The organism is Allobosea sp. ASV33 (genome assembly GCF_016428755.1).
Classification (GTDB): Bacteria; Pseudomonadota; Alphaproteobacteria; order Rhizobiales; family Beijerinckiaceae; genus Allobosea.
This window is the reverse complement of sequence record NZ_JAELTI010000005.1, coordinates 1-56465: the sequence shown is the minus strand read 5'-3', so window position 1 is coordinate 56465 and position 56465 is coordinate 1. Positions and strand designations below refer to the sequence as shown.

Genomic DNA, 56465 nt, shown 5'->3' with positions numbered 1-56465 from the left:
CGCGCTGCAGCAGATGTGGGCGCTGATCGCCCAGACGCGCCGCGAGATGCCGACGATCCGCTGTCCGGCGCTGCTCCTGCATGCCCGCGAGGACGACATCGCGAGCCTCTCCAATGCCTTCTACATCCAGCGCCATCTCGGCGGGCTCGTCGACGCGGTCATTCTGGACGACAGCTACCATCTCGTCACGATCGACCAGCAGCGCGACATCGTCATCGAGCGTTCGCTGGCCCTGGCGGCGCGGCTGGAGGCCGCCGCCGCTCACGAGAAGACGGTCGGGCTGCGCGTCGTTGCCGCGGAATGACTGCGTTTTCGGCACGGATCGCGGCCAGCGTGGCGGATGTCGACGCTGCGGCCTGGGATGCCTGCCTGCCGGGGGAGGCCGAGTGCCATGCCTATTACGTCGCCTGTGAAACGGCGGCCGCGGCCTCGGGCATCGGCTTGCGCATGGCGGCGATCGTCGTGGAAGCGGCCGGCGCGGTCGTCGCCGTCGCCCCGTTCTTCCGCCTGAACTACCGGCTCGATACGCCGCTCCAGGGGCGGATGCGAAGCCTCGGCGACGCGTTGTTCCGCCATCTGCCGGGGCTCGTCACCCTGAAGGCGCTCTGCGTCGGCTCGCCCTATGCCGAACGTTGCCATCTCGGTTTCGCGGCCACGCTCGATGCGCCTGGCCGGGCCGCCGCCTTCGCGTGCTTGGCCGAGGCGCTCCAGCGTCAGGTGATTGCCGAGCGCGCCCATCTCTCGGTCTGGAAGGACCTGGCACCGGCCGAGGATCGCGAGGCGGATTGTCTGCCCGAGATGGGTTTCGCCCGCCTCGCCAGCCTGCCCGTCGCCGTGCTCGACCTGCCTTATGCCGACGAAGCCGCCTATCTCGCCTCGCTATCGACGGCGACGCGCAAGGATATCAGGCGCAAGCTCGCGAAGGCGGGCAATGTCCGCATCGAGTTCAGGAGCGATATCAGCCCTTTGGCCGCAGACATCGATTCGCTTTATGAAGAGACGCGCGCCCAGAGCGGCCTGGATTATGGCGAGCTGGAACTGCTGCCGCCGGGCTATTTCGCGGCGGTCTCCCGCGCGCTGGGCGAGCGGGCCGTCTTCGCGCTCTACTGGGTCGGCGAGGAGCTCGCGGCCTTCAACCTGCTGCTGGTCGAGACCGACCGCGTCATCGATAAGTTCCTGGGCATGCGCTACCCGCTAGCGCGCGAGCACAATCTCTATGTTGTGAGCTGGATGGCGAATATCCGCTTCTGCCTCGACCGGGGCATCGAGCTGTTCCAGAGCGGCCAGACGGCCTATGCTTCGAAGCTGCGCTTCGGCAGCCGCCTAGTCCCGTCGACGATCTATGTCCGCCACCGGGCCGCGCCGCTGCAATGGCTGCTGCGCCGCCTGAGTCCCTGGCTCGGTTTCGACCGTTTCGATCACGACCTTGCCCGGCATATCGAAAGGAAGGCCGCATGAGTGCCCTCGCGCCGACGCAGGCGCCGTCCCGCTGGCAGCAGATTCTGATTTGGCTCGCCTTCATCGTGCTGGATACCGGGACCCAGATCGCATTCAAATGGGGCGCCGAGGGGCTCGGCGACATGGATTTCGGCCTCGAGATGCTGGCGAAATCGGTGACGCTGCCCGGCGTCTGGTTCGCCGTCATCGGCTATCTCGGGACCTTCCTGGTCTGGATGGCGATCCTGCGCGACATGCCGCTGAGCCGCGCCTTCCCAATGACCGGCCTGGTCTATATCACCGTGCCGCTCTTCGCCTGGGGCGCTTTCGGCGAGCATATCAGCCTGTTGCGTGCCGGCGGCATCGCCCTGATCATCTTCGGCGTCGTCCTGCTCGGTTCGGAGGATGGGCATGAAGGGGCTTAGAGCATTGTCGAGCGAGGTGGATGCTGGTTCGCGCCAAAAGGCGCGGAAATTCCTTGGCTTGCGGAGCCTTGTTCTGGCGGCGGCGCTGGCGGCGGCGATGCCCGCCCAGGCCGACCCGATGACGCAGGTGGTCGGCCGTTGGCGCGATTCCGACGGCGAGTCGGAAATCGCGATCGCCCGCTGCGGTTCCGCCCTGTGCGGCAAGATCGTCTGGTTGAAGGAGCCCCGCGTCGATCGCTTCAACCCGAATGAGGGGTTGCGGACGCGCTCGCTCATGGGAATGCAGGTGCTCAGCGGCTTTGCCCCGGATGCGAGCGGCACCCTGATCGGCAGCGGCTACAACCCCGCCGACGGCAAGACGTATCGAACCACGCTGGAGCTGTCCGCGCCGGATGCGCTGGTGGTGCGCGGCTGTGTCCTCGGCGGGCTGATCTGCGACGACGACACCTGGACGCGCCAGCCGTGACGCCCAGCCGACATGCCAGGGAAACGCGCGCATGACGTCGCTGCGGCTCCGGCTGGTCATCGGCTTCATGCTGGTCAGCGTGCCGGCGATGCTGGCCTCGGCTTTCATCGCGGCGAAGCTGATCTCGGACACGTTCGAGGACAATGTCGGGCATTGGCTTCGGGAGACCTCGCGCTTCTTCGCGCTCGAGGTCGCCGAAGCCGCGCAGGAGGCGCAGCGCGTCGCGGGCGTGATCGGCCATCGGCTCGAGAACAGCACCGACGATGCCAGGATGCAGCGCACCGTCGAGCGTGAATTCGCGGTGCTGAACTCGGTCGGCTACGATCTCATCGCGATCTACCGTCCCGGCGGCGAGCTGATCTTCTCCTCGCGCCGCTTCGCCTCGATCGGCTCGCTGCCGGAAAAGACGGGGCTCGGCCTGTTCAAGATCTCGGCCGACGACAAGCGCTGGATCATGGCGGGCGCCGTGCAATCCGTGAAGATCAACGGCCAGCCGGCCAATCTCCTGGTCGGCTCCTGGCTCGACGACAGCTATCTCGGCGGCATCAAGGTCGTGACCTCGCTCGATGTGCGCCTGTTCTCCGATTTCGACGGAGAGCTGGAGCCGGTGGTGCAGACGCATCCCGACAACCCGGTCACGGTGCCCCGCGAAATCCGGGCGCGCCTCGATGCCGGCGAAGACGAGATCTTCGACCCCGATGCCGGCGCGGGCGTCTACCGGGCCGTCTATGCCGGGTTTCGCGGTATCGACGGCAAGCTCGCCGCGGTCAGCTTCATCGGCATGCGCAGCGAGGCGGGCTTCTTCGAACAGCTCGGGCGCGAGCGCCTGTTCCTCGGCATCTTCCTGATCGGCTGCTTCATCGCCGCGCTCGTCGGCAGCCTGATGTCCGACGTGCTGGTGCGGCCGCTGCGTGCCCTGACGCGCGGGGTCCGGGCGATCGCCGCCGGCGATTTCGGCCAGCGCGTCGGGGTCGGCGGCGGGCGCGAGATCGCCGAGCTCGCCAATGGCTTCAACGGCATGGCGGAGCAGCTGGGCAAGCTGCAGGAACTGGAAATGGAGCTTCGGCGCAGCGACCGGCTCTCGGCGCTGGGGCAGGCGGCGATGGTCATCGCGCATGAGGTCCGCAACCCGCTCGGCATCATCAAGACCTCGACCGAGGTGGTGCGCAACCGCGCAAAGCTCGGCGAGACCGAAGCGAAGATGCTGGGCTATGTCATCGACGAGGTCCGCCGCATCGAGACGCTGATGCGCGAGTTTCTCGACTTCGCCCAGCCGCGGCCCCTGGTGCAGAGCCGCTTTCCATTGCGCAACGTCATCGACCGGGTCGCGGCCATCGCCGAGCCCGAGTTGGCGCGGCGCAACATCGTCCTGCGCGTCGAGGATGGCAGCGGCGGCGCCAAAATCCTGGGCGACGCTGACCAGCTCCATCAGGCCTGCCTCAATTTGGTCCTGAACGCGATGGATGCCATGCCGAACGGTGGCACGATCTTCGCGAAGCTGACCGCCGACGCGAAGATGGTATCGCTTGCGATCAGCGATGAAGGGCCGGGCGTCCCGCCGGCGATCCGCACGGAAATTTTCAATCCGTTCTTCACCACGAAGGTCAAGGGGACAGGATTGGGGCTGGCGAAGGTGCAGGGCGTGGCAGTCGCGCATGGCGGAACGGCAACATGCGAGGGTGAGGAGGGGCAAGGCGCTGTCTTCATCCTCTCGCTGCCGCGCGCCGGCACGGGGATGACCCCATGAGCCATGCCATCCTGGTGGTCGACGACGAGGAGCGTCTGGGCGACGTGCTGGCCGCCGCGCTGGAGGATCTCGGCTACAGCGCGACCGCGGTGACGAGCGCCAAGGCCGCGCTCCTGGCGCTTGAGCAGTCGCGCTTCGATCTCGTGCTCACCGACCTGCGCATGCCGGTGATGGATGGACGCGGGTTGCTGCGCGAGGCCCGCAGCCGCTGGCCCGACATGCCCGTCATCATCCTGACGGCCTTCGCCGCGGTGCGCGACGCGGTCGAGCTCGTCAAGGAAGGCGCCTTCGATTACATCGCCAAGCCCTTCGAGATCGAGGACGTCGCGGCGACGATCCGGCGGGCGCTGCGCCTCGCCGACGTGGTGCGCGACAACGAGCGCCTGCGCACCGAGCTGGAGGGGCGCCACAGCTTCGATACGCTGGTCGGCAACAGTCCGTCCTTCCGCCGCGTGATCGAGCAGGTGACTGAGGTCTGCGAAACGCGGGCGACGGTGATGCTCAACGGCGAGAGCGGCACGGGCAAGGAGCTCGTCGCCCGCGCCATCCATTTCAACAGTCCGCGGCGGACGAAGCCTTTCATCGCGGTCAATTGCGCCGCGATCCCCGAGACCCTGCTGGAGAGCGAGCTCTTCGGCCACGTCAAGGGCGCCTTCACCGGTGCGGTCTCCAATCGGATCGGCCGTTTCGCGGCGGCGGATGGCGGCACGCTCTTCCTCGACGAGATCGGCGACATGCCGCTCGCCATCCAGGCGAAGCTCCTGCGGGTCGTGCAGGAACGCAGCTTCGAGCCGGTGGGCGCCAACCGCAGCCAGGCCGTCGATGTCAGGCTCGTCGCCGCGACCCACAAGGATATCCGGCTGGCGGTCGAGCAGGGGGCCTTCCGCGAGGACCTGTTCTACCGCCTGAACGTCTTTCCGATCCGCCTGCCGGCGCTGCGCGAGCGGTCCGAGGATATCCCGCTGCTGGCCGCGCATTTCCTGGCGGCGCTCTCCGAAACCGTCGGAAAGCGTGTCTCGGGTTTTTCGCCCGCCGCGCTGGCGGCCATGGCGTCGCATGGCTGGCCGGGCAATATCCGCGAGTTGCATAATTGCATCGAACGCGCGCTGATCGTCGCCAAGACAGCCATGATCGATGTTCAGGACTTGCCGAGGGACCTGTTCGAAGGGCAGCGTCGCGCCGGCCGCGATAGCCTGCCGCAAGATCTCGACGCCGAGCTCGATCGCATCGAACGCGAGTTCATCCTCGAAGCCCTGCGTCGCAGCGATGGCGTCCAGGTCAAGGCCGCGCGGATGCTGGGTATCGCGGAGCGGAGCCTCTGGCATCGCATCAAGAAACTCGATATCCGGTTGAACCGGACCGTCGCGGATTAAGGTCGCTGCAACAATCATGGCGCAAGCATCGATCATCAGGGCATCGGGCGTCGGTCGGGCGCGTGGGGAGCAGGCGTTGCGTCATCGCTTTGGATGGATCGGCGGGCTGTTCCTGCTTTCGGTCACCGCTGCCGCTGCCGAAGAGGCGACCCCGGCATTGACGGACCCGACACCGGCCAAGGGCTGGATCGTTTCGGTCGGCGGTTCGCTGCAGCTCGGCCCCAAATACGACGGGTCGAACGGGGCAGGCCCGTCCTTCATGCCCTCGATCACCTGGCGACGCGTCGGCGAGCCCGAAGGCTTCAGCGCGCCGGACGACAGCTTCGACTATGCCCTCTACGAGAGCGATCGCTTCAGTTTCGGCCTGGCCGCGAGCTGGCGGGCGGGGCGCTACTCCTCCTCGGAGCGCCGGCTCTTCGGCATGCGGGACGTGCCCTGGACGGTCGAGGGAGGTGTGTTCGCCGAATTCTGGCCGATCCTCGACCGGCTGCGCACACGTGTCGAGGTTCGCCATGGCTTCCATGGCCATCACGGCATGGTGGCGGATTTCTCTGCCGACTGGGTCGAGAAGTTCGGCCGCTTCACGCTGTCCGGCGGACCGAGACTCACCCTTGGCGACGCGTCCTACATGCGTCGCAATTTCGGCGTGACCCCGAGGGAGTCGCGGGCCAACGGCTTTCTGGAGCCGTATCGCCCCTCCGGCGGCGCCAAGAGCGTCGGCGTCGCAGCGGCACTGGAATACACATGGTCGGATGCCTGGGCGACCACCTTGTTCACCCGCTATGACCGCCTGATCGATGAGGCGGCCCGTTCGCCGCTGGTGCAGACCGTGGGACAGCGCGATCAGATCACCGTCGGCGTCGGCGCGACCTATTCCTTCACGATCTCCCCCTGACGGGCCCGTTGGCTGCCATGCCGGGACTTCGCGCTGCGAAGAGCCCGAAATGGCAGGAGAGATTTTCGCCTGAAGCTAGCGCGCCGCAGCGCCGAGCCCGCCGATGCAGGTGTATTTGACGTCGAGATAGTCCTGCAGGCCGTATTTCGAGCCTTCCGAGCCGAGGCCGGATTCCTTGACGCCGCCGAAGGGCGCGACCTCGGTGGTGACCAGCCCCTCGTTCACGCCGACGATGCCGTATTGCAGCGCTTCCGAGACGCGGAAGGTGCGGCCGAGATCGCGCGTGTAGAAATAGCAGGCGAGGCCGTATTCGGTGTCGTTGGCCAGCCGGATCGCCTCCTCCTCGGTCTCGAAGCGGAAGACCGGCGCGACCGGCCCGAAGATCTCCTCGCGCGCGAACTGCATGGCGCTGGTCGCGCCCGCGATCACGGTCGGCTCGTAGAAGCTCAGGCCCAGGTCCGAGCGCTTGCCGCCGGTCGCGACGGTGCCGCCCTTGGCCTTGGCGTCGGCCACCATCTCCTCGACCTTGGCGAGCGCCTTCTCGTCGATCAGCGGGCCTTGGGTGACGCCGGCCTCCAGGCCCGAGCCGAGCTTGAGCTTGCGGGTCGCGGCGGCCAGCTTCTCGACGAAGGCGTCGTAGATGCCGGCTTGCGCGTAGAAGCGGTTGGTGCAGACGCAGGTCTGGCCGGAGTTGCGGAACTTGGCGGCGATCGCGCCTTCGACCGCGCGATCGAGATCGGCATCGTCGAAGACGATGAAGGGGGCGTTGCCGCCGAGCTCCATCGAGACCTTCTTCACCGTCTCGGCCGCCTGCTTCAGCAGCACCTTGCCGACCGGGGTCGAGCCCGTGAAGGTAATCTTGCGCACCAGCGGATTGCCGGTGAGTTCGCCGCCGACGGTGCGGGCATCGCCCGTTACGACATTGACCACGCCGGCCGGGATGCCGGCCTTCTCGGCGAGGATGCCCCAGGCCAGCGCCGAATAGGGCGTCTGGGAGGCCGGCTTGGCGACGACGGTGCAGCCGGCCGCCAGCGCCGGGCCGATCTTGCGCGCCAGCATCGATGACGGGAAGTTCCAGGGCGTGATCGCGCCGACGACGCCGAGCGGCTGCTTGGTCACGATGATGCGCCGGTCGGCCCAGGGCGAAGGGATGACGTCGCCATAGACGCGCCGTGCCTCCTCGGCGAACCAGAGCACATAGGCCGCGCTCATGCCGACCTCGCCCTTCGCCTCGGCCAGCGGCTTGCCCTGCTCGCGGGTCAGGAGTTCGGCCAGCGCGTCCTGATGATTCATGATCTCGTCGGCGAGCTTGCGCAGCAGCACCGCGCGCTCCTGCGCGGTCTTGGCGGCCCAGGCCGGGAAGGCGGCATGCGCGGCCTCGATCGCCGCGCGCGTTTCGTCCACGCCGGCCGAAGGCACCGAGCCGATCGTCTGGCCGGTAGCCGGATCGGTGACGTCGATCGTCCCACCCGATGCCTTGTCCAGCCAGTGCCCGCCGACGAAGATCGCGTCGCGCTTGAAATCGCTCCACTGGGACATGATTCAGCCTTTCGGAAATACGGGGAGGCACAGCCGCGTGTCGTCGCCTGCGCGAGGCAGGGCCCTGACGATGGGGAGCTGCGGACGGGATGTCACGGGTCCGTTTTAGAGCATTTTCGAGTGAAGTGGACACCGGTCCGCGTGAAGAAAATGCGATAAGACAAGAGGCTGGAGCAATTTCATGATCCGGGGGATGCGGGATGGCTCGTGTCGGCCTCCGGCCTTGCGGAGACGGGCCAGCCCGGATCGGCGGAGCCCTCATCAGGCGCCGCGCGAAGAAAAACTTGTCGCCGGCGATCGAAATATTCCGTTCGTCGGCTGAGCGTCCGCCGGGGTATTTTCAACGCAAGGCGGTCGCTGATCTGCCAGCCGGCGGCCTCTCGACGACAATCCGCAGCACGACGACGCCTTCTTCGAGGGGGCGAGCGATCGAGCGCGCCCAAAGAGGGAGGTTCTGACGATGACGAGCGAGAATGGCGGCGGGGACATCTCCCTCGCGCAGGAAGGCTACCGCCGCGCGGCCTGGCGGCTCATTCCCTTCCTGGTGTTCCTGTTCGTGCTGGCCTGGATCGACCGGGTCAATGTCGGCTTCGCCAAGCTTCAGATGCTGAGCGACCTGAAATTCAGCGAGGCGGTCTACGGCCTCGGCGCCGGCATCTTCTTCATCGGCTATTTCCTCTTCGAGGTGCCCAGCAACCTCCTGCTCGAGAAGATCGGCGCCAAGCGCACGCTCGCCCGCATCACCATCCTCTGGGGCCTGACCTCGATCGCGATGGCCTGGGTCCAGTCGGAATGGACCTTCTACATCCTGCGCTTCCTGCTCGGCGTCTTCGAAGCCGGCTTCTTCCCGGGCGTGGTGCTGTACCTGACCTACTGGTTCCCGGCGGAACGGCGCTCGCAGATCAACGGCCTGTTCATGACCTCCTTCGCGATCGCGGGCGTGATCGGCGGGCCGCTGGCCGGCTGGATCATGAGCGCGATGGGCGGCGTCTGGGGCCACGCCAACTGGCAGTGGCTCTTCATCCTCGAAGGCATCCCGTCCGTCCTGGCCGGCATCGTCGTCCTCGCCTACCTGCCGGATCGCCCGAAGGATGCCGCCTGGCTGACGCCCGCGATGGCCGGGGCCATGACGGCCCGCCTCCAGGGCGAAGCCGCCTCGCATGCCAAGGAGCATAATTTCAAGGCCGCGCTGACGGATCCCAAGGTCTGGCTCTGCACGGTGCTCTATTTTTGCATCGTCAGCGGCAACGCCACGATCGCCTTCTGGACGCCCTCGATCATCAAGGAGATCGGCGTCCAGGGTAATTTCACGATCGGGCTCGTAGCCGCGATCCCCTTCATCGCCGGCACGGCCGCCATGCTCTGGAACGGCAATCACTCCGACCGGACGGGCGAGGTGCGGCTGCATTGCGGCATCGCGACGCTCATCGCCGCCATCGGTCTTGCCGCGACCGGCGCGCTGATCGGCCATGCCGCTGCGGCGCTGATCGCGCTGACGGTCGCGGCGGTCGGCATCCTCGCCGCCTTCCCGGTGTTCTGGGCCATGCCGCAGACCTTCCTCGCCGGCACGGCGGCGGCCGGCGGCATCGCGGTGATCAACTCGGTCGGCAATCTCGCGGGCTTCGTCGCGCCCTACACGATCGGCCTTTCGACCCAGATCACGGGATCCGCGACCTCGGGGCTCTATGTCGTGGCCTGTTTCGAACTGCTGGCGGCGATCCTGCTGTTCAGTGTCGGCAAGATCGCGGCGCCTGCCGCGACTGCACCTGCACCCGTCCGCTGAAACCACCGAAGAAAGTCATGACCATGCTGACATTCGAGCGCATCTCCACGGCCGGCGGCGACCGGATCGCGGTGGCCATCGACAACCTGATCATCGCCGGCTGGGCCGGACGCGACGCGGCCGCGATCGAGCACCATATCGAGGAGCTTGCGGCGCTGGGCATTCCGCGTCCATCGACCACCCCGGTCTATTACCGGGTCGCCGCCGCCAACCTGACCCAGGCGGAGCGCTTCGTCGTCCTCGGTCCCGATTCCTCGGGCGAGGTCGAGCCCTTCGTCGTTTCGCTTGCGGACGGCCTCTGGGTCGGCGTCGGCTCCGACCATACCGACCGCAAGGCGGAGGCCGTGGGCATCGCGCTCTCCAAGCAGCTCTGCGGCAAGCCCGTCGGCACGCAGCTCTGGCGCTACGAGGAGGTCGAGGCGCATTGGGACCGCCTGGTCCTACGCGCCTATGCGACGATCGACGGCGTGCGCACGCTCTACCAGGAGAGCGCCGTGGCCTCGCTGCAGACCCCGCGCGACCTGATCCGCAAGCACACGGGAGCCGACACGCTGCCGGTGGGCACGGCGATGTATTGCGGTACGCCGGGCGCGATCGGCGGCATCCGTCCCGCTACGCGTTTCGAGATGGAGCTTGAAGACCCCGTGCTCGGCCGGACGCTGCGTCACGGCTATGACATCGAAGTGCTGCCGGTCGTCTCCTGACCGAGCATCGATCGGTGGGGGCGGATAGGCTGTCGCGGATCGGGGCGCTCGCGCTATGCTCGCGGCAGTTCGTGGAGGCGCCGGTGCTTCCCCCTCATGGGATGTGGCGATGAACCTGCGCTTCCTCGAAGCCTTCGTCTGGGTGGTGAAGCTCGGCAGCTTCCGGGCGGCGGCCGAGCGGCTGAACCTCACCCAGGCGGCCGTCTCCAGCCGGATCGCGACGCTGGAGGAGGATCTCGGCCAGAAGCTGTTCGATCGCGATCCGCGCGAATTGCGGTTGACGGCCTCCGGCCGGCTGCTCGTCGGCTATGCCGAGCGGATGCTCGACCTCGGACGGGACATGCGCTCTGCCTTGAATTCGAGCCGGGAGCTGAAGGGCGTCCTGCGGATCGGCGTCGTCGAGACCGTGATCCACACCTGGTTGCCGGATTTCCTGGCGGCGCTGCGCGAGCGGCATTCGGTGCTGGAAGTGCAGCTCACCGCGGATTCGACCTTGCGGCTGCATGACGACATGCGCCGCGGCCTGATCGATGTCGCCGTACAGACCGATCCGGTGCTGCATGAGGGGATCAGCAATCGCGATATCGGCTCGATGCAACTGGGCTGGGTCGGTCTGCCTGAAGATTGTCGCGGCAACGCGGCGCCGCTCTCGATCAGCGATCTCGTATCCCGGCCGATCGTGACGATGACGCGCGGCTCGCAGCCGCACCGCACCTTGCTGGAGGCCTGCCGGCGGGCCGGCGCCACCCCGACGACCGTGCATTGCGTCGGCTCGATCGCTGCGATCGTGCGCTTGATACGCGGCGGATTCGGCATTGCCACCCTGCCGCTGGCGACGATTTACGGCGAGCTGGCAGCGGGTACGCTCGCAACGATTCCCTCCGAGGTCGATCTCGGGCCGATGCGGCTCGTGGTCAGCTATCGCGAGGACCCGACCAGCGACGCTGCCGAAGGCGTGGCAACGCTCATCGCCGAGGAGGCGATGCGCTTTGCTTCCGCCGTCGGCGCCGGCCTCGCGCGTCCGCTTTCCTGATGCCGCCGATCGGTGGCCGATACCGTTATCCGAGAAAGGTGTTCCGATGACCGCAACGACCCGCCCATCTGCCACCGAGCGCCTCGACCAGGCGCTCGCTCGGATCCGCGATCCCAAACTCGAAGGCGGAAAGGTCTTCACGACCCTCTATGAAGCCTCGGCGCGGCGCGAGGCCGAGGCCTCCGATGCCCGGATAGCGGCCGGCAAGCCGCTAGGGCCGCTGGACGGGCGCATCGTCTCGATCAAGGACCTGTTCGACGTGGCCGGGGAGACGACGCGCGCCGGCGCTGCCGTACTGCGCCGCCAGCCGCCGGCAACGGCCGACGCGCCGATCGTCCAGCGCCTGCGCGCGGCCGGCGCCGTTATCGTCGGCAAGACGCAGATGACGGAGTTCGCCTTCTCGGCGCTCGGCACCAATGCCCATGATCCGGTCGCCGGCAATCCGCACGATCGCAGCCGCGCCCCCGGCGGCTCGTCCTCGGGCGCCGTGGTCTCTGTGGTCGACGGCATGGCCGAGATCGCGATCGGCAGCGATACCGGCGGTTCGATCCGCATCCCCTCGGCGCTGACCGGCGCCGTCGGCTTCAAGCCGACCTCCGGCCGCGTCCCGACGAGCGGCGCCTTCTCGCTCTCCAGCACGCTCGACACGGTCGGCCCGATCGCCCTCAGCGTCGCCGATTGCGCGATCACCGACGCCGTCCTCGCCGGCGAGCCGCAAGCGCCGCTGGCGACGCGGCCGCAGGCCCGCTTCGTGGTCGCGCGCGGGCGCCTGTTCGATGTGATGGAAAGCGAAGTCGCCGAAGCCTTCGAGGCCGGGCTGGAGCGGTTGCGCCGCGCCGGCCTCAAGGTCGAGGACGGTTCGCTCGATCCGAGCCTCGATGCGCTCGCGGCGCTCGACAAGATCGGCGGCTTCCCCTCGATCGAGCTCGGCGCGACCTTGCGCGATCTCGGTGTGACCAGCCTCGACGAGGTCGATTCCAAGACGCGCGTGCGCATCGAGGCCGGCGCCGGCATCTCCGGCGTCGACTATGTCCGCATGCGGCGTAGGCGTGCAGCGGCGGTCGCGGCTTTCGCGGCGTCGATGACGGACGATACCGTCTATCTCCTGCCGACGACGCCGATCCGCGCGCCGCTCCTGTCTTCCGTCGCGGATGATGCCGGTTTCCACCATGCCAATGGCCTCGTGCTGCGCAATCCGCGCGTCGGGAACCTCTTAGATACGCCGTCGCTCTCGCTACCTCTGCCGGTTCCGGCGGGGGCACTCCCGGTCGGGATGATGCTGATCGGCCGGCGCGGCGCGGACCGCACGCTGCTGTCGATCGCGGCAAGCGTCGAGGCTGCGCTCGGCCGCTCTTAAGGATTCGTTAACCGTTTGCATCACCCGCAGCCCACGACGCGGGCAAAGGCTTGCGTCGTGGGCTGCGGCACGTCGATTGCTCGATTGATCGCGCCTCTGGCAGGTATATTTGCTGAAAAAATAAGCGATTTATTCGCCAAAAGACCGGCCGCCTAAAAAACAGACGAATCTCTACCGATCGCCTGGGTGCGCCGCAGCATTTTCGCTGCAGCCGCGTCGTCAGGCAAAATCAAAGGAAATCGGCCTTTCCCTAGGGAATGCCGCGGCTCGCGGCTGTTGGCACATCGCTTGCGTTGAATGGTGCATGGGCCGCGCGGCCCGTCGGCGTCGTGGGGGCGCCGTCAGCAACATTCCTTCGGGGAGATGGCCGTGAACAGCAACCGTCGCGAATTTCTCGGCACCGCTCTGGCTGGTGCCGCTTTCCTCGGGTCTTCCTATCTGCCGGCGGCGGCGCAGCAGGAGACCATCAAGGTCGGCATCCTTCACTCGCTCTCGGGCACGATGGCGATCTCCGAGACGACGTTGAAGGACGTCATGCTCATGCTCATCGAGGAGCAGAACAAGAAGGGCGGCCTGCTCGGCAAGAAGCTCGAGGCCGTCGTCGTCGACCCCGCCTCGAACTGGCCGCTCTTCGCCGAAAAGGCGCGCGAGCTCATCACCAAGGACAAGGTCGCCGCCACCTTCGGCTGCTGGACCTCCGTCTCGCGCAAGTCGGTGCTGCCGGTCTTCAAGGAGCTCAACAACATCCTGTTCTACCCCGTCCAGTACGAGGGCGAGGAGAGCGAGCGCAATGTCTTCTACACCGGCGCCGCGCCGAACCAGCAGGCGATCCCCGCCGTCGACTATCTCGCCAAGGACGAGAAGGTCGAGCGCTGGGTGCTGGCCGGCACCGACTATGTCTATCCGCGCACGACCAACAAGATCCTCGAGGCCTATCTCAAGTCCAAGGGCGTGAAGCCCGATGACATCATGATCAATTACACGCCCTTCGGCCATTCCGACTGGCAGACCATCGTCTCCGACATCAAGAAGTTCGGCTCGGCCGGCAAGAAGACGGCGGTGGTCTCGACCATCAACGGCGACGCCAACGTGCCGTTCTACAAGGAGCTCGGCAACCAGGGCATCAAGGCGACCGATATTCCCGTCGTGGCCTTCTCGGTCGGCGAGGAGGAGTTGGCCGGCATCGACACCAAGCCGCTGCTCGGCCATCTCGCCGCGTGGAACTACTTCCAGTCGATCAAGACGCCGGAGAACGAGGCCTTCATCAAGCAATGGCAGGCCTTCACCAAGAACCCGAAGCGCGTCACCAACGACCCGATGGAAGCCCATTACATCGGCTTCAACATGTGGGTGAAGGCGGTCGAGAAGGCCAAGTCGACCGATCCGGACAAGGTCATCGACGCGCTGCCCGGCATCGAGGCGCCGAACCTCACCGGCGGTATCTCGAAGATGCTTCCGAACCACCACATCACCAAGCCGGTCTTCATCGGCGAGATCAAGGATGACGGCCAGTTCGACGTGGTCTGGAAGACCACGGGCCTCGTCCCTGGCGATGCCTGGTCGAAGGAACTCGACGGCTCGAAGGACCTCGTCGGCGACTGGGTCGAGAAGAAATGCGGCAATTTCAACGTCAAGACCGGCAAGTGCGGCGGCGTCTGATTTCATGAGGGGGAAGGGCGGCACGGGAAACATCCCGGCCGCCCTTCATTCTCCGCCCACCTCGTTCGCCTTCACTCCGTCATCCCGGCCGGAGCGAAGCGCAGAGCCGGGATCCATGCCTGAGCCTTTCCGAAAGAGGTTCAGGCATGGATCCGGGGGCACCCTCCAGGGCCCCGGGATGAATCGGAAGCTGGTCTGGATGTCCGTTTTCCACCGCCTGAAGCACGCGCTCGTCATCGTGATCGCGCTGGTCGCAGCCTCGGTCGCATCGATCGCGCAGACCGCCGACGAAGCCTTCACGCGGCTCGCGGCCGACAGCTATTCCGATACCTCCCGCGCCATCGAGATTCTCGTTTCGACGGCCCACCCGAATGCCGCGCTGATCGTCGAAGCTCTGAATGACGGGCGCTTGCTGGCGGGGCCGGGCGGTGTCGCCGTGAAGACGGCCGCCGGAGGCTTTGTCGATGCCCGCACCGGGCAGGCCTTGGCCGCCGCGCCGGCCGATGTGAAGCCCGTTCGTCTCAACAACGCCGTGCGCCGGGCGGTTCAGGCCGCGCTCGGCGGTCTCGGCTTGCTCAATCCGGACGCCGCCAAACGCACAGCGGCGGCGGAGGCCGTGTTCAAGTCGCGCGATGCCGGCCTGTTGCCGGTCGTCGAGGCCGCGATCGGCAAGGAAACCAATCCCCGCGCGCTCGCCGCCCTGCGCCAGGCCCAGGCCGCGATCCTGATCGCCAAGCCAGATACGCAGCCGCTGGATCGGTTCGCGGCGATCGAAGTCCTGCGCGAGCGCGCCGATCAGGACGCATTGGCGACGCTGCGTGCCCTGCCGGGCGACGCGACGCCGGCCCTCAAGGAGGCGCAGGCCAAGGCAATCACCGCCATCGAAGGCCGTTTGAAGCTTTGGGCCGCCGCACAGAACCTCTGGTACGGGCTGTCGCTCGGCTCGGTGCTGCTGCTCGCCGCCATCGGGCTGGCCATCACCTTCGGCGTGATGGGCGTGATCAACATGGCCCATGGCGAGATGGTCATGCTCGGCGCCTACACCACCTTCGTGGTGCAGGAGGTGATCCGCTCCAATGCGCCCTGGCTGTTCGACTGGTCGCTCGCCATTGCGTTGCCGGCTGCCTTCATCGTCGCCGGCGCGGTCGGCATCGGCATCGAGCGCGGCATCATCCGCTTCCTTTACGGGCGCCCGCTGGAGACGCTGCTCGCGACCTGGGGCATCAGCCTGACCCTGCAGCAGGCGGTGCGCACTGCCTTCGGCCCGACCAATCGCGAGGTCGGTGCGCCCTCCTTCATGTCCGGCGCCTTCGAACTCGGTGGTTTAGCAATCACCTATAACCGACTCTGGATCATCGTCTTTGCCGCCTTGGTCTTCGCCGCGCTGCTCGCCATCCTGAAGCTGACGCCGATGGGCCTGCAGATGCGCGCGGTCACCCAGAACCGGCGCATGGCCTCCGCCATGGGCATCCGCACCGGCCGCATCGACGCGCTGACCTTCGGGCTGGGTTCGGGCGTCGCGGGCTTGGCCGGCGTCGCGCTGTCGCAGATCGACAATGTCAGCCCCAATCTTGGCCAAAGCTACATCATCGATAGCTTCATGGTCGTGGTCTTCGGCGGTGTCGGCAATTTGTGGGGCACGCTGGTCGGCGCGATGACGCTCGGCGTCGCCAACAAGCTGCTCGAACCCTATGCCGGCGCCGTGCTCGGCAAGATCGCGCTCTTGGTTTGCATCATCCTGTTCATCCAGAAGCGCCCGCGCGGCCTGTTCGCGCTCAAGGGCCGGGCGGTGGAAGCATGATTACCCGCTTCCTCCTGCAGAACATGGACAAGCGAGGGGGAATCTTCCTCGCGATCCTGCTCGGCCTGGCCGTGCTGGTGCCGCTGTCGAACCTGCTGCTGCCGGCGTCCTCGCCCTTCCATGTCCCGACCTCGACCATGTCGCTCTGGGGCAAGTACCTCTGCTACGCGCTGCTGGCGATCTCGCTCGATCTCGTCTGGGGCTATTGCGGCATCCTCAGCCTCGGCCACGGCGCCTTCTTCGCGCTCGGCGGCTACGCCATGGGCCTCTACCTGATGCGCCAGATCGGCTCGCGCGGGGTCTACGGCAACCCGATCCTGCCCGACTTCATGGTCTTCCTGAACTGGCAGGAATTGCCCTGGTACTGGTGGGGCTTCTCGTCCTTCCCCTTCGCGATGCTGATGGTGGTGGCCGTGCCCGGCCTGCTCGCCTTCGTCTTCGGCTGGTTCGCCTTCCGCTCACGCGTCACCGGCGTCTATCTCTCGATCATCACCCAGGCTCTGACCTACGCGCTGCTGCTCGCCTTCTTCCGCAACGACATGGGCTTCGGCGGCAACAATGGCCTGACCGATTTCAAGGACATCCTCGGCTTCAACATCCAGGCGCAGACGACGCGTGCCGCCCTGTTCTCGATGACCTGTGTCATGCTGGCGGCCGGCTTCCTGATTGCGCGCGGCATCGTCGTCTCGAAGCTCGGCAAGGTCGTCATCGCGATCCGCGACGCCGAATCACGCACCCGCTTCCTCGGCTACCGGGTCGACCGCTTCAAGCTCTTCGTCTTCACCGTCTCGGCCTGCATGGCGGGCGTCGCGGGCGCGCTTTACGTTCCGCAGGTCGGCATCATCAATCCCAGCGAATTCGCCCCGGCCAACTCGATCGAGACCGTGATCTGGGTCGCGGTCGGCGGGCGCGGCACGCTGGTCGGCGCGGCGCTCGGTGCCGTCGTGGTCAACTGGGCCAAGACGCTGTTCACCTCGGGCTTCATGGCGCCGTACTGGCTCTTCGCGCTGGGCGGCCTCTTCGTCGTCGTCACGCTCTTCCTGACCAAGGGCATTCTCGGCACCGCCGAAGCCTTATGGGCACGCCGCCGCAAATCCGACGACACACCGGCCGTCGAACCGGCCCCGGCGGAGTGAAGCGATGAATGCTCCCGTGCCCGGCGCATTGACCTCCTCGCTGCTCTATCTCGACGGCGTCAGCGTCTCCTTCGACGGCTTCAAGGCCATCCGCGGCTTGTCGCTGACCATCGAGCCCGGCGAGATGCGCGCCATCATCGGCCCCAACGGCGCCGGCAAGACCACGATGATGGACATCATCACCGGCAAGACGAAGCCCGATATCGGCACCGTGATGTTCGGCGGCAGCGTCGACCTGACCAAGCTCGACGAAGCCGCGATCGCCAATCTCGGCATCGGCCGCAAGTTTCAGAAGCCGACGGTGTTCGATTTCCACACCATCGAGGACAACATCCTGCTCGCGCTGAAATCGAAGCGCACAGTCGGCAAGACGCTGTTCTGGAAGACCGAGGCGCCGCAGCAGAAGCGTATCGACGATATCCTCGGCATCATCCGCCTTGCCGACCGGCGAGACAGGCTCGCAGGCTCGCTCTCGCATGGCCAGAAGCAGTGGCTGGAGATCGGCATGCTGCTGGCCCAGGACCCGAAGCTCCTGCTCGTCGACGAGCCGGCCGCCGGCATGACCGATGGCGAGACGGCGCAGACGGCGGTGCTGCTCAAGGAGATCGCGCGGGATCATTCCGTCATCGTCGTCGAGCACGACATGGGCTTCATCCGCGAGCTCGGCGTGAAGGTCACAGTGCTGCACGAGGGCGCGGTGCTGGCCGAAGGCCCGCTCGACCATGTCAGCGCCAACGAGCGCGTCGTCGAAGTCTATCTGGGGCGGTGAGATGCTGGCCATACCCTCTCTCGTCCTGCCGCTGATCCACACCGTCATCCCGGACGCAGCGAAGCGGAGATCCGGGATCCATCGTCGGGCTCCGGCGCTTTACGATGGATCCCGGATCGGCGCGGCTTCGCCGCTTGTCCGGGATGACGGCGCGTTTTTCCGCAATGCCGTGGCCGGGAACGGACCGCTGTCATGCTGACCGTCGACGCCATCAACCTCCATTACGGCGCTGCCCAGGCGCTCCGTCGCGTTTCCGTCACCGCCGAGACCGGCAAGGTCACTTGCGTGATGGGCCGCAACGGCGTCGGCAAGACCTCGCTGATGCGCGCCATCGTCGGCCACCAGCCGATTTCCGGCGGCCACATCCGCCTTGATGGAGAAGACATCTCGGCCCTGCGCAGCGAGGATCGCGCGCGGGCCGGCATCGCCTATGTGCCGCAGGGGCGGGAAATCTTCCCGCTGCTGACGGTGAAGGAGAATCTGGAGACCGGCTACGCGCCGCTGAAGCGCCGCGAGCGCTTCGTCCCGGATGAACTCTTCGACCTCTTCCCCGTGCTGAAGACCATGTTGGGCCGGCGCGGCGGAGACCTCTCGGGTGGCCAGCAGCAGCAACTCGCCATTGCGCGAGCGCTGGTCACCCGACCCAGGCTGCTGGTGCTGGACGAGCCGACCGAGGGCATCCAGCCCTCGATCATCAAGGATATCGGCCGCGCCATCGACTATCTCCGTCAAAAAGGCGGAATGGCAATCGTGCTCGTCGAGCAGTATTTCGACTTCGCCCGCGACCTTGCCGACACGATGTTCGTGATGGACCGCGGCGAGGTCGTGCTGTCCGGGCCGATGAGCGAGCTTGACGGCGCGCAGGTTCAGAGACTGATTCAGGTCTGATGCGCCTTTGCCTTGCCGACCATGCCTGACGGGAAGCTGCCCTGACGATGCTGGCGATAACCGATCTCCAGACCCTCGCACCGGCGCGGATGCAGCGCGCCCACGGGCAGGCGAGCGTCTCCTTCCATGCGCGTGACGGCCGGACTCGTCTCGATCGGCTGTTCCAGGAGGGCTGCGCAAAACTTCGCTTCCCGCGCCCGCTCGGCAACGAGGCCCCGCAGGCGATCCTCATCAACACGGCAGGCGGGCTGACCGGCGGAGACCGCTTCGGCACGGAGGTTGATCTGGCGGAAAACGCGCAGGCCTGCGTCACCACCCAGGCCTGCGAGCGTGTCTATCGCTCGACGGGGGCGGATGCCGTCGTCACCAACCGCCTGCGGCTCGCGGCCGGCGCCCGGCTCGCCTGGCTGCCGCAGGAGACGATCCTGTTCGAGGGCGGGCGCCTGTCCCGCACGCTCGATGCCGACCTGGCTGGTAATGCCGAACTGGTCGCCGTGGAGGCAGTGCTGTTCGGCCGGCAGGCGATGGGTGAGACCTTGCATAGCGGCCACCTGCACGACCGCTGGCGCATCAGGCGCGAGGGCCGCCTGATCTTCGCCGACGATCTGCGCGTCGAGGGCGATATCGCCGCCCGGCTCGCGCCGCAGCCCGCCATGGCCGGCTGCCGTGCGATGGCGACGGTGCTGTTCGCCGGTCCGGCACCTGAGCGCTTCCTGGATCAGGCCCGGTCGATCATAGGGCCGGGCGGCGGCGCCAGCGCCTGGAACGGCAAGTTTCTCGCGCGGCTGGTCGAGGAGACCGGGCTCGCGCTCCGGCGGCGGCTGGAGCCGCTGCTCACCCTTCTCCTGGGCGGCCGGCCGCTGCCCAAGGTCTGGCAACTCTAGGGACTGACGGCATGAACCTGACACCGCGCGAGAAGGACAAGCTCCTGATCTCCATGGCAGCCATGGTCGCCCGGCGCCGGCTCGAGCGCGGCGTCAAGCTCAACCATCCCGAGGCGATCGCCTTGATCAGCGATTTCGTGGTCGAGGGCGCGCGCGACGGCCGCAGCGTCGCCGACCTGATGGAGGCCGGCGCCCATGTCGTCGGCCGCGCGCAGGTCATGGAGGGCGTCGCCGAGATGATCCACGACGTGCAGGTCGAAGCCACCTTCCCGGACGGCACCAAGCTCGTCACCGTCCACGAACCCATCCGCTGAGCGCGCAAGCCGGAGGCTGCCATGAAGAGATTGTCGATCGCCCTGATCCTGAGCGTCGGTGCCGCAAGCCCGGCCTTTGCCCATCTCAACCCGGCCGAGCACGGCTCCTTCGCAGCCGGCTTCTCGCATCCCCTGTTCGGCGCGGACCATATCCTGGCGATGGTCGGCGTCGGCCTCTGGGCCTTCCTCGTCGGCGGGCGCGCCGTCTGGGCCATTCCCGCTGCCTTCGTCGTCACGATGATGCTCGGCTTCGCCGCGGCGCTCGCCGGCATCGGCCTGCCTTTCGTCGAGCCGACCATCGCGGCCTCGGTCGTGGTGCTCGGCCTGCTGGCTTTGGTCGCATTGCAGGTCCCGGTCGCGGTCGGCATGGCGGTTGTCGGCTTCTTCGCGCTGTTCCACGGCTATGCCCATGGCGGTGAGATGGGCGAGGCGACGAGCCTCTCCTTCATGATCGGCTTCGCGCTGGCGACAGCCCTGCTGCATGCGGTCGGCATCGGTATCGGCCTTGCCGGCAACGCGCTTTCGCATCGCGGCCGGATCGCGGCGCGCATCGCCGGTGGTTTGACCGCGCTTGGCGGCCTCTGGCTGGTCGCGGGAGTCTGATCGCATGATCCCCGGAGAGGTCTTTCCCGCCGAGGGCGATATCATCCTCAATGCGTGCGCGCAGCAGGTCACGCTGCTCGTCGCCAATACCGGCGACCGGCCGATCCAGGTCGGCTCGCACTACCATTTCTTCGAGACCAACGACGCGCTCGATTTCGACCGCGCTGCCGCTCGCGGCATGCGGCTCGACATCGCCGCAGGCACCGCGGTGCGCTTCGAGCCCGGCCAGCAGCGCGAGGTCCGCCTCGTGCCGTTCGGCGGCGGGCGCGCCGTCTACGGCTTCCAGCAGAAGGTGATGGGGAAACTCTGATGCCGGCCAAGCTCTCCCACGCCGCCTATGCGCAGATGTATGGACCGACGGTCGGCGACCGCGTCCGTCTCGCCGACACCGATCTCATCATCGAGGTCGAGAAGGACTTCACCGTCTATGGCGAGGAGGTGAAGTTCGGCGGCGGCAAGGTCATCCGTGACGGCATGGGCCAGAGCCAGGCGAGCCGCGCCGAGGGCGCGGTCGATACCGTCATCACCAACGCGCTGATCGTCGATCACTGGGGCATCGTGAAGGCCGATATCGGCCTGAAGGACGGGCGGATCGTCGCGATCGGCAAGGCCGGCAATCCGGATACGCAGCCCGGCGTCACCATCGTCATCGGCCCTGGCACCGAGGCCATCGCCGGCGAGGGCAAGATCCTCACCGCCGGCGGCGTCGACGCGCATATCCATTTCATCTGCCCGCAGCAGATCGACGAGGCGCTGATGGCCGGCATCACCACCATGCTCGGCGGCGGCACCGGCCCGGCCCATGGCACGCTGGCGACGACCTGCACGCCCGGCCCCTGGCATCTCGGCCGGATGATCCAGTCCTTCGACGCGGTGCCGATCAATCTCGGCCTGTCCGGCAAGGGCAATGCCTCGAAGCCGGCCGCGTTGATCGAGATGATCGAGGGCGGCGCCTGCGCGCTCAAGCTCCACGAAGACTGGGGCACGACGCCGGCCGCGATCGACAACTGCCTCAGCGTTGCCGACGATCACGACATCCAGGTCATGATCCACACCGACACGCTGAACGAGAGCGGCTTCGTCGAGGATACGGTCGCGGCCTTCAAGGGGCGCACCATCCATGCCTTCCACACGGAAGGCGCGGGTGGCGGCCACGCGCCGGATATCATCAAGGTCTGCGGGCTCCCGAACGTTATCCCGTCCTCGACCAATCCGACGCGGCCCTACACGCAGAACACCATCGCCGAGCATCTCGACATGCTCATGGTCTGCCATCACCTCTCGCCCTCGATCCCCGAGGACATCGCCTTCGCCGAGAGCCGCATCCGCAAGGAGACGATCGCGGCCGAGGATATCCTGCACGATATCGGCGCCTTCTCGATCATCTCGTCGGACAGCCAGGCCATGGGCCGCGTCGGCGAAGTGCCGATCCGGACCTGGCAGACAGCTCACAAGATGAAGGTCCAGCGCGGGCGCTTAGCCAGCGAGACCGGCGACAACGACAATCTGCGCGTGCGCCGCTATATCGCGAAATACACGATCAATCCGGCGATCGCGCAGGGCTTGTCGAAGCATGTCGGTTCGGTCGAGGTGGGAAAGCGCGCCGATCTCGTGCTCTGGAGCCCGGCCTTTTTCGGCGTGAAGCCGGAGATGGTGCTGGTCGGAGGCATGATTGCGGCCGCCCCGATGGGCGATCCCAACGCCTCGATCCCGACCCCACAGCCGATGCACTACCGGCCGATGTTCGGCGCCATGGGCCGCGCGCCGGCGATGTGCTCGGTGACCTTCGTCAGCGCAGCCGCAATCGCCAATGGCCTGAAGGACAAGCTCGGTGTCGCCAAGGGCATGCTCGCGATCGAGAACACGCGCGGCGGCATCTCCAAGGCATCGATGGTCCTGAACGACGCGACGCCCCACATGGAGGTCGATCCCGAGACCTACGAGGTGCGCGCCGATGGCGAGCTCCTGACCTGCGAACCCGCGACCGTGCTGCCGATGGCGCAGCGCTATTTCCTGTTCTGATCCGAGGCCTGCGATGCTCCGCGCCATCTCCCATAGCCACGGCGGCAGCGGCGAGCCTGCCGGCACGCTCCGCCTCGACCATGCCGCCCGCCACCTGCGCCGCAAGCTCGTCACCACCGACCAGGGCGAGGCGATCATGGTCGATCTGCCCGAGCCGGTGCTCTTCGCCGATGGCGATCGGCTCGTGCTGCAGGATGGCCGCAGCGTCGCGATCGTCGCGGCAGAGGAGGAGCTCTACGAGGTGTCTCCCGGGCCGGGCTGCCCGCTGCGCCATCTCGCCTGGCATCTGGGCAACCGCCACTTGCCGGCGCAGATCGACGAAACCCGCATCCTGATCCAGCGTGACCATGTCATCCGGGCGATGCTGGAAGGCCTCGGCGCTTCCCTGCGCGAGGTCGTCGCACGCTTCCAGCCGGTGCATGGCGCCTATCACGCGCATGGGCATGATCACGGGCACAGCCATCATCATGGTCATGGCCTCGACCATCACCACCACCATGACTGAGGCCGTCGCGCTCGCCCGCCTGATGACCTGGCTCTCTCCGGCCTTTCCGGTCGGGTCTTTCGCCTATAGTCACGGGCTGGAACGGGCGATCCATGACGGGTTGATCCGGGATCGGCAGAGCCTGTTGGGATGGCTGGAGACCCTGCTGGAACAGGGCTCAGCCTGGAATGACGCTGTCCTGCTGGCCGAAACCTGGCGCAAGATCGGCGCGGGTGATGACATCGCAGACGTCGCGGAACTGGCCGAGGCCATGTCGGGCTCACGCGAGCGACATATGGAGACGACGCTGCAAGGCGGTGCCTTCGTCGATGCGATGGCTGCCTGGAGCGGCTACCCGGCAGGCGGAGAGGGGCCGATCGCATATCCCGTGGCCGTCGGCTCGGCCGCGGCGCGCTACGGCATCGCGCTCGGCGACGCGCTCACCGCCTATCTCCACGCCTTCGCCTCCAACCTCGTCCAGGCCTGCGTGCGGCTGGTGCCGCTCGGCCAACGCGACGGGGTGGCGACGCTCGCCGCGCTGGAACCCGTCATCCTGCGTACCGCCCGGCGCGCCGCCGCCGCGACGCTGGACGATCTCGGCTCCTGCACTATTCGCGCCGACATCCTCTCGATGAACCACGAAACGCAGTATTCAAGGGTCTTTCGCTCGTGAACTCCCCCAATGGTCCGCTCCGCGTCGGCATCGGCGGCCCGGTCGGCGTCGGCAAGACCACGCTCACCGAGAAGCTCTGCAAGGCGATGCGCGAGCGCTACTCCGTCGCCGTCGTTACCAACGACATCTTCACCAAGGAGGACGAGCTGATCCTCAACCGGCTGCAGGCCTTGCCGGAAGAGCGCATCATCGGCGTCGAGACCGGCGGCTGCCCGCATACCGCGATCCGCGAGGATGCCTCGATCAATCTCGCCGCCATCGCCGAGATGCGCCGCCGCTTCCCCGATCTCGATATCGTCTTCATCGAATCCGGCGGCGACAACCTCGCCGCGACCTTCTCGCCCGATCTCGCCGACATCACGCTCTATGTCATCGACGTCGCGGGCGGCGAGAAGATCCCGCGCAAGGGTGGGCCGGGGATTACGCGCTCGGACCTGCTGATCATCAACAAGATCGACCTCGCGCCCTATGTCGGGGCCAATCTCGACGTGATGCGTTCGGACACCGAAAAGCAGCGCGCCGGCCGGCCCTTCGTCTTCAGCGACCTCAACCGGCTCACCGGGGTCGAGGAGATCGTCGCCTTCATCGAGAAGAACGGCGGTCTCGCCGCCGCGCAATAGCGGTCGGCGCCAGCCGTATTGGCGCCCGTCGGCGAAGGCGCCGATGCGCCAGCCGGCGCAGCTCCCGGCCGTCCCGGTTGAGCCGCGCCGCTGAGGCGGATTCGTCGTTCAGGTCCGGCCAGCCTCGGTCGGCTGACGGATGAAATGGCCGGGGCCGATCTCGACCAGCGCGGTCGGCGGCGCCTGCCAGTCGAGCTTTCGGATCGGGCTTGGCAATTCGTCGACGGCGAGTTCGCGCCTGAACGCCCGGCGGCTGGGATCGGGCACAGGCACCGCCGCCAGCAGCTTGCGCGTATAGGGGTGGCGCGGATCGGAGAATACGGCCTCGCGCGGGCCGATCTCGACGATTTCGCCGAGATACATCACCGCCACGCGATGGCTGACGCGCTCGACCACCGCCATGTCATGCGAGATGAAGAGATAGGCGAGGCCGAGCTCGGCCTGCAGGTCGAGCATCAGGTTCAGCACCTGCGCCTTCACGGAAACGTCGAGCGCCGAGACCGCCTCGTCCGCCACGACGAGCTTCGGCGAGAGCGCGAGCGCCCGGGCGATCGCGATGCGCTGGCGTTGGCCGCCGGAGAACTCGTGCGGAAAACGCACATGCATCTCGGGCGCGAGCCCGACCTTGCGCAGCAGTTCGGCGACACGCTCCTGCGCTTCCGCTCCCTTCGCTAGGCCATGAACGAGGATCGGCTCGGCTAGCGCGCTGCCGATGCTCTTGCGCGGGTTGAGGCTGGCGAAAGGATCCTGGAAGATCATCTGCATGTCGCGGCGGGCATCGCGCAATTCGCTCTTGCCGAGCCCGGTGACGTCGCGCCCGCCGAAGCGGACGCTGCCGAAGGAAGGCTCGACCAGCCGCAGGATCGAGCGCCCGGTCGTCGACTTGCCGCAGCCCGACTCGCCGACCAGCGCCAGTGTCTCGCCGCGCCGCAGGCTGAAACTGACGTCCTCGACGGCATGGACTTGGCCCCGCAAGCGTCCGAGCAGGCCGCCGCGGATGCCGAAGCGGGTGGTCAGCCCCGCGACTTCGAGCAAGGGCGGCTCGGCCGCCGCGACCGTGTCGGGCTGCTCGACCGGCTTGCCCTCGACCTTGCCGTTTTCGGGGTCGATGCGCGGAAAGCGTAGCGGACGGCCATGGCCCTCCATGTCGCCGAGCTTGGGCACTGCCGCCAGCAGCGCCTTGGTGTAGCCGTGGACGGGATTATTGAAGACCTGTGAGGCCGGTGCGTCTTCCAGCTTCCGACCCTTCCACATCACCACGACGCGGTCGGCGATCTCGGCGACGACGCCCATGTCATGGGTGATGAAGAGCACGGACATCCGCTCCTCGTCCTGCAGCGTCTTGATCAGCTCCAGGATCTGCGCCTGGATCGTCACGTCGAGCGCCGTCGTCGGCTCGTCGGCGATCAGGAGCTTGGGTTTGCAGGCGAGCGCGGTTGCGATCATCACGCGCTGGCGCATGCCGCCGGAGAGCTGGTGCGGATGATTGTCGAAGCGTGTCTTCGCCGAGGGGATGCGCACCTTGTCGAGCATGCGCAACGCCTCGGCCTTGGCCGCGCCGCTATCCAGCCCGCGATGATAGCGGAGCGCCTCGGCGATCTGGAAACCGACGGTGAGCACCGGGTTGAGGCTCGTCATCGGCTCCTGGAAGATCATCGCGACATCATTGCCGCGGACCTTGCGCATCTCCTCTTCCCTGAGCGCGAGCAAGTCGCGGCCCTCCAGCGCGACGCGGCCCTGGATGCGTCCGTTGGCGGCCGAGACCAACCGCATGATCGAGAGCGCGGTCACGCTCTTGCCCGAGCCGGATTCGCCGACGATGGCCACGGTCTCGCCGGGGGCCACGTCGAAGCTCAGGTCCTCGACGGCCCAGCGCCATTGCCCGCCGACGCGGAAGGCGGTCTGGAGGTTCTCGACGGAGAGGACGGGATCGCTCATCGCTCGCCCTTCAACTTGGGGTCGATGGCGTCGCGCAGGCCGTCGCCGAGGACATTGAGCGCGAAGACGACGACGAGGATCGCGAGCGAGGGCGCCAGCACCAGCCAGTAGCTGTCGAGGATGTTCTCGAAGCCCTCGCGGATCATGCCGCCCCAGGTCGCGATCGGCGGCTTCACGCCGAGGCCGATGAAGGCGAGCGAGGCCTCGGTGCGGATGGCGTTGGCGAGCCAGAGCGAGGCCATCACCAGGATTTCCGGGAAGATGTTGGGCAGGATATGGCCGGCCATGATGCGTGCGTCGGAGAAGGCGAGCGCCCGGCCGGCGCCGATATAGTCGCGCTCCTTGACCGTGATCGTCGGGGCCCGCGCGATCCGGGCGAAGGAGGGGATCGAGGTCAGCGCGATCGCGATGGTGATGTTCTCCATCGAGGGGCCGAGCATGGCGACGAGGATCAGGCCGAGGATCAGCGACGGGAAGGCGAGGAGGATATCCATCGCCTGCATCACGACGACGTCGAAGCGCCCGCCATAGTAGCCGGCAAGCAAGCCGATCAGCGAGCCGACGACCATCGCGATGACCGTCGAGGCGATGCCGATCACCAGCGAGATCCGGGCGCCGTAGAGCAGCCGCGAGAGGATGTCGCGGCCGAAATAGTCGGTGCCGAGATAGAAATCGTCATGCGGCGGCTGGAGCCGCGACAGGATGTTCTGCTCGAGCGGATCATGCGGGGCGATGACGGGCGCCAGCACGGCCGCGAGGATCACCGCGACGACGATGGCGAGCCCGATCCAGGAGGTCTTGTTGGCATTGAAGGCGCCGATCGTCGCCTTCAGCCAGCGCCGGCGCGGCGGGGCGACGGGGGCTGCATCATGGACGGAGGTGCTCATGACAGCTTCACCATCATGACAGTTTCACTCTTGGATCGACGAGGGCGTAGGTGATGTCGGTCGCGATGTTCACGAGGACGACGATCAGCGTGTAGATCACCATCATGCCCTGCAGCATGGTGTAGTCGCGCTGGTTCAGCGCACCGACGATCAGCTTGCCGAGGCCCGGCCGGTTGAAGACGATCTCGGTCAGCACCGAATTACCGATCAGTATGCCGAGATAGAGGCCCACGATCGTGATGATCGGGATCAGCGCGTTGCGCAGCGCATGCCGCCAGATTACCACCCGCCAAGGCACGCCCTTGGCGCGGGCGCTGCGGACGTAATCCTCCTGCATCACCTCCAGCATGGCCGAGCGCGCGACGCGCGTGATGTAGGCCGCCATGATCAATCCGAGATTGAGCGCCGGCAGCGCCATCGCCTGAAACCACGCCGAGAACGAGCCGCTGCCGGCCGAGATCACCGGGAACCAGCGCAGCATGATGGCGAAGAGGATCAGCAGGATGATCGCCGAGACGAAGGGCGGGAAGGAAAGCCCGAGCAGCGAGGCGATGCGGGTGACATAATCCGGCATGCGGTTGCGGTTAACCGCGGCCCAGACCCCGAGCGGCACGCCGATGACGATGCCGATCGCCATCGAGACGAGGGTGAGCTCGATCGTCCAGGGCAGGACGGCAAGCACCTCCTGGATCACCGGCCGGCCGGTGACGAGCGAGACGCCCCAGTCGCCGCGCACGGCACCGGCGAGGAAGCTGAAATACTGCTCGCTCATCGACGCATCGAGGCCGAGCCGCGTGCGCATCGCGGCGATGGCCGCGGCATCGGCCTGGTCGCCGAGGATCACCTGCGCAGGGTCGCCGGGGACGATGCGCACGACGACGAACACGAGCGAGAGCACCGCCCAGAGCGTGACGATGGCGAAGCCGAGGCGTTTGACGAGAAAGGCGCTCATGATGCCGCCGGTCGTTGAGAAGCTGTTGATCCGGCAAGAAGCCCGGATCGCTGGGTACGGACACCCGGCCGTCATCCCGGGCTTGACCAGGGATCCATCGGAGGGCTGCGGTGCTCTACGATGGATCCCGGATCTGTGCCGCTTCGCGGCTTGTCCGGGAAGACGCCGGGGTTCCTTGTAAGATCGGAAAATCCGACCTCACTTCGTGAAGCGCGTCGTCTCCAGCACCGGCGGGCCGAGATTGAGCGAGGCCTTGAGCTCGTAGCCGAGATCGAGGCTGTCCTTGTAAGCCCAGAGCTGCATCATCTCGTTGACGGGAATCGCGCAGACCTCGGCGATGATCTTCTCCTGCGCGGTCTTCCACAAAGCGAGCTGCTTGGCCTTGTCGGTCTCCGAACGGGCAGCGTCGATCTCGGCGTCGGCGACCTTGCAATGCGAGAAATTGGTCACCGCCGTCGGCGTCTTCACGATCGCGCGCGAATGGAAGAACTGCGAGAGATAGACATCCGCCACCGGGAAGCGCGCCGCCTGGAAATGCACGACCTGCGAGAGGTCCTGCCGGATCTGCTGGTGGAAGGTCGCGTGCTCCACCGGCTGGATCTCCAGGGTGATGTTCGCCTTCTTCAGCAGGGCCTGCACCGCCTCGGTGAAGCTCAGCATCGAGGGCAGGGTGGTGTTGATCGCCTTGATGGTGACGCCGTTGGGGAAGCCGGCCTCCGCCAATAGCGCCTTGGACTTGGCGAGGTCGAAGGGCAGGAGCGGGGCCTTCTCGTCCGTACCGAGATAGCCTGACGGCACGACCGAGACGGCCGGGCGCGAGATGTTCTTGCCGCGGAACTGCCAGATCGCGTTGCGGTCGATGGCATAGGCGATCGCCTGCCGGACCTTGATGTTGTCGAGCGGCGGTTGGCTCATGTTGAGATGGAGCATCGACATCTCGGCCGGTCCCATCGCCACGACCTTGACGCCGGGCAGTGCCGTCATTCGATCGACCCAGGCCTGTTCCTGCCGGCCGAGCATCATGTCGAGCTCGCCGGACTGGAAGGCGAGATCGCGCGAGGAGTCGGAGGGGATGAAGCGGTAGAGGATCTCGGTCAGCTTAGGCTTGCCGCGGAAATAGTTCGGGTTGGCGACGAGCTTGGCGTATTGCTGCGGCACATATTCCTGGAACATGAACGGGCCGGTGCCGACCGGCTTCTTGGCGAAGCCGTCCTTGCCCAGTTCCTCGGCGGCCTTCTTACAGACCATGTTGCCGCCATGGTAGTTCATGACGATGCCGAGCAGGCTCGGGATCGGCTCCTTCAGCGCGATCTTGACGGTGTACTTGTCCGGCGCCTCGATCGACTGCACCGCGCTGTAGTCCGACGAGAAGGCGGAGCTGTCCTTGGAGGAGGCCCGCTTCAGCGAATAGACGGCGTCCTCCGCGGTGAACTCGCCATAGCCATGGTGGCACTGCACGCCCTGGCGCAGCTTGAAGGTCCATTCCTTGCCGTCTGCCGAGGATATCCAACTCTCGGCGAGATCGGGCTCCATGAATTCGGGCGAAAGCTCGCCGGGCTTGATGCGAACGAGCCCGTTGAACATCCATTGCAGCATCGCCTTGCCGGGCGTGCCGGAATTCAGGTGCGGGTCGAGCACGCCGGCATCCGAGCTCTGCATGCCGACGGTGAGCACGGTCTTCTGCGCGAGGGCCGGACTGGCCATCAGCGCGCCGGCCAACAGGGCGGCGAGGATCGAAACGGGTCTCTTCATGGCTCTTCCCCTGCTTTTGTCGTTGAGCGTGATGATCGAGATCGGGTGGCGGCGCTCTCCCGGCGCCGTTGCTAAAGCGTGTCCTCCAGCCTGCAATTAACCAGCAATTCCGCGACGGTGGCATTGTTGGGCAGCGCCAGGACGGTGGCAACCAGTTCGGCGAGATCGGCCGGCTGGGTCATCGCTTCCGGCGGTAGCGCGGTGCTCGCGGCCGTCATGTCGGTGCGCACGAAGGACGGGCACAGCGCCGTCGCGCGCACGCCCTTGTCCCAGGCGATGCGCCGCGCCGCGTGGTTGAGCGCGATCATCGCATGCTTGGTCATGTTGTAGGCGACATGGTCGTTACGCACGCGCTTGCCCGACATCGAGGCGACATTGACGATGCGCCCGGCGCCGCAGGCTTCGAGATGCGGTAGCGCGCAATGGATCAGGTTGAGCGGCCCCTTGCAGTTCGCCGCCCAGATCGCGTCGAGCGTCGCTTCATCAGGCGCGCGCAGGGTCATGTGGCTGCTCATGCCGGCATTGTTGACGAGCCCGTCGATCCGGCCGAAGCGGGCCGCGGCTGCATCGACCCAGGCGCGGTGGCTCGTCCAGTCGGTGGCACCATAGCGCGCGACATGGAGACGCGACGGGTCCCATTCGGCGCTCATCGTCTTCAATGAGTTCAGATCGCGCCCGCCGAGGCTGAGGCTGTAGCCTTGTTCGTGCAGCAATTCGGCGATGGCGCGGCCGATGCCGCGATTGGCGCCGGAGATCAGGATGACGCGTCCATCGGGAGGCAGCATGGCGGGGCGATTTCCTATCCGTGCAAGGTGAGTTCGGCAGCCGGTCGGGTGCCCTCGGCGAAGCGGTTCAGCCGGAAAGGCGAAAGATCGAAGCGGGGTCGCCGTCCCAGGGCGAGATCGGCCAGGATCTCGCCGGTGACCGGGCCGATGCCGAAGCCGTGCCCGGAGAAGCCGGCGGCGACGACGAGTCCTTCCAATCCGGTCTCGGCATCGATCGCGGGCAGGGCGTCCGGCGTCAGATCGATCAATCCGCCCCAGAGCCGGGCGATGCCGGCTTCCGCCAGCGCCGGCAGAACCAGCGTCGTGCGGGCGATCAGCGCCGCGATATCGCGGCTGCGCGGGGCGAGCGAAGCTTCGGTCCAGCTCGTGGGATCATGCGGCCAGTCGCCGATGCCGGTGGTGACGCGCAGGCGCCCGTCGATCTCCTGCCGCCCGGCGCAATCCGCGTTGGCGACGCCGAAGACCGGGGCGAGCAAGGGCGGCAGCGGCACGCTCTGCATGACGCAGACGAGCTTGACGATCAGCGGCAGGGCAAGGCCGAGCGGCCCCAGCAGCTCGGGCGCATGGATGCCGGTCGCCAGGATGACGCGGTCAGCGGAGATGGTTTCGCCGCTCGACGTCTCGACGCCGGTGACCCTTTCGCCCGAGCTGGTCAGCGCGCGAACCGGCACGCCTTCGTGGGTCACGGCGCCATGCCGGCGGCCAGCCTCGGCATAGGCTCGCACGGCAGGCACCGGATCGGCATGGCCGTCGCCCGGGCAGAAGGAGGCGGCGAGGATGCCGGGCCCGATCGCCGGGGCCCTGGCGCGGATCGCGGCGTTGTCGGGCAGGTATTCGATGGTCAGGCCCAGCTTGCCCTGCTGCACGACCAGCTCGCGGATGACCGTCACTTCCGCTTCGGTCCGCGCCAGCCGCAGATTGCCGTGGCGGCGATAGCCGGTCGGTGCGCCGAGCTCTTCGTCGAGCCCGCCCCAGCGCTCGACCGCCGCCTTCGCCAGCGGCAATTCGGCGGGATCGCGGCCGGATTGGCGGACGCCACCGAGCGTCCAGCTCGACGCCATCGCCGCGAGATTGCGCGCTTCCAGCAGCGTCACGGAATGGCCGGCCCGCGCGATCTCGTAGGCGGCCGAAACCCCGCTGATCCCACCCCCGACGATGACGACGTCCGGCATGGCGGCGCCCGGCTTCAGGACAGGTCGACGCTGATGCGCTGCTCGGGCTGGCCCGGATTGCGCCGCTTATAGGCGGTGACCTCGAATTCGACCTTGAGCTCGGGCTGGCCGAGCGGCGTGCAGGTCGTGGTATTCGCCGGGTCGATATCCCTGAACTTGGCGCCGACGACCTCATTGACCGCGTCCATATCGGCGATATCCGGCACGAAGACCTTCACCGCGACGACATCCCTGAGCGAGGCGCCGACGGCGGCAAGCGCGCCCTCGATATTGCGGAAGGCCTGTTCGGCCTGGCCCTTGGCGTCGGGCGCGATGGCGCGGGTCTTGTAGTTCCGACCCGCCGTGTTCGAGACGAAGATCATGTCCCCGGCGACGACGACGCGCGAATAGCTGTTCAGCGTCTCGTATTTGCTGCCGGATTTGACTTTGACGATCTCGCTCATGACGCTCTCCGAAAGGCTCGGCCCGCTCTGTCGGCGGCTTTTGAGCCGGCAGGCAACCAATAGCAAGAATTGGTGTATACCATTCGAGGAGTCTCGGGCTGTCAAGGACATGATCGGGCGGGATGCGCGATGGCCGTGCCGCCACCGGCGTCGCGCTGACCCGATGCAACGCGACATGAATGTCCGGCTCTGCGCCAATGGGCGCAAGAAAAGCCCGCTGCGGTCGCATTCTCAGAGAATGATCCCGCCGAAGCGGTGTCTTTTCCGGCTTCGAGAGGCTCATGCAGAGCTGGTCGAGCGGACCAAAGGGAAGCATTGACAAGCTGGTATATACCAAATCATTCTGCTTTCTCGGCCGTCCAGGCCGCCAAAAAATAGAGAGGGGTATCCGATGCAGCCGATCTCTCGTCGCTCTGTGCTCGCTGCCGGCGCAGCGCTGCCTCTCCTGGGCTTGCGGGCCCATGCGCAAGCCGCCGGCAAGGTACTCCGCTTCGGCCTGTCGAGCTTTCCGCCCAGCCTCCAGCCCTGGCTCCATACCGGCACGGCGGCGCTGACCGTCAAGCTGCTGATCTTCCGCGGCCTGACCGGCTTCGACGAGAACGGCGAAGTCCGGCCGGAACTCGCGGAGTCCTGGCAACGGGAGGGCGAGACAGCCTGGGTCTTCAAGCTGCGCCAGGCCACCTTCCAGAACGGCAAGCCGGTCACGGCCGAGGACGTGAAATGGACGCTGGAGCAGGTCGCCGCGCCCAACTCGACCGCCTTCATGAAGGCCGAGTTCGGCGGTGTCGAGCGCATCGAGACTCCCGACCCCCGCACCGTCCGCATCGTCATGAAGCAGCCGACGGTCACGCTGCCGATCTGGCTGGCCAGCCCGCATATGCCGATCATCGCCAAGGATTCGATCGAGGGCCGCGCCGGGCTCGGCGTCGGCGCGGGGCCGTTCATGATCAAGGGCCAGGAACGCGGCGCCTCGATCGAGGTCGTGAAATTCGACAAATACTACAAGCCGGGCCTGCCGAAGCTCGACGGCATCAAGCTCGTCGCCTATGCCGATGAGAACCTGCGTGTCGCCGCCCTTCAGGCCGGCGATATCGACCTGATCGAATATGTGCCCTGGCAATCCATGGCCACGATCGAGAAGGACGCGCGCCTGCGGCTCGTCGCCGCCGACGGCCCCTTCATGGGCCTCAATTTCAACGGCGGTGCCGGACCTTTCAAGGATGTGCGCCTGCGCCAGGCGGTGGCCCATGCCATCCGCCGCGACGAGATCGTGCAGGCCGCATTCTTCGGCCGCGGCAGCAAGCTCGAGGGCATCCCGATCCCGTCGAGCAGCCCCTATTTCGACAAGGCGCGTTCGGAATACTGGAACTACGATCCGGCCAAGGCGAAGAAGCTGATGGCCGAGGCAGGCGTGCCCAACGGCTTCCCCTGCACGCTGCTCTCGACCGCGCAATACGGCATGCACAAGTCGACCGCCGAGGTCGTGCAGGCCAATCTCGCCGAAATCGGCATCCAGGTGACCCTGAACCTGCCGGACTGGGCGGCGCGCGTCGATCTCGCCGGCAAGGGCCGCTACGACTTCATGGTGCAGGGCACCACCGCCGACAACAACGACCCAGACGGCTTGGCCCCGCTGATTGACGGCGACCTGCCGGCCAACATGGCGCGCAGTTGGCAGATCCCGACGCCCGAAATGCACGCGCTCTTCGCCAAGGGGCGCGCCGAGTTCGACGCGGCCAAACGCAAGGCGATCTATGCCGATCTGGAGAAAAACGCTCTGGAGCAGGCACCCCTCGTCGGCCTCGCCTGGCGCTCGCAGGGCTATGCGATGGTGAAGGGGCTCAGCGGCTTCAAATGCTATCCGGGCGGAACGAACTTCTTCTCGGCCTATTCGCTGGACGAGGCGGCGCTGGCCTGAAGGGTCGGCGCCTTCCGTCCTGCATCGGAAACACGCCGTCATTCCGGGCTTGACCCGGAATCCATCGTAGAGCGCCTAAACCTTACGATGGATTCCGGATCGGCGCCGCTTTGCGGCTTGTCCGGAATGACGATGAGGAAGCCGTCATACGCGCGTCGTCCGCTCCAGCCGTGAAAACCGCTCCAGCCTAAACGGCTTCGGATCGATCATCGGCGTCCGGCCGCTGACGAGGTCGGCGATCAGGCGGCCGGCGCCGGGGCCGATGCCGAAGCCATGGCCGGAGAAGCCCGTGGCGAGGAAGAAGCCCGGCAGGCGCGGCACTTCGCCGATGATCGGCACGGCATCGGGCGTCGCGTCGATCAGCCCGCCCCAGCTCTCCTTGATCCTGAGGCCGGCGAAGGCAGGGAAGGCGGCGATCAGGTTGCGCTTGGCCTCTTCCAGGATGGGCGCGGACGGCTTGGGATCGAGGATGCGCGTCTGCTCGAAGGGCGTTGCCTCGTCGAGCGACCAGCTTGTCTTCCGGCGCGCCTCCTCGATGAAGCGCTCGCCGATCCGCAGCCGCAACTCATGGCGCTGCCGGACGAAGGACGGCAGGAAATCGAACAGCAGCCGGAAGCTGTCCGGCACGATCTCGGCCACGCTCGCCCCGCGATGGGCGATGGTATAGCCACCATCCTGTCGCCTGCGGAAGGCGAAGTCGGAGGCTCCGAGCGCATGGATCGGCGGGCCGTCGAGCGGCTCGGTCCGGAACACCGAGCCCAGCACCTTGAGCGCCGGCAGGTCGATGCCGAGATTGCCGAGGAAGAGGCGCGACCAGGCCCCGCCCGCCAGCACGACGCGCTGGCAGGCGATCCGCCCGCGCTCGGTGACGACGGCGCTGACGCGCCCGCCCGCCGTCTCGATGCCGCGCACCGCGCAGCGCGTCAGGACGGTTCCGCCATGGCGGCGCAGCGCCCGCGCCATCGCCGGCACGGCCTTCTGCGGCTCGGCGCGGGCATCGCTCGGCGTGAACATCGCCCCGGCGAAGGCGCGCTTGCCGCCGGGCATGACGGCGTCGAGCTCGCGCGTGCTGAGCAGGCGCGAGTCGAGCTGGTAGGTCTTGGCGTGTTCCAGCCAGGCTTCGTGTTCGGCGAGCTTCGCCGGGGTATCCGCGACATAGACGACGCCGGAGCGGGTGAAGCCGGTATCGCCGCCGACGAGCCGGTCCATATCCTCCCAGAGCCGCATGCTTTCCAGCCCGAGCGGGATCTCGCCGGGGTCGCGCCCCATGACGCGGACCCAGCCCCAGTTGCGCCCGGACTGCTCGTGGCCGACCTCGCCCTTCTCGCAGACCGTGACCGAAATGCCCTCGCGCGCCAGAAACAGTGCCGTCGTGATGCCGATGATGCCGCCGCCGATCACCACGACGTCGCTGGCGGCCGGAACGGACGGGTCCGGCTCGATGGTTTCGATGGTGATGCCCAACAGGTGGCTCCGGCGGCGGAAGGGGAGGAGGAAGGCTGCTTGACGTCGTTCAGGCGCGGGGAGGAGGGGCAGAGCTGCGGAAGACGACGTGATGGGGATGGTTGACCGAGCGCATGTATTCGACCGGCCGCCCTTCGCCGTCGCGGGCCACGATCCGCAGCACCAGGGTCGGTGAGCCCGGCGCCAGCGCCAGCAATTGCGCCTCCCGCTCCGTTGCGGTGCCGACGCTGATCTCGCGGTCGCGGATGCTGATTTCGATGCCGTAACGCTGCTGCAGCAACGCGTAGAGCGACTGGCCGGAAAGCAGGTCCTCGGCCGACAGGCCGGGCACGCTGCCGGCTGGCAGGTAGCTGGTCTCGATGCAGAAGGCCTCGTCGTTCACGCTGCGCAGGCGCCGCGCCATGATCAGCGCGTCGCCGGGCGCCAGTTCGAGACGCTGCGCGATGCTTTCGCTCGCCGCTTCCTCGCCGAAATGCAGCAGCTTGCTGCCGGGCTCGCCGCCGGCGTTGCGGATGATGCGGGTGATGCCGAGCGTGGCTGGCGCGTCGATCGGACGTGAGACCTGGACCAGCGGGATGCGGGTGCCGCTGGTGCCGTTGCGTTCCAGCACGTTGCGCTCGACCAGCCGGTCGATCGCCTTGCGCACCGTCATCCGGTTGATGCCGAGCGCGTCGGCGAGCGTCCGCTCCGAGGGAATCCGGTCGCCCGGGCCGTAATCAGGAGCGCCGATGAGGTCGAGGAGGTAATCCTGCACCTCGACATAGATCGGCTTCACACCCTTGAGTGGGTTCGGAATGCCTGGAGTCTCGGTCCCCGAGCCTTTCGCGGCGCGCGGTTGTCGGAATCCGAGCCGCGGCGGCTTCTTCGCCTTCAAGGCGAAACGGTCGCGCAGCGCTGTTGGTCGGGAGGGGCGTTTGGGCGGCATGGATCAGGCTTGACAGGGATTGGTATATGGAATTGGTGTATACCAATTCTGACGCCTGATTGTAAGCCCGTTCGGGAGCCTGTCCATGTCCATCGCCTTCGACCGCGACACCATCCTGTCCGGGCTGGAGCCGACCCGCGCCGCGCTGCCGAAAGCCTATGCGCTCGGACAGGAACTGGCCCCCGGGATCGACCGCATCTACCTGATCGCCTGCGGCTCGGCCAACCGTGCGATGCTCGGCATCCAGTATTGGCTTGAGCGCTATTCGCCGGGCATCGAGGTGCGCCGCTATTTCCCGGCCGAGTTCATGGCGATCGACCCGCCCCGGCTGAACGAGCGCACGCTGGTCTTGCTCGCCTCCAAATCCGGCACGACGCCGGAGACGGTCGCCGCCGCGCATTTCCTCAGGGACAGGCCCTGCCAGGTCGTCGCCTTCAGCCAATATGGCGAGAAGCCGCTTGCGCAGGCCGTGCCGCGGCATTTCCTCGTCGGCGACACCAGTGAATCCTTCGCGGCGATGTTCATGCTGATGCAGGCGCTGATCGGCGGGCTGATGGCGGCCAGGGAAGGCTGGCCGCTCGGCGAGAAGCTTCTGGCCTCGCTCGACGCGCTCCCCGCGGCGATGTGCGTTGCGGCCGAGCAGAACGAGGCCCGCGCCGCAGCCGATGCCGTAACCTATGCGGGCGATGACCGCATCTACCATGTTGCCTCGGGGCCAGGCTTCACCACGGCCTATGTCTTCGGCGTCTGCATCCTCATGGAGATGCTCTGGCTGCACAGCTACCCGATCGAGGCGGCCGAGTTCTTCCACGGCCCCTTCGAGATCGTCGACAAGCAGACGCCGATGATCCTGATCACCGGCGAGGATCCGAGCCGGCCCCTGATGGAGCGGGTCGTGAAGTTCTGTGACACCTATGCCGGGCGCGTGATGAACTACGATTCCCGCGCGTTCGCGATGGCGGGCATCGACCCGGACATCCGCCCGATCGTGGCGCCCTATATCCTCCAGGCGGCGCTCAAGCGCTTCTCGGCGCATCTCTCGGTGCTGCGGAACCAGCCCCTGACCACCCGCCGCTACATGTGGAAGGTGGCGTACTGATCCGGGGGAGTTGCCGCGATGGCGCAGAGGCTTCTGGGACTGGGCGACAACACCGTCGACACCTATGTCGATCGCGGCCTCCAGTTTCCCGGCGGCAACGCGGTCAATGTCGCGGTGCAGGCAAGGCGGCTCGGCGCCGAGACGGGCTATCTCGGCTGCATCGGTTCGGACGAGGCCGGCATGCTTCTGAGCGACGCGCTGAGGCAGGAAGGCGTCGAAACCGCGCGCTGCCGCATCAGGCTTGGCCCGAACGCCCGCGCCTTTATCGGCCATGACGGGCAGGACCGGCGCTTCCTGCGTTCCGAGCGTGGCGTGCGCGGCGAATGGGGAACGTTCGACGCTGGAGACCGCGCCTATATCGCCGGCTTCGATCTCGTCCATTCCAGCATCTACAGCGAGCTCGGCGACGCGTTGTCGGTCGTCCGCAGCGCGGCCCGGCGCCTCTCCTATGATTTCTCCGAACGCTGGACCGACGAGAACCTCGCCGCAACGCTACCGGCCGTCGATATCGCCTTCCTCTCGCATCCTTCCGCCTCGGACGCCGAGTGCCGCGTCCTGCTGGAACGCTGTATCGGCTGGGGTGCGGGCATGGTCGTGGCAACGCGCGGCGTGAAGGGTGCGCTGGCGCTCATGGCCGGCAGCTTCCACGAGCGATTGGCCAGCCCCGCAACCGTGGTGGACACGCTCGGCGCCGGAGACGGTTTCATCGCCGCTTGCCTGCTCGCCATATTGGACGGAGCGGGCATTGCCGCCGCGCTGGCGGCGGGAGCCGAGCATGCGGCCGATGTCTGCGGCTATCAGGGCGGTTTCGGCCATGGCGTGGCGTGGACGCCCGCCGAGACGACGGCGATATGAGGGAGGACGACAGAGATGGCGTGGCGGATCGGAATCGATTCCGGGGGCACATTCACCGATGTCTGCCTGTTCGACGATGCGACCGGCATGGTCGCGGTGTGGAAGGTGCCCTCGACCCCTGACGATCCCTCCCGCGCCATCGCGCGCGGCACACAGGAAGGCGTCGAGCGCGTCGGCGCCAGCCCCGCCGACATCGCCTATTTCGGCCACGGCACCACGGTCGGCACGAACGCCCTGATCCAGCATCGCGGCGTGAAGACGGGCCTCGTCACCACCGAGGGCTTCCGCGACCTGATCGAGATCGGCCGGCAGAAGCGGCCGGACCTCTACGATCTCCAGGCCGACAAGGCCCCGCCGCTGGTCACGCGCGACCTGCGCTTCGGCGTTCCCGAGCGCGTCCGCCATGACGGCACGGTCGAGACGCCGCTCGACGAGGAGGCCGTGCGGCAGGCGGCGCGGGCGCTGAAGGCGGAGGGCGTCAAGGCGGTGGCCATCGGCTTCCTCTACGGCTTCGTCCGGCCGGAGCATGAGGAAGCCGCCAAGCGCATCGTCACCGAGGAATTTCCGGAGGCCTTCATCTGCGCCTCGCATGAGGTCGCGCCGGAATTCCGCGAGTACGAGCGCATCTCGACTGCGGTGGTGAACGCCTATCTCGGCCCGGTCATGCAGGGCTATATCCGCCGCCTCGCCGACCGGCTGAAAGAACTTGGCCTCAAGGCTGTCCCGCATCTGACGCAGTCCAATGGCGGCGTCATCGGCTTCGAAATGGCGGCGCGGTTGCCGGTGCGCACGGTGCTCTCCGGCCCCTCGACCGGCGTCGTCGCGGCGCAGGCGATCGGCGCCATGATCGGCATCCCCAGCCTCATCACCTTCGACATGGGCGGCACCTCTTCCGACGTCGCCCTGCTCAGCAACGGCGAAGCCAAGCTCGCTTCCGAGGCCAATGTCCATGGTTACCCGATCAAGGCGCCGATGCTCGATATCCACACGGTCGGCGCCGGCGGCGGCTCGCTCGCGGCGATCGATTCCGGCGGCCTGCTCAAGGTCGGTCCGCGCTCGGCCGGCGCCGATCCCGGCCCGGTCTGCTACGGACGCGGGGCGACCGAACCCGCCGTCACCGACGCCAATGTCGTGCTCCAGACCCTGAACCCGACGCATCTGCTCGGCGGCCGCATGCCGATCGACCAGAGCCTGTCGAAACAGGCGATCGGCCGGCTCGCCGACGAACTCGGCCTCGACCTGATGGCGACGGCACAGGGCATCATCTCGGTCGTCACAGCCAACATGGCGAAGGCGATCCGCGTCATCAGCGTCCAGCGCGGCCATGATCCGCGCGATTACGCGCTGGTCGCCTTCGGCGGGGCCGGGCCGCTGCATGCCGCGCGGCTCGCCCGCGAGCTCGACATGAAGCGCATCGTCGTGCCCCGCAATCCCGGCATCGGCTGCGCGCTCGGCCTGCTGCTCACCGACCTGCGCGCCAATTTCGCGACGACGCGATTGGCGACGCTATCCGAGGCGCTGGTCCCCGACATGGCCGAGATCTTCGTAGCCCTGCAGGAACAGGCGGATCACTGGTTCGCGGAGGAGGGCGTCGTCTCGGCCGATCGCCGGCTGAAGCGCACCGCCGACCTGCGCTATCACGGCCAGAACTACGAGCTCGCCATCGACGTGCCGGACGGGCCGATCACGCCCGCGACCATTACGGCGCTGGCCGAAGGCTTCGCCGCCGCCCATAAGCGGCTCTACGGCTTCGTCGCGGAAGGCGAGGCGGTCCAACTCGTGACCTATCGCGTCGAGGCGGTCGGCCTCGTACCCAAGGCCGCGTTCCGGCCGGAGCCCGATGCCGGCCCGGATGCCTCCCACGCCGTCATCGGCAGCCGCGAGGTCTGGTTTCCGGAGGCCGGCGGCTTCGTCGCCTGCCCGATCTATGACCGCGACAAGCTGAAGTCCGGCAACCGTTTCGCCGGTCCCGCCATCGTCGAGCAGATGGATTCGACCACCGTGCTGCTGCCGGGCATGACCGCCACCGTCGAGCCCTATCTCAACCTGATCCTGGAGATGCCGTGATGACCGCGACCGCATCCGTCAGCGTCGACCCGATCACCGTCGAGGTCATCGGCTCCTCCTTCGCCTCCATCGCCGAGGAGATGGGTGAGGCGCTGGTCAAGGCGAGCTACTCGACCAATATCAAGGAGCGCCGCGACTGCTCGACCGCGCTTTTCGACGTCGAGGGGCAGACGCTCTGCCAGGCCGAGCATATCCCGATGCATCTCGGCTCCTTCATCGGCATCATCCCGCATATCCTGAAGCGCCACTCCGTCGCCGACATGAAGCCGGGCGACGTCTTCATCGGCAACGACGCCTATGAGGGCGGCGGCACGCATCTGCCGGACATCGTCCTGGCCGAGCCGGTCTTCCACGAGGGCGTGATGATCGCCTGGGCGGTCAACACGGCCCACCATTCCGATTTTGCCGATCGCGGCCATGCCCATATCTATCAGGAGGGCCTGCGCATCCCGCCGATCCGCCTCTATGGCGGCGGCGTGCTGATGAAGGACGTGCAGGAGCTGATCCTGCTCAACTGCCAGGTCCCGCGCGAGCGCCTCTCCGACCTGCGCGCCCAGATGGCGGCGAACCGCCTCGGCGTCGAGCGCCTGCGCGCGCTCTGCGACAAGTACGGCCGCGACACCGTGCTCGCCGCCGGCAAGGCCTTGCAGGACTATGCCGAGCGCAAGATGCGCGCCGGCATCGCCTCGATCCCCGACGGCACCTATCGCTTCTCGGATTCCTTCGACAATCCCGAGATCGACGAGGCGTTGACATTCTCGGTCGCGATCACCGTCGCGGGCGAGGAGATGCGGCTGGCCTTCGATTCGCCGCCGCAGATGCGGGCGGGGTTCAACATGGTCTACACCGCGCTGCTCTCGACCGTGTATTACGCGGTCAAGACCGTGGCCGACCCGACCATTCCGCCCAATGCCGGCCTGGCGCGGCCGCTGACCGTCACCGCGACCGAAGGCACGGTGCTGAACTGCGTGCATCCTGCCGCCGTCAATGGCCGCATCGCCGCCTGCCAGCGGGTGGTCGACCTGATCCATGGCGCGCTCGCGCAAGCCGTGCCGGACCGGGTGATCGCCGCCTGTTCGGGCGCGGTCGCCTCGGCGACCTTCGCCGGCGAGCAGCCGGGCACCGGAGAGCTCTGGGTCTATCTGGAGACGATCGGCGGCGGCTCCGGCGCCCGCACCAACAAGGACGGCCTCCATGGCGTCCATGTCCACATGACCAACACCTCGAACCTGCCGGTCGAGGCATTGGAGCTCGAATACCCGCTGACGCTGCTGCGCTACGAATTGGTCGACGGCTCGGGCGGGGACGGCCGCCAGCGCGGCGGCATGGGCCTGCGCCGCGTCTACCGGGCGGAGGCGCCGTGCCGGCTCAATGTCGACAATTCGCGCCTGACTTCGCGCCCCTGGGGCCTCGCCGGTGGCGGCGAGGGGCAGGGCGGCTCCTTCGCCTTCAGCGAGGGCGTCGTGCCGTTTTTCAAGGGCGACGGCGCGCTGGAAAAGGGTCAGATCGTCGAGATCATCACGCCCGGCGCCGGCGGCTACGGCCCGGCTTCCGAGCGCAGCGCCGAGGCGAGGGCGCGGGACAAGGCCGAGCAGCGGGGGTGAGAAGGCAACCGCGACTTTAAAGTGCGCGTCATCCCGGACGCAGCGAAGCGGAGATCCGGGATCCATCGGAGGGCGCTGCGCTCTACGATGGATCCCGGGTCAAGCCCGGGATGACGGCGCGCAATTGCGCAGTGTCGTCGCCCCTTAAGCCGCCAACCACAACAACGCGTGCGGCGAGAGCCTGAGCGTCGCCCCGCTGCCGACCTCGAACAATCCGCTGCCGGACTGGAAGGGCACATCGACCGCCACTTCCGTCGTGCCGATCCGGGCCCCGTAGCGCACGCTCGCACCGAGGAATTCGCGATTGGCGACGGTGCAGGGCAGGGCCAGCTTACCGTCTCCGGTGGGGCCTGCATCGCCAAGGCTGGCATGGTGCGGCCGGGAGACCAGCTTGGCGCCCTCCGGAATGATCGCATCCGCCGGAACCGGCACCCGCGTCCCGCCGTCGATCTCGAAGATGCGATCGGCACCGCTGCCGGTCAGCTTGCCGCCGAGGATAGGCCGGCCTGCCGGCCCGCTGACGCCGATTGTGCCCCTGCTCGGACCGTGCCACAGTTCGGCCTCATTTGCCGCGGGGTTCCTCATGAGCAGCACATCGACCGGCGGGTTTGCCGCCGCACCGGGACAGTTTCGCGTCGGCTCGGTGATGAACAAGACATTCTCCATCCTCGGGCGCCAGTTCGGCAAGTTCGTCCTGCTGGCCCTCGTGCCGATGATACCGGTCTTCCTCGTGGCGCTGGGAGCGCTGTCGTCGAGGACGCCTTCGACGTCGAGCATCGCCGTTGGCGCGGCGCTGACGGGACTTCTGACCTTCGTGCTGCAGACCGTCGCTCAGGCGACGAGCCTCTACGGTGCCTTTCAGGAGATGCGCCAGAAGCCCTTCACCATCGGGGAGTCCCTGCGGATCGGGCTCGCCCGCACGATCCCAGTCATCGGCGTCGGCATCCTGGTCGGCCTCGCGACCGGCCTCGGTTTCCTGCTTCTCGTCGTGCCCGGCGTCATTATCGGCTGCATGCTCTATGTCGCGATTCCCGCCTGCGTTATCGAGAAGATGGGCGTGACGGCAAGCATGAGCCGCAGCGTCGCTCTGACCAAGGGCTATCGCTGGCAGATCTTCGGGCTCTTCCTGCTCGTCGTCGTGATCTCGGGGGTGGGCGCCCTGGTGCTCGCACGGATCGGCGGCATAGGCCTCGTCGGGGAAACCTTGAGCTTCGCCTGGCAGGTCATCTCGACCGCGTTCGGCGCGGTACTTGCCGCCGTGATCTATCACGACCTTCGCATTGCGAAGGAAGGCATCGACCTCGACACGCTGGCGAACGTCTTCGACTGATCCGAGAATAGGCCGCGCCGGTCCTTCACGGGCCGGTCGCGGCTGGCTCGTTCTTGTCGGCGCGGTAGCGGCCGAATTGCTGCTCGCGTTCGAGATGCGCCCGCTCGGCCGTATAGAAGGCCCTGAGGAAATCGAGCGTCTCGGCCGGAGGAACCGGTTCCAGCCAGCCGATCTTGCGGCTGATCTTCTCGCAGACCTGCAGATGCATGCCGTGCGTGTCGGGCGACGACGGGCGGCGCAACAGCTCTTCCAGCACCTGCAATTCGAAGGCGCCATAGGCGTCGAGCTGCTTGCGGCTGAAGACGTAGCGGCTCTGCGCCTCCGCCAGCTCCGCCAGAAGCGCCCGGCGCGGCACCGAGATGACCATGGTCCCGGCGATCAGGTCGCCGGCACGCAAGTGGTCCCGGTTGAAGAAGGGCAGGGCGGAGAGCGCGACGGCCCAGCCGAAATAGCTCGCCGCCGTCCAGAACTCGGCGCCTGCGCCGATCTTGGGCACGGCGAAGAACAGCCCGAGCGGCAGGAAGATCTCGACCTCGCGCGTCAGGTTGCGGGCGACGATCGCGCCGGGCAGCAGCGGGCCGCCGCTGCGGTCGATCACCTTGAGGTTGACGATGCGCTTGCCCGGCGTCGCGCCCTGGCTCTGCAGCTCGAAATGGATGAAGTAGAGGTTCCGCAGCAGGAAGGACAGGAACAGCACGACCGTGAATGTTACCGAGCCGGTGACTCCGTGCAGCAAGGTCAGCCCGAGCACGAAGAAGAGCAGCACGGTCGCCAGCATCCAGAACAGGAAGTCGATCAGGAAGGCGACGAGCCGCTCGCCGTGATTGGCGATGTCGACCTCCAGCATCACGCCTTCCGGCGTAGTGATCTCGCGCCGGTTGCGGGTGATGCCGTCGAGCAGCCGGTTGATGCGGTCAAGTCGCTGAGCCATGGCCTCCACGCCTGCCGATCGAGAGGAAATAGGCCGTCCACAGCACGCCGGTCGCGGCGCCGATCGCGAAGCGCCAGGGAGTCGAGGCGATGAGTTGGCGCAGGCCCCCTTCGATGATCCCCGCGACGAAGAGCATCAGCACGGCCCCGCCCGCGAGCCCCGCTGCCGCCTTGCCGGCCATGGCGAGGCTGTGGAGGCGGTTGTAGCGGCCGGGGAACAGGACCTTCTCGGCGATGACGAGCCCGCCCGCACCGCAGAGGATGAGCGCGCCGATCTCGGTCACGCCATGGATCGAGAGCCAGCCGATGAAGTCGACGAGCAAGCCGCGATTGTAGTGCAGCGCCAGGAAGGCCCCGAGGATAAGGCCCTGGTAGCCGAGCAGCAGAAGCGTCGGGACGCCGCCGAGTACGCCGAGCCCGAAGGTCATGATCCCGATCGTCGCGTTGTGGCGGAACAGAAAATTGGCGAAGACGACGAAAGAATCGACGAAGCCGGGCCAGGGCGCGAAGATTTCGGTCCGGCGCAATTGGTCGGCCGTGCTAGCCGGCCCGCGCCCGCCGGCCATGCTCTCGGGAACGAGCAGGCTGAACCAGGCTTCGTTCGGCAGCACCATCAGGTAGCCGATGGCGATACCGGCGGCGACGGCGAGCGTCGCCAGCAGGATATGCCAGCCCGCCCCGCGAACGGCCTGCGGGAAGCCGCGCTTCAGGAAGCCGCCGAGCGCCTCGAGGATGCCGACGCGCGGGCCGTAGACGACGAAGAAGGCGCGTAGCACCAGCCCTTCGAGATAGAGGATCAAGTTGCGGTCGAGCGCGATCGAGCGGGCGACCGAGAGCGAGGAGGCGGCCGTCCGGTAGAGCAGGGGCAGTTCCTGCAATTCCTCGGCGGAAAGGCGCGACAGGCCCTTCTTCTCGACGCGCGAGACGAGGCCGTCGAGCGTTCGCCAGGCCGGCTCGCGGTTGCGGCGGAACTCGGCGCTGCGCAGGGTGATGGTCGCGACCGGAGCCGCCGGGGCGGCGATCGGGGTGCTGTTCGGTTCTATAGCAGCCCCCTCTGCTTGATCATGAGATAGCGGTTGACCAGATCGACGGCGAGGCCGCGCGGCGGGATTTCGAGGCAATGCACGCCCATCCGCGCCAATCGCTCCAGCACGACCGCGCGCTCGCGCTGCAGGTCGCGCGCGACGACGGCCTCGGCCACCGGCAGGAAACTCGCCGGCTCGGCCTCGACGATATCGGCCAGCAACGGATCGCGCAGCGTGACGAAGATCACGGCATGGCGGTTGGCCATGCGCTGCAGGCTTTCCAGCAGCAGCCCGGCCGTGGTCGTGTCGATGAACTCGGTGAACAGCACGACCAGCGCCCGGCGCTTCAGGCGGGCATTGAGCTCGGCCAGGCCGAGCGTGAAATTGGTCTCCTCGGCCCGGTAGCCGAGCTGACCCGACGCGTTCTGGAGCCGGGCGAAGGCGCTTCGGCCGGGCGAGGGCGGTACATATTGCCGGATGCGGGAATCGAAGCCGAATGAGCCGACATGGTCGCCGCTGCGCAGCGCGACCCAACCCAGCAGCAACCCGGCATGGATCGCATGGTCGAGCCGCGGCAGGCCGTCGATTGGCTCGGCCATCAGGTAGCCGGTGTCGAAGGCGAGCACGATCTGGTGGTTGCGCTCGATCCGGAATTCCTTCGACAGCAGCTTGAGATGCTTCGCCGAGTGCTTCCAGTCGATGAAGCGGTTGTCGAGCCCCTGGACATGGTCGCGCAACGACTCGAATTCGGTGCCCTCGCCCTTCTGGCGCTGGACCTTGATGCCTTCGACCGCGTCGCGGCTGAAGAACTGCACGGCGGCCGAGGCGATGCCGCGGATATCGGGCACGACGTCGATCGTCAGCGCCAGGGGCCGGCGCTGGCTCCGGCCGGCGAGGCCGAGCGGCCCGCGCCAGCGCAGCCAGATCGCCCCGATCGCGATCCGCCCGCGCCTGAGCGGCCGGATCGGCAGCGTGACGGAGCCCACCGCTCCCGAGGGAATATCGAGCCGTGCGGGTTCCGGCGGGGTGGCGTCGCCGGACTGTTCGGACAGCACTTCGATTGCGACCGCCCGGGACGCGCCTTCGATCGCCCCGCTGACGCTCAGTTGGCCGTCGCCGCCGACATACAATCGCGGCGGCGCATCGACCGTGAGCGAAAGCCGCGACGGCCGGGCGCAGAGCAGGGCGTCGAGCCCGATCAGGCCCAGCACGAACAGGCCGAGATCGAACGCGATCGGCCAGAGGGCGGCGTCGTAGATCAACAGGCCGATGGCGACCGGCACGGTCGCCCCGAAGAGCAGGACGGCGCGCGGTGTCGGCCTGATCATCGCGGCACGGCGACCTGGTCGATCAGTTCCAGGATCACCGTGTCGGCGACGAGCCCGTCGATCTCGGCATTGGGCGCGAGCACGATCCGGTGCCGCAGCAGGGGCAGGGCGATGCCCTTGACGTCGTCGGGGATGACGAAGTCGCGCCCCTGTGTCGCCGCACGCGCCCGGCTGGCCGAGGCCAGCATCGTCGCGGCACGCGGCGAGGCGCCGGTCTCGATCGCGGAAACGCTGCGCGTCGCGCGGACGAGGTCGACGATATAGCCGACCAGCGGCTCGCCGAGGGCGATCCCACCGACCAGCGCGCGCGCCGCCAGCAGATCCTGCTCCGAGACGACCGAGGCCAGGCCGAATTCCGCGAGCTTCGGCATGGCGGCGCGATGCCCATGGCGCGCGACGATGGCGAATTCCTCGTCGCGGCTGGGATAGGCGAGGTTGATCTTGAACAGGAAGCGGTCGAGCTGCGCCTCGGGCAGCGGATAAGTGCCCTGCTGTTCGATCGGGTTCTGCGTCGCCACCACCATGAAGGCCTCGCCGAGCGGATGGGTTGTGCCGTCGATCGTGACGTTGCGCTCGTTCATTGCCTGGAGCAGCGCGGCCTGCGTTTTGGGCGGCGTGCGGTTGATCTCGTCGGCGAGCAGGATGTCGGTGAAGATCGGGCCGCGCGTCAGGTTGAAGCTGCTGGTGCGGAAATCGAAGAGATTGGTGCCGAGCAGATCGCCCGGCATCATGTCCGGCGTGAACTGGATACGCCCGAAGCGCAGCGACAGCCCCGCCGCGAAGGATTGCGCCAGCAGGGTCTTGGCCGTGCCCGGAACGCCTTCCAGCAGCACATGCCCGCCGCAGAGCAGGCTGACGAGCATCAGGTCGACGACCTCGTCCTGGCCGACGACGGCCTTGCGGATCTCGCCCCGGAGACCTTCAGTGATCGTCGAGACGTCGCGGAGTTCCATGCGGCAGATCCTTGCGCCAGTGATGGAGAGCCTGCGCCGCGGCGAGCAGCGAGGCGAGATTGCGGGAGCCGGCGGCGGCGTTGTCGCCCAGCCCCGAGAGGGGTTTCGAATCGATGCCGCGTGCTTCGGAAGCTTTCGCGAGCCATGCGGTGAGCGCCGCCCCCTCGAGCCCGGCCGGCGCCCGCAAGGCCCGGCCTGCGTCCTGCAGCGTCATCGCGATGTAGCGTCGCAGAATCGCGCCATGGTGGCCGGCATAGTCGATCAGCGCCGCGGCATTGCCGATCAGCGCGTGGCGGCCGGCATCGAGCCGTCGCGGCGCCGGCAAGGGCGCGCCGAAGCGCCCCATCGCCGCCCAGAGCAGGAGCGCGACCGCCGCCACGATCTGGACGAGGACGAGATTGAGCGGGAATTCGTAGAGGAATTTCAGCAGGTTCGGCGGCGATATTCTGAAGCCGTGGATGGTCTCGTCGAAGACCAGCGTGCGGTTCCTGCCGTCGAGCAGCGCCGCGACCACGTCGCGCGCGAAGGCCGCGTTCGCGCCCTTGCCGATGCCGTGGTTCTCGATCGGATCGGGATCGGCGAGCACGAGCGTGCGGCGATTGCCCTGCCGCAATTCGCCGAGCAGGATGCCGTCCGGCGTCGAGATCAGCGGCGTCAGATTGGAGCCCTTGATCAACTGGATATCGCCCTGCACGGTCGGGTCCGCCGCAGCGATCGTCTTGGTGTAGGCGGCCGGCGGCTTGGTTCGGACGATATCGCCGCCGCTGACGGCCGCCCCGAGCACCGACTGGACGCGCAGCGGCGAAGCGAGCTCCGCCTGGCCGATCCAGTCCTTGCGCCTTTCGCCCGGCCGCACCGTCCATTTCGGCAGCACGAGCAGGATACGGCTGGCGGTCGAGAGCTTGTTGCGGTTCTCGTCGCTGGCCAGGCTGCCGGCCGGTTCGGCCAGGATCAGCACGCCGGTCTCGCCGACGGCTTCGAGCGGCCGATCCTCGGCCCGCACCGCCCGGTAACCCGATCCGCGCAGCAGGTCGTAGAAGGCGAGATGGCCGACGGCCGAGTTCGAATGGCTGTTGGCGCCGAAGGCGAGGCCCTCCGCCTCGCGCCCGCCCATCCCCGTCAGCAGCAGCGACGCGGCGAACAGCGCGCAGAGCGCGGCGGCAAGCGCGGCAAGGACGCGCGGCTGGAACGTCATTCCGCCCATCAAGCCGGACCCATCGCCAGCGAGCGCTTCAGAACCTCGAACTCCTGCCGGCAGCCGAGATAATCCTCGCGCCCCGCGGAGCGCCCGCCGAAATAGGTCTGCTCGACCGATTGGACGATCGCACCGAGCGCGCCGGTGCCAGCCTGCGGCAGCGAAACCTTGCGCAGGATTTCGCGGCTCGTCAGCGAAACCGCGAAGCTGGTGCCGAGCCGCAGGCGGATTTCGGCCAGGCTCTTCAGCAGCAGCACATGCATGGCCTCGCCATACTGCCCGCGGCTCGCGAGATCGTCCGCTTCGAGCTGTGCCTCGTCCATCCGGGCGGACGGGTTGGAGAAGCCTGACGAAGTCTCGGCCGCCTTGATCCGGCGCAAGCGGCTGAAGGCCGGCAGGCTGTCGCGCAGGGACCAGATCGTCACGGCCACGCCGAGGATGACCGCGCCCCAGAGCAGGATGCGCAGCGTGTCGGGGGATAGGTCGAATTTCAGCCAGTCGAGCCAGCTTGCCGCCTTCGGTTCGGGCGCCGGCATCTCCGCCTGGATGTCGTGGCGGCGGATGCTCTGCCGGACGATCTCGCCGGCATCGGTGGCCGCCCGCGCGGCGCCGTCGAACGCGACGGCACAGAATGCAACGAGCAGGAGAGGCAGTCGCTTCACAACCTTCGAATCCGTCGGCGGCCGAAGGCACTATGGCGAAGAAATCGGCTTCGCCATAGCCTGAGATTGCGCGGCGGGGCATGGGCCCCGCCGGCTCCGAAGCGTCAGTTCAGGCTGGCGCGCTTCATGAAGGCGCCGCCCTTCATGATGACAGGGATATGCCGGCCCTGGCGGGTCAAGAGCGAGAGATCCTTCAGCGGGTCGCCGTCGACGACGATCAGGTCGGCATGGGCGCCGGCCGCGACGGTGCCGATCAGGCCTTCCATCTTCAGGAGCTTGGCCGCGACATGGGTCGCGGAGGCGATGACCTCATGCGCCGGCAGGGCGCGGCCGCGGATCACGAACTCCTCGGACTGGTACTTGTGCATCTCGCCGAGCAGGTCGCTGCCATAAGCCATGGTCAGGCCGGCCTTCTTCATGATCGCGAGCGATTCCATGCCGGCGGAGCGGACGACATCGACCTTCGCGACCGAATCCGGCGGGAAGCCGAGCTTCGGCCCGTCCGAGACCAGCTTGTCATAGGTCACGAGCGTCGGCACCGCGACCGCGCCCTTGGAGGCGGCGAGCTTCGCGGTCTCGGCCTGGATCAGGTTGCAATGCTCCAGCGAATGCACGCCGGCCTCGACGCAGCGGCGGATGGCGTCGTCGGTATAGACATGAGCAGAGACATAGGTGCCGGCCATCCGGGCTTCCTCGACCACGGCCTCCAGCTCGCTCACCGAGAAGCCGAGGAAATGGATCGGGTCGGTCGGCGAAGCGCAGCCGCCATTGGCCATGATCTTGATGAAGTCGGCCCCGCCCTTCAGCTCCTCGCGCGCGGCGCGGCGCACCTGGTCGACGCCGTCGCAGATGCGGCCGAGCGCGCCCAGGCGATGACGCTCGATCACGCTCGGGCGGTCGTCATAGCGGCCGCGGAAATCGGCATGGCCGCCGGTCTGGCTCAGCGCCTTGCCGGAGATGACGAGGCGGGGCGTCGGGAAATCGCCTTCCTCCGTCGCCTGCTTCAGGCCGAAATCGGCGCCGCCGACATCGCGCACCGTGGTGAAGCCGCGCATCAGCATCGCCCGCATGATCCCGAAGGAGCGCGCGGTGACCAGCGAATCCGGCAGGCGGGAATTCGCGCCGAGATCGGCGACGCCGGCGACGACATGGACATGGGCGTCGATCAGGCCGGGCATCAGCGTCTTGCCCTTGAGGTCGACGACCTTGGCCTTGGCCGAGGTCACGGATTTGCCGACCTCGCGGATGGTGCCGCCTTCGACGAGGACGCTGACGGGCGCGCCAGCCTCCGGCGCCGAGCCGTCGACGATGCGGGCATTGGTGAAGAGGGTCGAAGCCACTGGCATGTTCCTTCGGACAATCGAAAGGGGAGAGATCAGGCGGCCTTGTTGGCAGCGCGTGCGGCGAGGAAGGCGGGCACCAGCAGCGGCGCCAGCCGCTCGACCGGCGCGACATGCTCTTCGCGGTAATGGTGCTCGGGCGCGAGCAGGTTGATCGTGCCGACGACCTTGCCGTCATAGATCGCGGGGATGTTGATCACGGAGCCCAGCCCCATGCTCTCGATCAGTTCATGGTCGAAGAAGGCCCAGCGGATGCCGGCCTTGTCCTTACCGAGATAGGGCTGGCGGCCGTCCAGCACATGCTTGCCCCAGGGCGTCGGGCCCATCGTCTTGCGGCCGAAGACCGGGTACTCGTCCGGCCGGTTGGAATAGATCCGCGCGACCTCCTGCCCGTCGACATAGAGCAGCGTGAACAGCTCATGGCCGACGAGGCGGCGGGTGATGTCCTCGAAGGCCTTGAACACCGTGTCGGGCTGGCCGGGCTCCCTGATGAGGGCGGAGAGGGTGGCGAGATCGTCGGACATGGGCAGGCCTTCGGTTTAGGCAGCGGCCGGAGGGACCGGCGCCTTCGGGATGCGCTCGGGCAGGATGCCCTGCGGCTTGAGATGCAGGACGAGGATGAGGGCAATGCCGATCAGCATCTCGCGCGTGGCGGCGAGCTGGACCGGCTGGAGGCCCGGCACCCATTCGGTGACGAAGCGGGTCGCCTCCAGGAAGATCACGACGAGATAGGCGCCGAGCACGGCTCCGCTCGGGCGTCCGACGCCGCCGGCGGTGACGGCGAGGAAGATGTAGATCGTGATCAGCGGCTGGAAATGGTCCGGCGAGATATAGGACTGGAAATGGGCGTAGAGCGCGCCGGCCAGCGCCGCGATCGCAGCCGAGAGCGCGAAGGCCTGGAGCTTGAAGCGCAGCACCGGCTTGCCGGCGAAGCTGGCGAGCTGCTGGTCCTCGCGGATCGCCTTCAAGGCGCGGCCATAGGGCGAGCCATCGAGCCGGCGCAGCAATGCCCAGACGATGACCAGCACCAGCGTGGCGAGGCCGAGATAGAAATAGGCGAAATTCTGCGTGCCGAGCTCGGCCTTCAGCGGCGCCTTGATGCCGGAAATACCGTCCGAGCCGTTGGTCAGCCAGCGCTCGTTGAGCGCCACGAGGCGGATGACCTCGGCGAAGCCGAGCGTGACGATGGCGAGATAGTCGTCGCGCAGCCGCAAGGTCGCGAAGGTGACGACGAGCCCGACCGTCGCGCCGACAAGCAGCGCCGCGCCCCAGCCGATCAGCACGGGCGCACCGGCCCCCGTCGCCAGCGCCGAGGCGTAGGCGCCGACCGCGAAGAAGCCGGCGAGGCCGAGATTGACGAGGCCGGCGCTGCCCCAGATCAGGTTCAGGCTCAGCGCGAGCAGGCCGTAGATCGCGCAGAGCGTCAGGGTGAAGATCAGATAGGACAGCATCAGGCGGCCCTTTCCCCGAGGAGGCCGCGCGGCCGGAAGGTGAGCATCAAGAGGATCGCGACGAAGCCGACGCCGGTGCGATAGGTCGCGGGCACGACGAGCAATGCCAGTTCCTCGGCGATGCCGAGCATCAGCGCGCCGGCGACCGCGCCGGGAATCGAGCCCAATCCACCGAGCACGGCCGCGGCGAAGACCGAGAGCAGCACGCGATAGCCGGTCAGCGGATCGATCGAGGTGTCCAGTCCTATCAGCACGCCGCCGACTCCGGTCAGCCCGGCGCCAAGGAACAGCGTCACGATCGCGATCTTGGCGGGATCGATGCCCTTGAGCCGGGCGAGGTCGGGATTGTCGGCGACGGCGCGCATCGCCTTGCCGAAGCGGGTATAGCGCAGGAACAGGAACATCGCCGCCATGATCACGACGGCGAGCAGCAGGCTTTGGAGCTGCTGCGGGCCGATGCGCAGGTCGCCGAAGCGCATGTCGCGCGCGATCGGCAGGTCGTAGCCGCGCATCTCGTTGCCGAAGATGAAGCGGACGATGTTCTCCAGCACGAGATTGAGCGCGATCGAGGCGATGGCGACGATCAGCGCGCCGTTGTTGCGCAGGCGCTTCAGCGAGGTCTCCTCGGCGACGACGCCGATGAAGCCCGTCACCGCGAAGGCGACGAGGAGTGCGGCCGGTATCGGCAGCCCCATCGCGACATTCGCCCACCAGGCGGCGAAGGCGCCGATCGTGGCATAGGCCGCGATCGCGAAGTTCGGATAGCGCAGCACCGCGAAGATGGCGGAGAAGCCGATGGCCGGGACGGCGATCAGCGTCCCGGTCATCACCCCGTTGATGAGCGCCTGCAGCAACTGGCTCACGCGATCTTCACCAGCGTCAGCTTGCCGCCCTGCACCTGCTCGTAACGGAACTGGCAATCGGCGATGTCGCCGGTCTCGGTGAAGTCGCAGGGGCCGCTGGCGCCGTCATAATCGACCGCCTGCTTGGCCGCGATGGCCTTGAGCCCGTCGACGGCATTGTCGACCTTGGCGCCGCCCGGCGCCTGGCTGACCTTGCGCACGGCATCCTTGATCGCGGTGCCCGACGCGTCGCCGGCCAGCGCGATCGCCATCAGGACGAGATTGATCTGGTCGTAGATCTGGGTGGTGTACGGATCGGGCGAGGCGACGCCGATCATCTTGACCAGCCTGGCATAGGCCTTGGAGCCTTCGGCCGGGGAGGGCGCGAGGGTGAAGGTCTTGTCGACCACCTCGGCCGGCACGCTCTCGACCAGCTTCTGATTGACCGCATAGCCGAAGGCGACCTTCAGCCCGCCATAGCCGGCGCGATAGGCATCCTTCAGCATCACCGCCGTATCGGGCGTGTAGCCGCCGAAGATGATCGCGTCGGGCTTGAAGCGCAGCACCTCGTCGATCTCGCTGCGATAGGCCGGCTTCTTGTCGTCATAGATCAGCGAGCCGGTCTCGCCGCCGGCCTTCTTCACGGCCTCGGTGATGTTGTCGAACTGGCTCTTGGCGAAAGGCGTCTGCGGCGAGAGGAAGAAGACGCGCTTGGCCTTCTCGGCGACACAGAACTCGCCGAACTTGCGGCCCTGCAGCGTCGTGTTGGGCTGGGTGCGGATCAGGTAGCCCTGATGCGGCAGCTGGGTGATCGAATCGGCGCCCGAGACGGTGGCGAGGAAAGTCTTCGATTCCCAGCAGAGCGGCGCGACGGCGGTCGTGACCGAGGAGGCCCAGGTGCCGAGGATGGCGGACACCTTGTCGACATCGATCAGCTTGCGGGCGGCGCGCACGCCGGCTTCCGGGTTGGTCTGGTCGTCTTCGGAGATCAGCTCGACCTTGCGGCCGAGCACGCCGCCGGCGGCATTGACCTCGTCGACGACGGCCTTCACCGCCTTGACCATGACCGGGCCGTAGGGGCCGCCGGCGCCGGTGAGCGGCGTCAGCGTGCCGATCTTGATCGGCGCGCCCTGGGCAAGCGCCCGTCCGGGCAGGGCGGAGAGGCCGGCAAGCGCGGCGGCGCCAGCCAGAAGCGTGCGGCGGTCGGTCGTGAACTCGGTCATGCTATTCCCCTGTTGTCTTGTTGGTTCGCTATCGTTTCGGCTTCGTCCTAGCCGCCGAGGAAGAGGCGGCGGATTTCGGGGTCGGTGGCGAGCGCGGGGCCCGCGCCTTCGCGGCTGTTGCGGCCGGAGACCAACACATAGCCGCGCGTCGAGATCTGCAGCGCTTCGAGCGCATGCTGCTCGACCATCAGGATCGGCAGGCCGCCCTTGTTGAGCGCGACGATCGCGTCGAACAACTCGTCGGCGGCCTTGGGTGAGAGCCCGGCCGTCGGCTCGTCGAGCAGGAGCAGGGCAGGGGCGTTCATCAGCCCCATCGCCATGGCGAGGATCTGGCGCTGGCCGCCCGAGAGCGTGCGCGCCAGCGCCTTGCGCTTCTCCGCCAGCATCGGATAGCGCGCATACATCTCCTCGGTGCGCTCCGCGACCTTGCCGGGCTCCTGGAAGCCGCTGATCTCGAGATTCTCGGCGACCGTCATCGCGCCGAAGACGTTGCGCTCCTGCGGCACGAAGCCGATGCCGGCCTTGGCCCGGCCGAGCGCGTTCTCGCGGGTGACGTCGCCGCCCTTGAGCTTGATCGTGCCGTCGCGCGCCTGGACGAGGCCGGCGATGGTCTTGAGCAATGTCGACTTGCCGGCGCCGTTCGGGCCGATGATCGAGACGATCTCGCCCGGCGTCACCTTCAAGGAGGTGCCCTTCAGGATCTGCTCGGCCGCGCCATAACCGGCAACGACGCCGTCGACGGCGAGTAATTCGCCCTGTGCCTCGCTCAATGACGCCTCCCGAGATAGGCTTCCTGCACGCGGGTGTCGGCGGCGACCTCGTCGAACGTGCCCTGCGTCAGCGTCTTGCCCTCGGCCATGACGATGACCGGCGCGCAGAGCTTTCTGATCAGCCCCATGTCGTGCTCGATCAGGCAGATCGTCAGCCCATCGCGGTTGAGCGCGACGAGATGCTCGGCGATCTGCTCGGTCAGGCTCGGATTGACGCCGGCCATCGGCTCGTCCAGCAGCAGGATCTTGGGCTCGGCCATCAGCGCCCGGCCGATCTCCACCAGCTTCTTCTGGCCGCCGGAGAGGGCGGTGACGGGGTTGTCGAGGACATGGTCGAGCTTCAATCGACGGGCGATGCCGAAGGCGCGCTCGCTGAGCTCCGCCTCGCGTCGCTTGGCCCCGCCCGTGCCGATCAGCCCGGCCAGCAGGCTTTCGCCCGGCTGGTCGGCGCCATAGAGCATCAGGTGCTGGAAGACGCTGAGCTTGGGAAAGCCGCGCGCGAGCTGGAAGGAGCGGACGAGTCCCGCCGCGACGAGCTTCTCCGGCGGCATCCCGGCCGTCTCGGTCGCTCCCAACCGGACCGAGCCGGCCTGTGGCCGGTAGAGCCCGGAAACCGCGTTGAACAGGGTCGACTTGCCGGCGCCGTTCGGCCCGATCAATCCCGTGAAGGAGCCCTGCGGCACCGCGAAATCGACGCCGCGCAGCACCTGCACGCCGTAGAAGCCGAGCTTCAGCCCCTGGATGGTCAGTGCTGCCGTCATGCCACCGCCGTCTTGCGCCGGCCGGATTGGGCAGCCGCTGGTTTCATCGGGAAATGCTGCCTGACCTGCTGCTTCCAGAAGCCGAGCAGGCCCTCGTAATAGGCCGGGTCGTTCGGGCGCAGCACGGTCTGGCTGATCATGCCGCGGACCAGGCACATCGTGGCGTTCATCACGGTGCGGGT

Annotated in this window: 54 protein-coding genes and 1 pseudogene (1 of these 55 running past the window's edge); 30 read left to right on the top strand and 25 right to left on the bottom strand. The window is 67.3% G+C overall.

All coding sequences use genetic code 11. The features are described 5' to 3' along the window. The 7 genes from JHD80_RS02800 to JHD80_RS02770 all read left to right on the top strand — a co-directional run. On the top strand, positions 1–304 hold the end of the coding sequence (locus tag JHD80_RS02800; protein ID WP_199084852.1) for an alpha/beta fold hydrolase. 548 nt of this gene lie to the left of the window's left edge; the window shows 304 of its 852 coding nt (coding positions 549–852); the start codon falls outside the window, past its left edge; the stop codon is at positions 302–304. Positions 305–333: 29 nt separating this feature from the next. Then, positions 334–1458 (top strand): GNAT family N-acetyltransferase, encoded by a 1125-nt coding sequence (locus JHD80_RS02795; RefSeq protein WP_210339787.1) that lies wholly within the window; start codon positions 334–336, stop codon positions 1456–1458. Beyond that, positions 1455–1862 carry a DMT family transporter gene (locus JHD80_RS02790; RefSeq protein WP_199084850.1) on the top strand — a complete coding sequence of 136 codons (408 nt, stop codon included), beginning with the start codon at positions 1455–1457 and terminating at the stop codon, positions 1860–1862. The genes JHD80_RS02795 and JHD80_RS02790 overlap by 4 nt, the downstream gene beginning before the upstream one ends. Further along, positions 1849–2328, top strand: a complete 480-nt coding sequence (locus JHD80_RS02785; protein WP_199084849.1) for a DUF2147 domain-containing protein — start codon at positions 1849–1851, stop codon at positions 2326–2328. The genes JHD80_RS02790 and JHD80_RS02785 overlap by 14 nt, the downstream gene beginning before the upstream one ends. Positions 2329–2359: 31 nt before the next feature. Continuing rightward, positions 2360–4075: a sensor histidine kinase gene (locus JHD80_RS02780; RefSeq protein ID WP_199084848.1), complete on the top strand. Its 1716-nt coding sequence runs from the start codon at positions 2360–2362 to the stop codon at positions 4073–4075. Further along, complete coding sequence (locus tag JHD80_RS02775; RefSeq protein ID WP_199084847.1) at positions 4072–5448, top strand: sigma-54-dependent transcriptional regulator; 1377 nt, start codon at positions 4072–4074, stop codon at positions 5446–5448. Before JHD80_RS02780 ends, JHD80_RS02775 begins: the two co-directional genes overlap by 4 nt. Before the next feature lie 76 nt (positions 5449–5524). Further along, on the top strand, positions 5525–6343 hold the full coding sequence (locus tag JHD80_RS02770) for a MipA/OmpV family protein (RefSeq protein ID WP_199084846.1): 819 nt from the start codon (positions 5525–5527) through the stop codon (positions 6341–6343). Positions 6344–6418: 75 nt separating this feature from the next. Here the strand turns inward: JHD80_RS02770 and JHD80_RS02765 are convergent, their stop codons facing one another. Next, the gene (locus tag JHD80_RS02765; RefSeq protein ID WP_199084845.1) at positions 6419–7882 is read right to left on the bottom strand and encodes an NAD-dependent succinate-semialdehyde dehydrogenase; all 1464 of its coding nucleotides are present in this window, start codon (positions 7880–7882) and stop codon (positions 6419–6421) included. A 460-nt stretch (positions 7883–8342) separates the two neighbouring features. Between JHD80_RS02765 and JHD80_RS02760 the strand changes: the two genes are divergently transcribed. The 17 genes from JHD80_RS02760 (at position 8343) to ureG (ending at position 24612) form a co-directional block, all read left to right on the top strand. Beyond that, the gene (locus JHD80_RS02760; RefSeq protein ID WP_199084844.1) at positions 8343–9665 is read left to right on the top strand and encodes an MFS transporter; all 1323 of its coding nucleotides are present in this window, start codon (positions 8343–8345) and stop codon (positions 9663–9665) included. A 23-nt stretch (positions 9666–9688) separates the two neighbouring features. Continuing rightward, positions 9689–10369, top strand: a complete 681-nt coding sequence (locus tag JHD80_RS02755; RefSeq protein WP_199084906.1) for a DUF2848 domain-containing protein — start codon at positions 9689–9691, stop codon at positions 10367–10369. A gap of 109 nt (positions 10370–10478) precedes the next feature. Then, positions 10479–11402 (top strand): LysR family transcriptional regulator, encoded by a 924-nt coding sequence (locus JHD80_RS02750; RefSeq protein ID WP_199084843.1) that lies wholly within the window; start codon positions 10479–10481, stop codon positions 11400–11402. 46 nt (positions 11403–11448) lie between these two features. Next, positions 11449–12759 (top strand): amidase family protein, encoded by a 1311-nt coding sequence (locus JHD80_RS02745; protein WP_199084842.1) that lies wholly within the window; start codon positions 11449–11451, stop codon positions 12757–12759. A 363-nt stretch (positions 12760–13122) separates the two neighbouring features. Next, positions 13123–14418, top strand: a complete 1296-nt coding sequence (gene urtA / locus JHD80_RS02740) for an urea ABC transporter substrate-binding protein (RefSeq protein ID WP_199084841.1) — start codon at positions 13123–13125, stop codon at positions 14416–14418. A gap of 199 nt (positions 14419–14617) precedes the next feature. Further along, positions 14618–16219 carry an urea ABC transporter permease subunit UrtB gene (gene urtB, locus JHD80_RS02735; RefSeq protein WP_199084840.1) on the top strand — a complete coding sequence of 534 codons (1602 nt, stop codon included), beginning with the start codon at positions 14618–14620 and terminating at the stop codon, positions 16217–16219. Then, a complete protein-coding gene (urtC, locus tag JHD80_RS02730; RefSeq protein ID WP_199084839.1) occupies positions 16216–17355 on the top strand; it encodes an urea ABC transporter permease subunit UrtC in 1140 nt (379 codons plus the stop codon). Before urtB ends, urtC begins: the two co-directional genes overlap by 4 nt. A gap of 4 nt (positions 17356–17359) precedes the next feature. Beyond that, positions 17360–18124, top strand: a complete 765-nt coding sequence (urtD, locus tag JHD80_RS02725; RefSeq protein ID WP_199084838.1) for an urea ABC transporter ATP-binding protein UrtD — start codon at positions 17360–17362, stop codon at positions 18122–18124. Positions 18125–18316: 192 nt separating this feature from the next. Continuing rightward, positions 18317–19012 carry an urea ABC transporter ATP-binding subunit UrtE gene (gene urtE / locus JHD80_RS02720; protein ID WP_199084837.1) on the top strand — a complete coding sequence of 232 codons (696 nt, stop codon included), beginning with the start codon at positions 18317–18319 and terminating at the stop codon, positions 19010–19012. A gap of 47 nt (positions 19013–19059) precedes the next feature. Continuing rightward, a complete protein-coding gene (locus JHD80_RS02715; protein WP_199084836.1) occupies positions 19060–19896 on the top strand; it encodes an urease accessory protein UreD in 837 nt (278 codons plus the stop codon). 11 nt (positions 19897–19907) lie between these two features. Continuing rightward, a complete protein-coding gene (locus JHD80_RS02710) occupies positions 19908–20210 on the top strand; it encodes an urease subunit gamma (protein WP_199084835.1) in 303 nt (100 codons plus the stop codon). 21 nt (positions 20211–20231) lie between these two features. Then, positions 20232–20813, top strand: a complete 582-nt coding sequence (locus JHD80_RS02705; protein WP_199084834.1) for a HupE/UreJ family protein — start codon at positions 20232–20234, stop codon at positions 20811–20813. Between the two features lie 4 nt (positions 20814–20817). Beyond that, positions 20818–21123 (top strand): urease subunit beta, encoded by a 306-nt coding sequence (locus JHD80_RS02700; RefSeq protein ID WP_199084833.1) that lies wholly within the window; start codon positions 20818–20820, stop codon positions 21121–21123. Continuing rightward, on the top strand, positions 21123–22835 hold the full coding sequence (gene ureC, locus JHD80_RS02695) for an urease subunit alpha (protein WP_199084832.1): 1713 nt from the start codon (positions 21123–21125) through the stop codon (positions 22833–22835). Before JHD80_RS02700 ends, ureC begins: the two co-directional genes overlap by 1 nt. Before the next feature lie 13 nt (positions 22836–22848). After that, positions 22849–23340, top strand: a complete 492-nt coding sequence (locus JHD80_RS02690; RefSeq protein WP_199084831.1) for an urease accessory protein UreE — start codon at positions 22849–22851, stop codon at positions 23338–23340. Beyond that, positions 23279–23992, top strand: coding sequence for an urease accessory protein UreF (locus JHD80_RS02685; RefSeq protein WP_199084830.1), 714 nt, complete (start codon positions 23279–23281; stop codon positions 23990–23992). The genes JHD80_RS02690 and JHD80_RS02685 overlap by 62 nt, the downstream gene beginning before the upstream one ends. After that, positions 23989–24612, top strand: coding sequence for an urease accessory protein UreG (gene ureG / locus JHD80_RS02680; RefSeq protein ID WP_199084829.1), 624 nt, complete (start codon positions 23989–23991; stop codon positions 24610–24612). The genes JHD80_RS02685 and ureG overlap by 4 nt, the downstream gene beginning before the upstream one ends. A gap of 108 nt (positions 24613–24720) precedes the next feature. On the opposite strand, the gene JHD80_RS02675 is transcribed toward ureG, so the two are convergent. From JHD80_RS02675 to JHD80_RS02645, 7 genes are all read right to left on the bottom strand, one after another. Then, entirely contained in the window at positions 24721–26550 is a 1830-nt protein-coding gene (locus JHD80_RS02675) for an ABC transporter ATP-binding protein (protein ID WP_199084828.1), read from the bottom strand. Next, complete coding sequence (locus tag JHD80_RS02670) at positions 26547–27437, bottom strand: ABC transporter permease (RefSeq protein ID WP_199084827.1); 891 nt, start codon at positions 27435–27437, stop codon at positions 26547–26549. Before JHD80_RS02670 ends, JHD80_RS02675 begins: the two co-directional genes overlap by 4 nt. Before the next feature lie 13 nt (positions 27438–27450). Then, on the bottom strand, positions 27451–28389 hold the full coding sequence (locus JHD80_RS02665) for an ABC transporter permease (protein ID WP_199084826.1): 939 nt from the start codon (positions 28387–28389) through the stop codon (positions 27451–27453). Positions 28390–28587: 198 nt separating this feature from the next. Further along, entirely contained in the window at positions 28588–30141 is a 1554-nt protein-coding gene (locus JHD80_RS02660) for an ABC transporter substrate-binding protein (RefSeq protein WP_199084825.1), read from the bottom strand. Between the two features lie 71 nt (positions 30142–30212). Continuing rightward, positions 30213–30926: an SDR family NAD(P)-dependent oxidoreductase gene (locus JHD80_RS02655; protein WP_199084824.1), complete on the bottom strand. Its 714-nt coding sequence runs from the start codon at positions 30924–30926 to the stop codon at positions 30213–30215. Positions 30927–30940: 14 nt separating this feature from the next. Beyond that, positions 30941–32098 carry an NAD(P)/FAD-dependent oxidoreductase gene (locus JHD80_RS02650; RefSeq protein WP_199084823.1) on the bottom strand — a complete coding sequence of 386 codons (1158 nt, stop codon included), beginning with the start codon at positions 32096–32098 and terminating at the stop codon, positions 30941–30943. A 14-nt stretch (positions 32099–32112) separates the two neighbouring features. Beyond that, positions 32113–32541 (bottom strand): RidA family protein, encoded by a 429-nt coding sequence (locus JHD80_RS02645; protein WP_199084822.1) that lies wholly within the window; start codon positions 32539–32541, stop codon positions 32113–32115. Between the two features lie 391 nt (positions 32542–32932). Between JHD80_RS02645 and JHD80_RS02640 the strand changes: the two genes are divergently transcribed. Then, the gene (locus tag JHD80_RS02640) at positions 32933–34459 is read left to right on the top strand and encodes an ABC transporter substrate-binding protein (RefSeq protein ID WP_199084821.1); all 1527 of its coding nucleotides are present in this window, start codon (positions 32933–32935) and stop codon (positions 34457–34459) included. A gap of 144 nt (positions 34460–34603) precedes the next feature. Here JHD80_RS02640 and JHD80_RS02635 read toward each other — a convergent pair whose 3' ends face one another. Both JHD80_RS02635 and JHD80_RS02630 read right to left on the bottom strand, forming a co-directional pair. After that, positions 34604–35926 carry an NAD(P)/FAD-dependent oxidoreductase gene (locus JHD80_RS02635; RefSeq protein WP_199084905.1) on the bottom strand — a complete coding sequence of 441 codons (1323 nt, stop codon included), beginning with the start codon at positions 35924–35926 and terminating at the stop codon, positions 34604–34606. 46 nt (positions 35927–35972) lie between these two features. Next, positions 35973–36698: a UTRA domain-containing protein gene (locus tag JHD80_RS02630; protein WP_199084820.1), complete on the bottom strand. Its 726-nt coding sequence runs from the start codon at positions 36696–36698 to the stop codon at positions 35973–35975. Positions 36699–36933: 235 nt separating this feature from the next. On the opposite strand from JHD80_RS02630, the gene JHD80_RS02625 reads away from it, so the two are divergent. Genes JHD80_RS02625 through JHD80_RS02610 form a run of 4 tightly spaced genes read left to right on the top strand, consistent with a single transcriptional unit; the run spans position 36934 to position 42473 of the window. Continuing rightward, positions 36934–37947, top strand: coding sequence for an SIS domain-containing protein (locus tag JHD80_RS02625; protein ID WP_199084819.1), 1014 nt, complete (start codon positions 36934–36936; stop codon positions 37945–37947). An 18-nt stretch (positions 37948–37965) separates the two neighbouring features. Then, entirely contained in the window at positions 37966–38802 is an 837-nt protein-coding gene (locus JHD80_RS02620) for a PfkB family carbohydrate kinase (protein WP_199084818.1), read from the top strand. Between the two features lie 15 nt (positions 38803–38817). Then, positions 38818–40869: a hydantoinase/oxoprolinase family protein gene (locus JHD80_RS02615; protein ID WP_199084817.1), complete on the top strand. Its 2052-nt coding sequence runs from the start codon at positions 38818–38820 to the stop codon at positions 40867–40869. Further along, complete coding sequence (locus tag JHD80_RS02610) at positions 40869–42473, top strand: hydantoinase B/oxoprolinase family protein (protein WP_199084816.1); 1605 nt, start codon at positions 40869–40871, stop codon at positions 42471–42473. Before JHD80_RS02615 ends, JHD80_RS02610 begins: the two co-directional genes overlap by 1 nt. A gap of 144 nt (positions 42474–42617) precedes the next feature. Here JHD80_RS02610 and JHD80_RS02605 read toward each other — a convergent pair whose 3' ends face one another. Beyond that, positions 42618–43127 carry a TOBE domain-containing protein gene (locus JHD80_RS02605; RefSeq protein WP_248311354.1) on the bottom strand — a complete coding sequence of 170 codons (510 nt, stop codon included), beginning with the start codon at positions 43125–43127 and terminating at the stop codon, positions 42618–42620. Here JHD80_RS02605 and JHD80_RS02600 point away from each other — a divergent pair. After that, a complete protein-coding gene (locus tag JHD80_RS02600) occupies positions 43120–43803 on the top strand; it encodes a hypothetical protein (protein WP_248311353.1) in 684 nt (227 codons plus the stop codon). The genes JHD80_RS02605 and JHD80_RS02600 overlap by 8 nt on opposite strands. 25 nt (positions 43804–43828) lie before the next feature. On the opposite strand, the gene JHD80_RS02595 is transcribed toward JHD80_RS02600, so the two are convergent. From JHD80_RS02595 to JHD80_RS02530, 14 genes and pseudogenes are all read right to left on the bottom strand, one after another. Beyond that, positions 43829–44734, bottom strand: a complete 906-nt coding sequence (locus JHD80_RS02595) for an RDD family protein (RefSeq protein WP_199084813.1) — start codon at positions 44732–44734, stop codon at positions 43829–43831. Beyond that, the gene (locus JHD80_RS02590; RefSeq protein ID WP_199084812.1) at positions 44718–45854 is read right to left on the bottom strand and encodes a stage II sporulation protein M; all 1137 of its coding nucleotides are present in this window, start codon (positions 45852–45854) and stop codon (positions 44718–44720) included. The genes JHD80_RS02595 and JHD80_RS02590 overlap by 17 nt, the downstream gene beginning before the upstream one ends. Beyond that, the gene (locus tag JHD80_RS02585; protein ID WP_199084811.1) at positions 45773–47086 is read right to left on the bottom strand and encodes a DUF58 domain-containing protein; all 1314 of its coding nucleotides are present in this window, start codon (positions 47084–47086) and stop codon (positions 45773–45775) included. The genes JHD80_RS02590 and JHD80_RS02585 overlap by 82 nt, the downstream gene beginning before the upstream one ends. Then, complete coding sequence (locus JHD80_RS02580) at positions 47083–48039, bottom strand: AAA family ATPase (protein ID WP_199084810.1); 957 nt, start codon at positions 48037–48039, stop codon at positions 47083–47085. The genes JHD80_RS02585 and JHD80_RS02580 overlap by 4 nt, the downstream gene beginning before the upstream one ends. After that, the gene (locus tag JHD80_RS02575) at positions 48008–49234 is read right to left on the bottom strand and encodes a DUF4350 domain-containing protein (protein ID WP_199084809.1); all 1227 of its coding nucleotides are present in this window, start codon (positions 49232–49234) and stop codon (positions 48008–48010) included. The genes JHD80_RS02580 and JHD80_RS02575 overlap by 32 nt, the downstream gene beginning before the upstream one ends. 8 nt (positions 49235–49242) lie before the next feature. Then, positions 49243–49896, bottom strand: a complete 654-nt coding sequence (locus JHD80_RS02570) for a hypothetical protein (RefSeq protein WP_199084808.1) — start codon at positions 49894–49896, stop codon at positions 49243–49245. Positions 49897–50000: 104 nt separating this feature from the next. Beyond that, positions 50001–51236 carry an amidohydrolase family protein gene (locus JHD80_RS02565; RefSeq protein ID WP_199084807.1) on the bottom strand — a complete coding sequence of 412 codons (1236 nt, stop codon included), beginning with the start codon at positions 51234–51236 and terminating at the stop codon, positions 50001–50003. Positions 51237–51271: 35 nt separating this feature from the next. Further along, positions 51272–51760: a GAF domain-containing protein gene (locus JHD80_RS02560; RefSeq protein WP_199084806.1), complete on the bottom strand. Its 489-nt coding sequence runs from the start codon at positions 51758–51760 to the stop codon at positions 51272–51274. A 15-nt stretch (positions 51761–51775) separates the two neighbouring features. Then, a complete protein-coding gene (locus tag JHD80_RS02555) occupies positions 51776–52687 on the bottom strand; it encodes a branched-chain amino acid ABC transporter permease (RefSeq protein WP_199084805.1) in 912 nt (303 codons plus the stop codon). Next, positions 52687–53550 (bottom strand): branched-chain amino acid ABC transporter permease, encoded by an 864-nt coding sequence (locus JHD80_RS02550; RefSeq protein WP_349237195.1) that lies wholly within the window; start codon positions 53548–53550, stop codon positions 52687–52689. Before JHD80_RS02550 ends, JHD80_RS02555 begins: the two co-directional genes overlap by 1 nt. After that, positions 53547–54752, bottom strand: a complete 1206-nt coding sequence (locus tag JHD80_RS02545; protein WP_199084804.1) for an ABC transporter substrate-binding protein — start codon at positions 54750–54752, stop codon at positions 53547–53549. The genes JHD80_RS02550 and JHD80_RS02545 overlap by 4 nt, the downstream gene beginning before the upstream one ends. 47 nt (positions 54753–54799) lie before the next feature. Then, entirely contained in the window at positions 54800–55522 is a 723-nt protein-coding gene (locus JHD80_RS02540; protein ID WP_199084803.1) for an ABC transporter ATP-binding protein, read from the bottom strand. Further along, positions 55519–56283, bottom strand: a complete 765-nt coding sequence (locus JHD80_RS02535; protein ID WP_199084802.1) for an ABC transporter ATP-binding protein — start codon at positions 56281–56283, stop codon at positions 55519–55521. The genes JHD80_RS02540 and JHD80_RS02535 overlap by 4 nt, the downstream gene beginning before the upstream one ends. Next, positions 56280–56465, bottom strand: a pseudogene (locus JHD80_RS02530) (TetR/AcrR family transcriptional regulator); the annotation flags it as partial. The gene JHD80_RS02535 and the pseudogene JHD80_RS02530, both read right to left, overlap by 4 nt.

Coding starts and splice junctions, on each gene's coding strand:
- JHD80_RS02790 (WP_199084850.1), top strand. CDS start 1,455: ATGAGTGCCCTCGCGCCGACGCAGGCGCCGTCCCGCTGGCAGCAGATT.
- JHD80_RS02785 (WP_199084849.1), top strand. CDS start 1,849: ATGAAGGGGCTTAGAGCATTGTCGAGCGAGGTGGATGCTGGTTCGCGC.
- JHD80_RS02780 (WP_199084848.1), top strand. CDS start 2,360: ATGACGTCGCTGCGGCTCCGGCTGGTCATCGGCTTCATGCTGGTCAGC.
- JHD80_RS02775 (WP_199084847.1), top strand. CDS start 4,072: ATGAGCCATGCCATCCTGGTGGTCGACGACGAGGAGCGTCTGGGCGAC.
- JHD80_RS02765 (WP_199084845.1), bottom strand. CDS start 7,882: ATGTCCCAGTGGAGCGATTTCAAGCGCGACGCGATCTTCGTCGGCGGG.
- JHD80_RS02760 (WP_199084844.1), top strand. CDS start 8,343: ATGACGAGCGAGAATGGCGGCGGGGACATCTCCCTCGCGCAGGAAGGC.
- JHD80_RS02755 (WP_199084906.1), top strand. CDS start 9,689: ATGCTGACATTCGAGCGCATCTCCACGGCCGGCGGCGACCGGATCGCG.
- JHD80_RS02750 (WP_199084843.1), top strand. CDS start 10,479: ATGAACCTGCGCTTCCTCGAAGCCTTCGTCTGGGTGGTGAAGCTCGGC.
- JHD80_RS02745 (WP_199084842.1), top strand. CDS start 11,449: ATGACCGCAACGACCCGCCCATCTGCCACCGAGCGCCTCGACCAGGCG.
- urtA (WP_199084841.1), top strand. CDS start 13,123: ATGGCCGTGAACAGCAACCGTCGCGAATTTCTCGGCACCGCTCTGGCT.
- urtB (WP_199084840.1), top strand. CDS start 14,618: ATGTCCGTTTTCCACCGCCTGAAGCACGCGCTCGTCATCGTGATCGCG.
- urtC (WP_199084839.1), top strand. CDS start 16,216: ATGATTACCCGCTTCCTCCTGCAGAACATGGACAAGCGAGGGGGAATC.
- urtD (WP_199084838.1), top strand. CDS start 17,360: ATGAATGCTCCCGTGCCCGGCGCATTGACCTCCTCGCTGCTCTATCTC.
- urtE (WP_199084837.1), top strand. CDS start 18,317: ATGCTGACCGTCGACGCCATCAACCTCCATTACGGCGCTGCCCAGGCG.
- JHD80_RS02715 (WP_199084836.1), top strand. CDS start 19,060: ATGCTGGCGATAACCGATCTCCAGACCCTCGCACCGGCGCGGATGCAG.
- JHD80_RS02710 (WP_199084835.1), top strand. CDS start 19,908: ATGAACCTGACACCGCGCGAGAAGGACAAGCTCCTGATCTCCATGGCA.
- JHD80_RS02705 (WP_199084834.1), top strand. CDS start 20,232: ATGAAGAGATTGTCGATCGCCCTGATCCTGAGCGTCGGTGCCGCAAGC.
- JHD80_RS02700 (WP_199084833.1), top strand. CDS start 20,818: ATGATCCCCGGAGAGGTCTTTCCCGCCGAGGGCGATATCATCCTCAAT.
- ureC (WP_199084832.1), top strand. CDS start 21,123: ATGCCGGCCAAGCTCTCCCACGCCGCCTATGCGCAGATGTATGGACCG.
- JHD80_RS02690 (WP_199084831.1), top strand. CDS start 22,849: ATGCTCCGCGCCATCTCCCATAGCCACGGCGGCAGCGGCGAGCCTGCC.
- JHD80_RS02685 (WP_199084830.1), top strand. CDS start 23,279: ATGATCACGGGCACAGCCATCATCATGGTCATGGCCTCGACCATCACC.
- JHD80_RS02675 (WP_199084828.1), bottom strand. CDS start 26,550: ATGAGCGATCCCGTCCTCTCCGTCGAGAACCTCCAGACCGCCTTCCGC.
- JHD80_RS02670 (WP_199084827.1), bottom strand. CDS start 27,437: ATGAGCACCTCCGTCCATGATGCAGCCCCCGTCGCCCCGCCGCGCCGG.
- JHD80_RS02665 (WP_199084826.1), bottom strand. CDS start 28,389: ATGAGCGCCTTTCTCGTCAAACGCCTCGGCTTCGCCATCGTCACGCTC.
- JHD80_RS02660 (WP_199084825.1), bottom strand. CDS start 30,141: ATGAAGAGACCCGTTTCGATCCTCGCCGCCCTGTTGGCCGGCGCGCTG.
- JHD80_RS02655 (WP_199084824.1), bottom strand. CDS start 30,926: ATGCTGCCTCCCGATGGACGCGTCATCCTGATCTCCGGCGCCAATCGC.
- JHD80_RS02650 (WP_199084823.1), bottom strand. CDS start 32,098: ATGCCGGACGTCGTCATCGTCGGGGGTGGGATCAGCGGGGTTTCGGCC.
- JHD80_RS02645 (WP_199084822.1), bottom strand. CDS start 32,541: ATGAGCGAGATCGTCAAAGTCAAATCCGGCAGCAAATACGAGACGCTG.
- JHD80_RS02640 (WP_199084821.1), top strand. CDS start 32,933: ATGCAGCCGATCTCTCGTCGCTCTGTGCTCGCTGCCGGCGCAGCGCTG.
- JHD80_RS02625 (WP_199084819.1), top strand. CDS start 36,934: ATGTCCATCGCCTTCGACCGCGACACCATCCTGTCCGGGCTGGAGCCG.
- JHD80_RS02620 (WP_199084818.1), top strand. CDS start 37,966: ATGGCGCAGAGGCTTCTGGGACTGGGCGACAACACCGTCGACACCTAT.
- JHD80_RS02615 (WP_199084817.1), top strand. CDS start 38,818: ATGGCGTGGCGGATCGGAATCGATTCCGGGGGCACATTCACCGATGTC.
- JHD80_RS02610 (WP_199084816.1), top strand. CDS start 40,869: ATGACCGCGACCGCATCCGTCAGCGTCGACCCGATCACCGTCGAGGTC.
- JHD80_RS02600 (WP_248311353.1), top strand. CDS start 43,120: ATGAACAAGACATTCTCCATCCTCGGGCGCCAGTTCGGCAAGTTCGTC.
- JHD80_RS02595 (WP_199084813.1), bottom strand. CDS start 44,734: ATGGCTCAGCGACTTGACCGCATCAACCGGCTGCTCGACGGCATCACC.
- JHD80_RS02585 (WP_199084811.1), bottom strand. CDS start 47,086: ATGATCAGGCCGACACCGCGCGCCGTCCTGCTCTTCGGGGCGACCGTG.
- JHD80_RS02580 (WP_199084810.1), bottom strand. CDS start 48,039: ATGGAACTCCGCGACGTCTCGACGATCACTGAAGGTCTCCGGGGCGAG.
- JHD80_RS02575 (WP_199084809.1), bottom strand. CDS start 49,234: ATGACGTTCCAGCCGCGCGTCCTTGCCGCGCTTGCCGCCGCGCTCTGC.
- JHD80_RS02560 (WP_199084806.1), bottom strand. CDS start 51,760: ATGTCCGACGATCTCGCCACCCTCTCCGCCCTCATCAGGGAGCCCGGC.
- JHD80_RS02555 (WP_199084805.1), bottom strand. CDS start 52,687: ATGCTGTCCTATCTGATCTTCACCCTGACGCTCTGCGCGATCTACGGC.
- JHD80_RS02545 (WP_199084804.1), bottom strand. CDS start 54,752: ATGACCGAGTTCACGACCGACCGCCGCACGCTTCTGGCTGGCGCCGCC.
- JHD80_RS02535 (WP_199084802.1), bottom strand. CDS start 56,283: ATGACGGCAGCACTGACCATCCAGGGGCTGAAGCTCGGCTTCTACGGC.